This window comes from Burkholderia cenocepacia, assembly GCF_900446215.1.
In the GTDB taxonomy this organism is placed as follows: domain Bacteria; phylum Pseudomonadota; class Gammaproteobacteria; order Burkholderiales; family Burkholderiaceae; genus Burkholderia; species Burkholderia cenocepacia.
The window spans coordinates 623,821-681,491 of the sequence record NZ_UAQZ01000013.1; the positions used below are offsets into that span (position 1 = coordinate 623,821).

A 57,671-nucleotide genomic window follows, 5' to 3' on the forward strand; every position below is an offset into this window, starting at 1 on the left:
ATAGTTGCGCGAACAAGAACAAAGGCGGCCCGAAACGTGCTTCGCGAGCGTGGGGTACGCGAATGCACGCGGCCTGAGCCAAACGTCGTCAACTCAAGTCATTCTGATAGTAGTACCCGGTTGTGACATACCAGCCGCGTCGCACTTCCACCGGCCGGTCCCCGTACGTATAGGACACGCGCTCCACCGACAGCAGCGGGAAACCCGCCGGCACGTGCAGCAGGTCGGCCACCGCCGGATCCGCCGCGACCGCGCGGATCTTCTCCGTCGCGCGGATCATCCGCGTACCGAACTCCGTCTCGAACATCGCGTAGAGCGGCCCCTTGTATTCGCTCAGCCGCTCGAACGTGAGCCCGCGGAACATCGCGCCCGGCAGCCAGATCTCGTCGAGCACCGTCGCTTCGCTCTCGAACTCCAGCAGGCGGCGCACCTGCACGACGGGATCGGCCGGCTTCAGGTCGAGCTGCCGCGCGATCTCGGCCGGCGCGCGCAGGCGCCGGCATTCGAGCAGGCGGCTCACGTGCGGGTGCTCGGCACCGTCGTCGGCCAGCAGCCGCAGGAAGCGGAACTGCGCGCGATCTTCGTTGTGCGTTGCAACAAAAGTGCCCTTGCCCTGCCGCCGGACCACGAGGTTTTCGGCGGCCAGCTCGTCGATCGCCTTGCGAACGGTGCCCTGGCTGACCTTGTAACGGGCCGCGAGCTCCACTTCGCTGGGGATGATCTCGCCCGGCTTCCACTCGCCGGATTCGAGACTTTGCGTGATCAATGACTTAATCTGCTGGTATAACGGGCTGAACGTCGGCGACGCGGAGGCCGCGGGCGAGGCTGCGGGATCGCCCGCGCCCGGCTGCCCTGGGCCGCCTGCGCCGGTCTGATTCGCGGTGTTCGCCTGGTTCGATGTCATGGCGCGCATTTCATCACAAACCGCACTTTTTCGTCCACTCAATTTCCGCAAAACATCTGTCTTATATAAGACATATGATACCGTTTGACTTTGCGCGTGACGGCTCCTACACTCCCGGTCGAGCAAGGGTTCGCGGGTGCAACAGCGCGTCCCCGGCTACGTGCCACGGCCGTCTCCAGGTTCACCGCGTCTGCCATCGCGAGTCCTCCGCCCTGCTTCAATGCAACGCTACGCACAACGCGCATAGAATGGCGTTTTCGCTCGCGTCCAACGCTTCACCCGTCCTGGAGATTTTCAATGGCTAAGCCCGCAAAGCGCGTTGCCGTCACCGGCGCCGCAGGTCAAATCGCTTACTCCCTGCTGTTCCGCATCGCGAACGGCGACCTGCTCGGCAAGGATCAGCCGGTCATCCTGCAGCTGCTCGACCTCCCGCAAGCCCAAGCCGCCGTCAAAGGCGTCGTGATGGAACTCGACGATTGCGCGTTCCCGCTGCTCGCGGGCGTCGTGATCACCGACGATCCGAAGGTTGCATTCAAGGATGCAGACGTCGCGCTGCTGGTCGGTGCACGTCCGCGCTCGAAGGGCATGGAGCGCAAGGACCTGCTGTCGGCAAACGCCGAAATCTTCACGGTTCAGGGCGCTGCGCTGAACGAAGTCGCGAGCCGCGACGTGAAGGTGCTGGTCGTCGGCAACCCGGCGAACACGAACGCGTACATCGCGATGAAGTCGGCGCCGGATCTGCCGAAGAAGAACTTCACGGCCATGCTGCGCCTCGACCACAACCGCGCGCTGTCGCAACTCGCCGCCAAGTCGGGCAAGCCGGTCGCGTCGATCGAGAAGCTCGCCGTGTGGGGCAACCACTCGCCGACGATGTACCCGGACTTCCGCTTCGCGACCGCCGAAGGCGAATCGCTGCTGAAGCTGATCAACGACGACGTGTGGAACCGCGACACGTTCATCCCGACCGTCGGCAAGCGCGGCGCGGCGATCATCGAAGCGCGCGGCCTGTCGTCGGCAGCGTCGGCAGCCAACGCGGCGATCGACCACGTCCGTGACTGGGTGCTCGGCACGAACGGCAAGTGGGTCACGATGGGCATCCCGTCGGACGGCTCGTACGGCATCCCCGAAGACATCATCTACGGCGTGCCGGTCACCTGCGAAAACGGCGAATACAAGCGCGTCGAAGGCCTGGAAATCGACGCGTTCTCGCGCGAGAAGATGGACGGCACGCTGGCCGAGCTGCTCGAAGAGCGCGATGGCGTCGCCCACCTGCTGAAGAACTAAGCATCATGCGCCTTTGCCGGGCGGCCCTCGGGCCACCCGGTTCCGGTCCGGGCCGGCCAGCCGCCGGCCCTGCCGAACGATCCGATCCGCGCACGTTTTGCCGCCCGGCGCCCGCCGCGCACCGGCCCAGAACCTGCCCGAATCCGATTTTCTCCACGTTGACCCGCTTCCCTGACGTAGAAGAGATGGCCGTGCTCACTCCTGCACAAGTGCTGTACGACGGGGCGCCCCCGCCCGCGATCCTGCCCTGCTGCGATCATTACGCGGGCAGCGAGAAGCTGATGCGCAAGTCACTCGCGCTGCAGGCCGAGCTGGGTCCCGTGTTCGACCTCACACTCGACTGCGAGGACGGCGCGGCCGTCGGCCAGGAGGCCGCGCACGCGGCGCTCGTCGCCGACCTGCTCGGCAGCGCCGAGAACCGCTTCGGCCGCGTCGGCGTCCGCATCCACGACTTTTCCCATCCGCACTGGCGCGACGACGTGCGCATCGTGCTGCGCGCATCGCGCGTACCCGCCTACATCACGCTGCCGAAGGTCGCGAACGCCGCCGACGCGGCCGAAATGACCGCGTTCATCGAAGGCACCCGCCGCGAGCTCGGCATCGCGCAGCCGATCCCGGTCGACGTGCTGATCGAGACGCACGGCGCGCTCGCGCAGGCGGCCGCCCTCGCCGCGCTGCCGACGGTCGGCACGCTGAGCTTCGGGCTGATGGATTTCGTGTCCGCGCACCACGGCGCGATTCCCGATTCCGCGATGCGCTCGCCCGGCCAGTTCGATCATCCGCTCGTGCGCCGCGCGAAGCTGGAAATCGCCGCCGCCTGTCACGCGCACGGCAAGACGCCGTCGCACAACGTGACGACCGAGGTGCGCGACATGAGCGTCGTGGCCGGCGATGCGTGCCGCGCGCGCGACGAATTCGCGTTCACGCGGATGTGGAGCATCCACCCCGCGCAGATCCGCCCGATCGTCGACGCGTTCGCGCCGCGCACCGACGAAGTCACGCTGGCCGCCGAGATCCTGCTGGCCGCGCAGGCCGCCGACTGGGGCCCGACGCGCCACGGTGATACGCTGCACGATCGCGCGAGTTATCGTTATTACTGGTCGGTGCTGCGCCGCGCGCAGGCCACCGGCCAACCCGTACCATCCGAGGCCGCACCGCTGTTCGGCCCTGCCGCAGCGGGCGTCGCGCCGTGAGCGCGCGCCGCCTGTCGATACACGCGTTTCATGCATTCGTCGATGCGCGAACCGGACAGAGGTTTGCGAAACGACAAAAAACGTAACGGAGCCCGAAAACCTGATATATGCGCGGCCAAATAGGTGAAAATAGCGGCCGCTGCGCGCTTTCGGGGCGCGTGCAGTTTCAAACCGGCCGGCAGTTTCGATTGCCGGCCCTTGTCAACTGATTATCGAAAGGTTCTGACTCCATGAAGAAACTCCTGATCGCTACCGCCATCGGCGCCTTGTCCGCCACGATGCTGGTGTCGGCTCCGAGCGCGTTTGCCCAGGGTACGGCCACCACCGCGAAGAAGGCCACGGCCAAGCGCCCGGCGCCGGCCAAGCGCATCATCCCGCGCAGCAAGAAGGCGCAGGCACGCGCGGCGGCCAAGGTCGATCCGGTACCGGACGGCGCGGTCAAGTGGTCCTGTAAGGAAGGTCTGTCGTTCGACCTCGCCGGCGACATGAAGCGCGACCAGGTCGTCACGGTTCACTGGGCGAAGAAGAACTACAAGCTGCCGCGTCAGACCACGACGACGGGCGCCGACACGTTCTACGATCCGGCAGCGGGCTTCAAGCTGGTCGTGATCCCGACCAAGGCGATGCTGTTCTCCGACGCGAACGGCGGCGAGCGCCTCGCGGACGAATGCGTGACGCCGGAAATGGCGCAAGGCACGGCAGCACCGACGCAGTCGAACGAGCTGAAGCCGGCCACGAACTAAGCGCGTTTTTCCGCTCCCGGCCCCTCGATGTCCGCCCCGGTCTCCAACGTCCGCCCTGCTCCGGATACGGTACTCGTCGATATCGTCGACTACGTGCTGAACACCGGTATCGACAGCGCGCTCGCGCTGGAGACGGCGCGTCATTGCCTGATCGACACGCTCGGATGCGGACTCGAGGCGCTGTCCTACCCTGCCTGCACCAAGCTGCTCGGCCCCGTCGTGCCCGGCACGATCGTGCCGAACGGTGCGAAGGTGCCCGGCACGTCCTTCCAGCTCGATCCCGTCCAGGCCGCGTTCGGCATCGGCGCGATGATCCGCTGGCTGGACTTCAACGACACCTGGCTCGCCGCCGAATGGGGTCATCCGTCCGACAACCTCGGCGGGATCCTGGCGACGGCCGACTGGCTCTCCCGCACGGCCCGCGCGGCCGGCCGGAAGCCGCTCCCGATGCGCGACGTGCTGGTCGCGATGATTCAGGCCCACGAGATCCAGGGCTGCCTCGCCCTCGAGAATTCGTTCAACGCGGTCGGGCTCGACCACGTGCTGCTCGTGAAGGTCGCGTCGACGGCCGTCGTCGGGCGGCTCCTCGGGCTCACGCGCGACGAGTTGATCAACGCGGTCTCCAACGCATTCGTCGACGGCCACGCGCTGCGTACCTACCGCCATGCGCCGAACACCGGTTCGCGCAAATCCTGGGCGGCCGGCGACGCGACGTCCCGCGCGGTGCGCCTCGCGCTGATCGCGAAAACGGGTGAAATGGGCTATCCGTCGGCGCTCACCGCCAAAACCTGGGGCTTCTACGACGTGCTGTTCGACGGCAAGCCGTTCCGCTTCCAGCGCCCGTACGGCACGTACGTGATGGAAAACGTGCTGTTCAAGATCGCGTTCCCCGCCGAATTCCATGCGCAGACGGCCGCCGAGGCCGCGCTGCAGCTGCACGCGCAGCTCGCCGCGGCGGGCCGCACGACCGACGACATCAGCCGGATCACGATCCGCACGCACGCGGCCGCGATCCGCATCATCGACAAGCAGGGCCCGCTCGCCAATCCGGCCGACCGCGACCACTGCATCCAGTACATGGTCGCCGTGCCGCTGCTGTTCGGCCGGCTGACCGCGGCCGACTATGAAGACTCGGCCGCGGCGGACCCGCGCATCGACGCGCTGCGCGCGAAAACCGTGTGCGTCGAGGATCCGCAGTTCACGAAGGATTACCACGATCCGGACAAGCGATCGATCGCGAATGCGCTGACGATCGCGTTCACGGACGGATCGAAGCTTGCCGAAGTGGCGGTCGAGTACCCGCTCGGCCATCGGCGGCGCCGCGCCGAAGGTGTTCCGCTGCTGGTCGAGAAGTTCAGGACCAACCTCGCCCGCCGCTTCCCGGCCAAGCAGCAACAAGCGATTCTCGACGTGTCGCTGGACCAGGCAAAGCTCGAAGCGATGCCGGTCGATGAGTACGTCGACTTGTATGTGATATAGCCGTCAGATACAGGACTCTTTGTTTCCTAGCCTTAAACCCAGGAAAATCACCATGGCCCACAATCTCCACAAGACCCTCAAGGAATTCGACAGCGGTTCCGGCAAAGGCAAGTTCTACTCGCTGCCGCAACTCGGCAAGGAGCTGAAGACGAAGATCGAACGCCTGCCGGTGTCGATCCGCATCGTGCTCGAGTCCGTGCTGCGCAACTACGACGGCAAGAAAATCACCGAAGAGCACATCGAGCAGCTCGCGAACTGGAAGCCGACCGCGAAGCGCGTCGACGAGATTCCGTTCGTCGTGTCGCGCGTCGTGCTGCAGGATTTCACGGGCGTGCCGCTGCTCGCCGACATCGCGGCCATGCGCGGCGTCGCCGAGCGTACGGGCAAGAACCCGAAGAAGATCGAGCCGCTGGTCCCGGTCGATCTCGTCGTCGACCACTCGGTCCAGATCGACTACTTCCGCCAGAAGGACGCGCTCGACCTGAACATGAAGCTGGAATTCCAGCGCAACAACGAGCGCTACCAGTTCATGAAGTGGGGCATGCAGGCGTTCGACACGTTCAAGGTCGTGCCGCCGGGCGTGGGCATCGTCCACCAGGTGAACCTCGAGTACCTCGCGCGCGGCGTGCACAAGAAGGCCGACGGCACCGACACCGTGTACTACCCGGACACCCTCGTCGGCACGGACAGCCACACGACGATGATCAACGGCATCGGCGTGGTCGGCTGGGGCGTGGGCGGCATCGAGGCGGAAGCCGGCATGCTCGGCCAGCCGGTGTACTTCCTGACGCCGGACGTCGTCGGCGTCGAGCTGAAGGGCAAGCTGCGCGAAGGCGTGACGGCCACCGACCTGGTGCTGACGATCACCGAGATGCTGCGCAAGGAGAAGGTCGTCGGCAAGTTCGTCGAATTCTTCGGCGAAGGCACGAAGTCGCTGTCGCTGCCGGACCGCGCGACGATCGGCAACATGGCGCCGGAATACGGCGCGACGATGGGCTTCTTCCCGGTCGACGAAAAGACGATCGACTATTTCGAAGGCACCGGCCGCACGAAGGCCGAGATCGCCGCGTTCGAAAACTACTTCAAGGCGCAGAAGCTGTTCGGCATTCCGAAGGCCGGCGACATCGACTACACGAAGACGGTGACGCTCGACCTCGCGACGGTCGCCCCGTCGCTGGCCGGCCCGAAGCGCCCGCAGGACCGCATCGAGATCGGCCACGTCAAGTCGACGTTCACCGACCTGTTCTCGAAGCCGGTCGCGGAGAACGGCTTCGCGAAGAAGGCGGAAGACCTGAACACCCAGTACACGACGAGCAACGGCGTCGACGTGAAGAACGGCGACGTGCTGATCGCCGCGATCACGTCGTGCACGAACACGTCGAACCCGAGCGTGCTGCTGGCCGCCGGCCTGCTCGCGAAGAAGGCGGTCGAGGCCGGCCTCACGGTCGACCCGAAGATCAAGACCTCGCTCGCGCCGGGATCGCGCATCGTCACCGAGTACCTGACGAAGACGGGCCTGCTGCCCTATCTGTCGAAGCTCGGCTTCGAAGTCGCGGCCTACGGCTGCACGACCTGTATCGGCAACGCGGGCGACCTGACGCCGGAACTGAACGAAGCGATCACGAAGAACGACATCGTCGCGGCGGCCGTGCTGTCGGGCAACCGTAACTTCGAAGCACGTATCCACCCGAATATCCGCGCGAACTTCCTCGCGTCGCCGCCGCTCGTCGTCGCGTACGCGATCGCCGGCAACATCACGCGCGACCTGATGACCGAGCCGGTCGGCAAGGGCAAGGGCGGCCGCGACATCTACCTCGGCGACATCTGGCCGACGAGCGACGAAATCCACGCGCTGCTCAAGTTCGCGCTCGACCCGAAGAAGTTCGAGGACAACTACTCGAAGCTGACCAAGAAGGGCGACCTCTGGAGCAAGATCGAGGGTGAGACGGGCGAGGTCTACGACTGGCCGAAGTCGACGTATATCGCCGAGCCGCCGTTCTTCGGCAACGACTTCTCGATGGAGCCGGCTGCATCGATCCCGACGGTCAAGGGCGCGCGCGCCCTGGGCATCTTCGGCGACTCGGTCACGACCGACCACATCAGCCCGGCAGGCTCGATCAAGGAAGATTCGCCGGCCGGCAAGTGGCTGAAGGAAAACGGCGTGCAGAAGGCCGACTTCAACAGCTACGGCTCGCGCCGCGGCAACCACGACGTGATGATGCGCGGCACGTTCGCGAACGTCCGGATCAAGAACCTGATGATCCCGGCGAAGGCGGACGGTACGCGCGTCGAAGGCGGCCTGACGATCCACCAGCCGAGCGGCGAACAGCAGTCGATCTACGACGCGGCCATGCAATACGTGGCCGCCGGCACGCCGACCGTCGTGTTCGCGGGCGAAGAGTACGGTACGGGCTCGTCGCGCGACTGGGCCGCGAAGGGCACGCAACTGCTCGGCGTGAAGGCCGTGATCGCACGCAGCTTCGAGCGGATCCACCGCTCGAACCTGGTCGGCATGGGCGTGCTGCCGCTGCAGTTCAAGGGCTCGGACAGCGTCCAGTCGCTCGGCATCACCGGTGAAGAGACGTACGACATCGAAGGCCTCGGCGACGACTTCAAGCCGCAGCAGGACGTCACGCTCGTGATCCATCGCAAGAACGGCGAAACGCAGCGCGTGCCGGTACTGCTGCGCATCGATACGCCGATCGAAGTCGATTACTACAAGCACGGCGGGATTCTGCCGTTCGTGCTGCGCTCGCTGCTCGCAGCGTAAGCGCCCTGCTTTTGCAGGTGCCGCAGCCGCCTCGCGGCGGTTGCGGCCGATTTGGATGCCCGACCTCGTGTCGGGCTTTTTTTCGTGCACCGGTCGGTGTGCGGCCGGCGCAGCGCCGATCGCACGGCGGCGGCCCGCTTTCGCGCGACGTCACCCGCCGGTATCCGGCTCGCGCGTCACGCCGCCTTGCTGCTTCGCACCTTCGCGCCCGCGGAGGAACCCGATCGCGCGTTCTTCTTCAGATGCGTGCGGTTGTATTCGATCGCCGCGCGCACAAGGTTCTTCAATGCCCGCTTGTCGATCCTGTCGCCTTCGAAGAAATCGATCGCCCGCCGCGCATTGCCGTCGAGACCGTCGTTGAACAGCTGGTCGGGATCGGGCAGTTTCGCGCCGTGCATGAAAGTCAGCTTCACCTTGCCCTTGTGCGCGTTCGCCACTGCGATCATCCCGTTGCACGACCATACGGGGCTGCCCATCCATTTCCATTCCTCGACGATGCCCGCTTGCGCGTCGAGGATCGTCTGGCGCAGGTCCGCGAAAGTCTTGCCGCGCCAGTCGGCGATGCCGGCGATCAGCGCGTCGATGCGCGCCGACGGCGTGAGATCGGTTGTACTCATGCGCGGGCCTCCGTGCCTTCATCGGGATCGGGACGCGCCAGCACCTGTTCGAGCGACGCGAAGAACTGTGCCCACCCGTGCTGCGCACCGCGGTACGCCTGCTCCTGGTCCGTGCGGAAGCCGGCCTGCTCCATCCGCAACAGCGTGCCGCGCGGCGTCGGCGTGAGCGTCCACGTCACGACGCTTTCGAGGCCATAGGCGGCCCATGTATAGGACAGCACGCGCTGCGGCTCGATCGTCAGGACCGTGCAGTCGACCGAGCCCCAGTCCGCGCGAAAGGTGAATGCACGGCCCGCGACGGGCTCGAAGTCGCTCTGCATCAGCCACGCCTCGATCAGGTGCGGTTGCGTGAGCGCACGCCAGATCTTCTCCGGCGGATGCGGCAGCTCGCGGTCGACGACGACGGAGCGCGTTTCGGTAGAGGCTTGGTTCATTGATCCATCCTTTTGAGCAGATCTTCGAGGGCATCGAACCGGCGCTGCCAGAAGCCCGCCATCTGGCTCGTCCAGTCGATCAACGGGGCCAGCGCCTGCGGCTGCGCGCTGTAGTGCGTCTGCCGGCCTTCGTGACGGTCGTTCACGAGCCCGGCCTGCTTCAGTACGCCAAGGTGCTTCGACACGGCCGGCTGCGACACGCCCGCATGGGCGGTCAGCGCGGCAACCGTCAGCTCGCCCTCCGCGCAGAGCCGCTCGAACAGCGCGCGGCGCGTGGGATCGGCGAGTGTCCGGAACAGCGTGTCGTGGGTGTTCTGCATGTCTGGCACAATTCATAACTCGATGGTTATGGATTGAAGGATATCTGCTGATCGCCGTACGTCAAGGCGGGATTTCGCGAACGACATCGTTCGATCCCGCGCCACGGGTGCGTGCGTCGCACTGGCTCGAGTCGACACCCGATTAGAGCATTTCCTCTAATCCGCGATTGCGACGCGCGATCCGAAAGCAGCCTGCAAGACTGGCCGCTGGGCTGTTCCACAGTTCGGGAAACGTTTGGCTTCGGCCTGCCCCGTTCTTGTGCCTGCACGAAGCCGTTCCTGACGAGTCGCTTCCAATGACCACATAGTGCGATACGGCGTGCGGCCATTGACACGCACACGCCACGCAACCGCGCGGCGCGCCCTTCCAGGCCCGCGCACATTCCGATGCTGCAACGAACGACGCGTGCGTGTGAGCGACGCGCGTGGCCGTGCCGTCGTGCCGCGAACCGGTTCCGCCCACGGCGCCCGCCATTGCCAGCGTGAACGACGCCGCGCGCGCACGCATGCGCCCAGTTGTCAGAACTGACAGCTATGGAAACTGGCAGCTACCCGAACGGCACCGAGGCCCTACGCTCGTCACCGCTCGCGGCCCCACAAGGGCCGGGGGTTCCAGTAACGTCGCCTCTCCTAAAAAAGGACTCCCGATGAAAAGGAACGCCTGGTTTGCCCTTCCCCTTCCGTCGCCCCGCCGCCTGGCGTGCGTGGCACCACTCGTGTTCGCCGCCGCTGCGGCGCATGCGACGACGGATTGGGTCGATACCCACACGAAGGCCTTTCTGACCGGCCCGCAGTTGATGGCGCGCAGTGCGGCGCCGTCGCTCGAACTGGCAGCCGGTGAAACGACCAACGTCGTCGTCAGCCTGAAGCTGCGCAACGCCACGCAGCTCAAGCAACTGGCGCGCGACGTGAACCGGCCCGGCAGCGCGCATTACCGCCAGTACCTGACGCACGAGCAATTCCTCGCGAACTACGCGCCGACCGACGCGCAGGTGAAGTCGGTCGTCGACTATCTGCACAAGAGCGGCTTCACGAATGTCGAGGTCGCGCCGAACCGGCTGCTGGTCTCCGCCAGCGGCACGGCCGGCACGGTGAAGGCTGCGTTCAACACGTCGCTCGTGCACTTCGAGTACGCGGGCCGCTCGGGCTTCGCCAACACGTCGACCGCGCAGGTGCCGCGCGCACTCGGCGACGTCGTCGGCTCGGTGCTCGGGCTGCAAAGTGTCGCGCGTGCGCGGCCGATGCTGCGCATCGGCAACGTCGCGAAGCCGCAGGCACTCGCCGCCGGCACGGCCACCGGCCACTATCCGAAGGAATTCCCGGGCCTCTACAACGCGACCGGCGTGCCGACCGCGGCCGGCGTGACGGTCGGCATCATCACGATCGGCGGCGTGGCGCAGACGCTGCAGGACCTGAAGCAGTTCACGTCGAGCAACGGCTACGGCACGGTCTCCACGCAGACCGTCAAGACCAACGGCACGGGCGGCAGCTATACCGACGACCAGGACGGCCAGGGCGAATGGGATCTCGACAGCCAGTCGATCGTCGGCTCGGCCGGCGGCCAGGTCGGCAAGCTGGTGTTCTACATGGCGGACCTCAACGCCGCCGGCAACACGGGCCTCACGCAGGCATTCAACCGCGCGGTGTCGGACAACACCGCGAAGGTGATCAACGTGTCGCTCGGCTGGTGCGAAACCGATGCAAACGCGGACGGCACGCTCGACGCCGAGGAACAGATCTTCACGACAGCCGCCGCGCAGGGGCAGACCTTCTCGGTATCGTCGGGCGACGAAGGCGTGTACGAGTGCAACAACCGCGGCTATCCGGACGGCGCGAACTACACGGTGTCGTGGCCGGCTTCGTCGCCGCACGTGCTCGCGATCGGCGGCACGACGCTCTACACGACGTCGGCCGGTGCGTTCTCGAACGAGACGGTGTGGAACGAAGGGCTCGATTCGAACGGCAAGCTGTGGGCGACGGGCGGCGGCGTCAGCACGATCCTGCCCGCGCCGTCGTGGCAGTCGGGCAGCAATCGCCAGTTGCCGGACGTCTCGTTCGACGCCGCGCAGAGCACGGGCGCGTACATCTACAACTACGGCCAGTTGCAGCAGATCGGCGGCACGAGCCTCGCCGCCCCGATCTTCACGGGCTTCTGGGCCCGCCTGCTCGCGGCGAACGGGACCGGCCTCGGCTTCCCGGCCGGCAACTTCTATGCGGACATTCCGTCGCATCCGTCGCTCGTGCGCTATGACGTCACGTCGGGCAACAACGGCTATCAGGGGTATGGCTACAAGGCCGGCACCGGCTGGGATCTGACCACCGGCTTCGGCAGCCTAAACATCGCGAACCTCAACCAGCTGATCAAGTCGGGCGGGTTCTGAGCGAAGCGTGAAGGCCGGCGCGCGGCGAGGGTTGCCGTGCGCCGGTTGTGACCGCCCCGCCCCCTACTCCGTCGCTGGCTCCTTCACGCGCTCCGACACGACCGGTGCGCCGGCCCGATGCGACGGCGCGAACAGCCGCAGCCCGCTCGCGACGCTCGCCGCGCCCGCGAAACCCGCGCCGAGCATCAACGCAAGCGTCGGCCCGTGGCGCCCCGCAATGCCGAACGACAGCGCGACCAGCGCCGCGCCCGTCGCCTGCCCGATCAGCCGCGCGGTCGCGATGATCCCGCTCGCGCCGCCGCTGCGCTCGGGCGGCGCGCTCGACATCAGCGCCTTCAGGTTCGGTGACTGGAAGAAACCGAAGCCCGCGCCGCACAGCATCATCCGCCAGCCGATGTCGACGACGCCCGGCGATACCGGCAGCGCGGCGAGCGACACCATGCCCGCGCTCAGCAACGCCAGGCCGATCGCGCCGAGCAGCCCGGGCGGATAACGATCCGACAGCCGCCCCGCGATCGGCGCGGCGAGCGCGACGATCGCCGACCACGGCGTCATCAGGAACCCCGTTTCGACCGCGCTGCGATGCAGGACGGTTTCGAAATAGAACGGCAGCGACACGAACGCGAGGCCCTGCGCGGCGAACGCGCAGACGGCGGTCAGCGCGGACAGCGTGAACACGGGCCGGCGGAACAGGTCGACCGGCAGCATCGGCGCCGGATGCCCGGCCTGACGGCGGATCAGCAGCCAGCCGAACGCGAGTGCAACCGCGGCCGACGCGAACACGACGGAAAGCGGCCCGCGCTGCGCGAATTCGCCGAGCGCGAAGATCAGCGACGCAAACGTGATCACGTTGAACAGCGCGGCGACCGGATCGAACACGTGCTTGCCGCGCGCCGTCTGCGGCAGCGACGGAATCGCCACCGCGAGTGCGAACACGCCGAGCGGTACGTTCACCGCGAACAGCCACGGCCATGCGGCTACCGACAGGATCAGCGACGCAATCGTCGGCCCCACCGCGAACGACACGCCGACGACGAGCGCGTTGAAGCCGACGCCGCGCCCGAGTCGATGCGCGGGAAACAGGCCGCGGATCAGCGCGACGTTGACGCTCATGATCGCGCTCGCGCCGAAGCCCTGCACGATGCGCGCGGCCGTCAGCATCGGCAGCGTCGACGCGAGCGAACAACCGAGCGACGCCAGCGTGAACACCGCCAGCCCCGCGACATACACGCGCTTGTGACCGACGATGTCGCCGAGCGACGCGAACGGCAGCAGCGTCGCGACCATCGCGAGCTGGTACGCGTTGATGATCCACACGGACGCGGCCGGCGACGCATGCAGGTCGGTCGCGATGGCGGGCAGCGCGGTGTTCGCGATCGCGGTGTCGAGCGTCGCGAGCGCGACGGCCAGCAGCACGGCGGACATCGCGCGCCAGTTGACGGCCGGCTCGTGGGCGCCGGCGGGGGAAGCGAATTCGGACAAGATGGGCTCGGCTGACGAGCGACGCGCGGCGTCGCGGATTGAGCGGCGCGGCGACGCGCGCTCCGTGCGGCAAGAACGGAACGCGCGGCACCGCGAGCCGTATTGTTGCAGAGCCGCACCGAACGTGCAGGCGGCCGCGCCGTCAGTCAGCGAAACGAAAGATTCGGCATGCCGCGTCGAACGAGCGGCACCGATGAAGACGCAACGAGCGGCGGTCTCGCAACCTGCAGGACGGCGCGCGGCCCACCGCCGTTATTTACGACACTGCCCGCCGCGCATTGCGACCGCGCAGCCATTCGAGCGCGAGCAGCAGGCTCGTCGAGAAGATGATCAGGATCGTGGCGAGCGCGGCGATCGTCGGGCTGATGTTCTCGCGAATGCCCGTGAACATCTGGCGCGGCAGCGTCGTCTGGTCCGCGCCCGCGAGGAACAGCGTGACGACCACTTCGTCGAACGACGTGGCGAACGCGAACAGCGCGCCCGACATCACGCCCGGCGCGATCACCGGCAGCGTTACGCGGAAGAAGGTCGACACCGGGCTCGCGCCGAGCGACAGGCTCGCGCGCACGAGGTTCTGGTTGAAGCCCTGCAGCGTCGCGGCCACCGTCGTCACGACGAACGGCACGCCGAGCGCCGCGTGCGCGGCGATCAGCCCCGTGTAGGTATTCGCGAGCCCGAGCGGCGCGAAGAACAGGTACATGCCGACGCCGACCACGACGACGGGCACGATCATCGGCGACAGCAGCACGGCCATCAGCAGCCCCTTGCCGCGGAAATCGGCCTTCGTCAGGCCGATGGCCGCGAGCGTGCCGAGCACGGTCGCGACGACGGTCGCCGACGGCGCGACGATGAAGCTGTTCTTCGCGGCCATCCGCCACTCGTCCGATGCGATCAGGTTCTCGTACCAGCGCATCGAGAAACCCGGAATCGGATAGACGAGGAACGTGCTCGACGAGAACGACAGCGGCACGATCGCGAGCACCGGCAGGATCAGGTACAGCAGCGTCAGCACGACGAGCACGCGCAACGCGACGTACCACGCGCGCTCGACGAACGACATGTGCGGCGCGAACAGCGGCCTGGCGAGTTTCATGGTCGGCATCCCCTTCCCGTTTCCCTGTGCCCGGCGCTCAGCCGAGGCTCACGTTGGTGCGCGTGAAGCGCCCGTACACCGCGTACAGCACGAGCGTCGCCGCAAGCAGCAGCCCGCCGAGCGCACACGCCATGCCCCAGTTGATCGTCACGTTCGTGAAGTACGCGACGTAGTAGCTGACCATCTGGTCGTTCGGCCCGCCGAGCAGCGCGGGCGTGATGTAGTAGCCGATCGCGAGGATGAACACCAGCAGCGCGCCCGCGCCGACGCCCGGATAGGTTTGCGGCACGTACACGCGCCAGAACGCGGCGAACGGATGGCTGCCGAGCGACACGGCCGCGCGCTGGTAGGTCGGCGGGATCGACTTCATCACGCTGTAGAGCGGCAGGATCATGAACGGCAGCAGGATGTGCGTCATCGAGATGTACACGCCGACGCGGTTGAACAGCAGCGTCAGCGGATGCGAGATCAGCCCGCTGCCGATCAGCGCCGTGTTGATGAGCCCTTCGCTCTGCAGCAGCACGATCCACGCGGCGACGCGCACGAGCACCGACGTCCAGAACGGAATCAGCACGAGGATCATCACGAGGTTCGCGCGTCGTTCCGACAGCGTCGAGATCCAGTACGCGAGCGGATAGCCGAGCAGCAGCGCGAACAGCGTGACGGCCACGCCGATCACGAACGTGCGGCCGAAGATCGCGAGGTAGATCGACTGATCGGGATCGGCTTGCACGATGTGGCCGAAGCCGTCCTGCTTGTGATCGAGCGCGGCGAGCAGGTAGAACGGCGACACCTGGCTGCCGTTCTTCGCGATCGACTGCCAGTACGCGACGTCGCCCCAGCGCGCATCGAGGTCGATGAATTTGGCGCGCGTCTGCGCGGGCGTCAGCGCCGCGTCATTGTCGCCCTTCAGCGGCATCGCGCGCGCCGTCTTCGCGACGAGCGAGCGATAGCCGGGAATCTCGGTGTTCAGGCGCCGCGCGAGCGCGCCCATCGCCTCGCTGTCGGCCACCTTCGTCATGTCGGCCGCGAGCGCGACATACGCGGCGTCCGCCGGCGGCGTCTTGCGGTCCCAGCCCGACAACGCGGCGACCGTGTTCGGCAACGCGGTCGCGATCTCCGGGTTCTGCACCGCGCGCGTGAGCAGCGTGCCGATCGGCACGACGAAAATCAGCAGCAGGAAAATCGCGAGCGGCGCGACCAGCAGCAGCGCCATCGTGCGCTTGCGGGCCTCGGCGACCTTCAGCTCGCGCTTGAGCGCGGCGGTCGACGGCGAGGAAGGCGCGATCGTCATCGTATTCAACTGGTCTCTCCGGCCGGACACGTTCCGGCGGCATGCCGCGCGACGCGATCGACGCGTCGCGCGGCCGGTTGCATCACGACACCCGTGAGGATGCCTGACCGGTTACTTCGTTGCCCACGCGGCGAAGCGCTGTTCGAGCTCGTCGCTGTGGTCGGTCCAGAAGCCGATGTCCTCGAGCACCGCGTTCTTGCCGTTGGCCGGCGAGTTCGGCAGATTCGCGAGCGTCTTCGCGTCGAGCGCCTTGATCGCGGCGACGTTCGTCGGGCCGTACGCGATGTGCTGCGCATACGCCTGCTGCGGCTTCGGCGTCAGCGAGTACGCGATGTACTGCTCGGCCAGCGCCTTGTTCGGCGAGCCCTTCGGAATCGCCCAGTAGTCGAGGTCGTAGATGCTGCCGTTCCACACGACCTTCAGGTTCTTGCCTTCCTTCTGCGCGGCGTCGATGCGGCCGTTGTACGCGGTCGACATCACGACGTCGCCGGCGACGAGGAACTGCGGCGGCTGCGCGCCCGCTTCCCACCACTGGATGTACGGCTTCAGCTCGTCGAGCTTCTTGAACGCGCGATCCTGGCCGGCCTTCGTGCCGAGCACCTTGTAGACGTCCTTCGTCGCGACGCCGTCGGCCATCAGCGCGAATTCGAGGTTGTAGCGCGCGCCCTTGCGCATCCCGCGCTTGCCGGGGAATTTCTTCACGTTCCAGAAATCGGCCCAGCCCGTCGGCGCGGTTTTCAGCTTGTCCGCGTTGTACGACAGCGCGGTCGACCACACGAAGAAGCCGACGCCGCACACCTGCGGCGCTTCCGGAATCAGGTCGGATTTCTTCGCGATCTTCGACCAGTCGAGCTTCTCGTACAGCCCTTCGTCGCAGCCGCGGTTCAGGTCGCCCGATTCGACTTCGACCACGTCCCAGTTGACGTGCTTCGCCTCGACCATCGCCTTCACCTTCGCCTGCTCGCCGTTGTATTCGACGGCCGTGACCTTGTTGCCGGTCGCCTTCTCGAACGGCTGGTTGAACGCGACCTTCTGCGCGTCGCCGTTCGCGCCGCCGAAGTTGACGACCGTGAGCTCGGCAGCCGTGGCCGATGCGCCGAACGCGACCAGTGCCAGCGCGAGTGCCGTACGGCGCGCGGTAAAGCTTGCTCGTTTCATGATGGTTCCTCTCCTCTCGTGGTGGAAGTGGGCTTTGTTGTTGACGACGTGCTGCGGAAAACCGGGTAATCCATGCTCACGCGAACACGCGCAGGTGTTCGGGCGAGAACGCAAGCGAGACCGGGGCGCCTGGCGAGAACGCGTCGAGCGCGCCGGTGCCGAGCGGCACCTTCACGAAGCACTCGTCCTGGCCCGGCAGTGCGCAGCGCATGCGCACGTGATCGCCGAAATAGATGAGGCTGCGCGCCTCGCCGCTCACGCAATTGGCGGCGCCGCCATTCATCCCGTTCGCGCCGTGCGCGGCGAGGCTCATGCGCTCGGGGCGGATGCACGCGACAGCGGATGCGCCCTCGGCGGCTTCGCCGATATGGCGGCCGACAAGCTTCGTGCCGTCGTCGAGCCGGAATTCGCAGAATTCGCCGTCGACGCGCGCGATGGTGCCGCGCAGCCGGTTGCTGTCGCCGATGAAGTTCGCGACGAATTCGTTGCACGGCGATTCGTACAGGCGGTCGACGGTGTCGAGCTGCTGCACGATGCCCTTGTCGAACACGGCGACGCGATCGGACATCGTCAGCGCCTCGCCCTGGTCGTGCGTCACGTACACGAAGGTCACGCCGAGCTTTTCGTGCAGCGCCTTCAGTTCGTATTGCATGTGTTCGCGCAACTGCTTGTCGAGCGCGCCGAGCGGTTCGTCCATCAGCACCAGCTTCGGCTCGAACACGAGCGCGCGCGCCAGCGCGATACGCTGCTGCTGGCCGCCCGACAGTTGCGCCGGATAGCGTTTCGCGAAGCGCTCCATCTGCACCATCTTCAGCGCGTGCGCGACACGCTCCGCGCGCTCGCCGGCGGGCAGCTTGCGCACCGTCAGCGGATACCCGACGTTCTGCTCGACCGTCAGGTGCGGAAACAGCGCGTAGTTCTGAAACACCATGCCGATGTTGCGCTTGTGCGGCGGCACGTTGTTCAGCAGCTCGCCGTCGAGGCGGATCTCGCCGCCGGTCGGGAATTCGAAGCCGGCGAGCATCATCAGGCAGGTGGTCTTGCCCGAGCCGGACGGCCCGAGCAGCGTCAGGAATTCCCCGCGGTGGATGTCGAGGTCGAGCGATTTGACGACGAGCGTTTCGCCGTCGTAGGTCTTCCGCACGCCGCGAAAGCTGACGATCACATCATCGGACTTCATCGTGCTGTCCCCTGGTTCCGCGCCAATTGATTTTGAGATGCGAGCCACTATACGGCGCGCACGGTTCTATACTAGGGAACCATTTCAATATTCCTAGTAGGACCACTTTGGATACCGTGATCGTCGCCGACTGGCTGTCCGCCCGCATCGACCGCAGCTCGCCCGAACCGATGTACCGGCAGCTGCTGCAACTGATGCAGCAGGCCATCCTGACCGGGGAATTGGGGCCAGGGACAAAGCTGCCGAGTTCGCGCACGCTCGCGGGCGACCTGTCGATCGCGCGCAATACGGTGCTGCACGTGTACGACCAGCTGACGGCCGAAGGCTACGTGCTGACGACGACCGGCAGCGGCACCTACGTGGCCGACACGCGGCCGGACGCCGCCGCGATCCGCGTGCCGGGTGCCACGCCGCCGCCGTCAGCCGCCGACGAACTGCCGGCGCCCGACGCGCAGGGCAGCCTGTCGATGCGCGGGCGGCAGTTGATCGAGCATGCGGGCGTCTCGCGGCGCCAGTGGGGTGCGTTCATGCCGGGCGTGCCGGACGTGTCGGAATTCCCGAGCCGCACGTGGAGCCGCCTGCAGGCGCGGCTGTGGAAGGAGGCCAATCCGGAGCTGCTGACCTATGCGCCGGGCGGCGGCTACCGGCCGCTGCGGCGTGCGCTCGCCGATTACCTGCGCGTCGCGCGCTCGGTCAAATGCTCGCCGGACCAGGTGATCATCACGACGGGCATCCATCAGTCGATCGATCTCGCGGTGCGGCTGCTGTCCGACATCGGCGATCGTGCGTGGGTCGAGGAACCGTGCTACTGGGGCGTGCGCAGCGTATTGCAGGCGGCCGGCCTGACGCTCGCGCCGGTGCCGGTCGACCAGGAAGGGCTCGACCCGCGCGCGAGCGACATGCAGCACCCGCCGCGGCTCGTGCTGGTCACGCCGTCGCACCAGTACCCGCTCGGGATGGTGATGAGCCTCGCGCGGCGCCGCATGCTGCTCGAATATGCGCGCCAGCACCGCTGCTGGATCATCGAGGACGACTACGACAGCGAATTCCGTTACGGCAGCCGCCCGCTCGCGTCGCTGCAGGGTCTCGACGACGGCGGCCGCGTGATCTACGTCGGCAGTCTCGGCAAGATGCTGTTCCCGGGGCTGCGGATGGGTTACATGGTCGTGCCCGAGCACCTGGTCGACACCTTCCGCACCGGGTTGTCGGAGCTGTACCGCGAAGGCCAGCTGATGCAGCAGGCCGTGCTCGCCGAATTCATCATGGACGGCCACCTCACTTCACACGTCCGACGAATGCGCACGCTGTACGGCGAGCGCCGGCAACTGATGATCGACGCGATCCGGGCGCGCTTCGGCGAGGCGCTGCCCGTGATGGGCGACGAGGCCGGCCTGCATCTGGTGCTCGGCCTGCCCGATGCGTGCGACGATCGCGCGGTCACGCAGAGCGCGTTCGACGCCGGCGTGATCGTGCGCCCGCTGACCAGCTACTACAGCAACCTCGACACCGCGCGGCAGGGCCTGCTGCTCGGCTATGCATGCGTCGCGCACGAAGGCATCCGGCCCGCGTTCGATACGCTCGCCGATACCATCGAGCAACATCTGCCGCGAGACATCACGCGCGCGGCATGAAGCCCGCCACACGCGGCGACACCCGGGTCAATGCGCGCTGCCCGCGCCGCGATCGAGCGACGCCGCGCGTACGGCTTCGCCGGGCTTCGTGAACACGCGCTGCCGCAGCGCGGCAATCTGTGCGTCGCGGTCCTGCGGCGACAGGCCGGCCGACTCGATCTGCGTACGCTGCGCCGCATAATCCGCGTAACGGCTCTGCCACGACGCATCGTCCTGCTGCATCTGCGCGACGCGCGCCGCCGCCTCGGGCCCGAGCGTCTGCGTCAGTTGCGCGCGCATCGCATCGGGCGTCGCGCCGCTCTTCCGCAATTGTGCGATCTGGTCGATCGCCGCGCGCTGCCGATCCACCCGCTGCTGCGCCTCGCGTTCGTCGGCCGGCATCTGCTGCTCGAGCGCCGCGAGCCGTTCGGCCTTCTGCGCATCGGTCAATGAGCGGTCCTGAGTGATCTTCAAGCGTGCGAGGTCATAGCGCTGCCGCCACTGCTCCGCGCCGAAGAACGGCTGGCTCCAGTCGCCGAGCGTGCGGTACGCGATCGACGCCCGCTGATCGAGCGCGAGCTGCAACGCGCCGGGATCGGACTTGTCGACCGCACCGGCGTCGCGCAATGTCGCGAGCGCATCGAGATACGCGCGATACCGATGCCACACGTCGAGCGCCTCCGCCTGTGCGACCGTGCCGTCGAGCTGCGCGGCGATCTCGCGAACGACGAACGCATCGAGCGCGGCCGCGCTCAGGTCGCTCCGCGCGGTCAGGCAATAGTCGAAGAAATCGCGCACCGTGCGAGACTTCGCGAGATGGCCGCCTGCATCGAGCGGCAACCGCGGCGCACTGGAACCGGCGAGCGACGGCGGCACGCCCGCACTCGCCGGCACCGCGGCCTGCGATGCGGCGACCGCCACGCCGCCCACCGCGGCCGCCTCCGGCGCATCACCCGCTGCGCCCGTGCCGCGATGCGATCCCGCACCGCTCCACATCGCGACGCCGGCGACTGCCGCGAGCCCCACGCCCCCGTAGATCGCAGCGCGCCGCACGAGCGGCGCGCGCCCTTCACGTGCCGCCATCGATCACACGCCCGCGAGCTTCAGCCGGTTCGCATGCGTGCGGATCACCGCGACCGGGTCTTCCGCATACGCGCCGCGCACGCCGAGCAGCTGGTTGATCTCGTCGATATGGTTCCACTTGTAGCGCGTGCTCAGCACCTTGCCGTACAGCGCGCTGCACTTCGACACGAGCCCGTCGTTCTCGCCCGAACCGCGGTTGATCATCACCGTGCCCGTGCCGAACAGCGCGAGCGTCGACAGGTCGAGCACGTTCGCCGGATCGACGACCGGAACGGTGCTCGTATCCGTCGCCCCCGTCACGCCGAACAGCGACAGCGTCGGCTGGATCGCCGTGCCGGCCCACGAATACAGCAGATGCGTGTTGCCGCCGACGGTTTCCGTCGGCGCGCCGGTCTGGCAACTGCCGGGAGCGCCGAGGCCCGCGCTCGGATAGTTCTGGTTGTAGGTGGCGGCCTGCGCGGTCGTCAGCGTCTTCAGCGACGCGAGTGCGTCCTGGTTCGTGTTGTGGCTGCTGCTCGTCAGGATTCCGAATACATTGACGAACGCGGCGATCACCGTCGACGACAGTCCGGTCGGATCGTACGCGAGCACGTCCTGCACGAAGTCGGCGAACTCGGAGCCGCGATGCGGCGTGCCGATCGTCGTCACCGACGCGACGAGATCGGGCGCGACGGCCGCGACATAGCGCGACGTCAGCCCGCCCTGGCTGTGACCGACGAGATTGACCTTGGTCGCGCCGGTCGCGGCGAGCACCGTCTTCACGTAAGCCAGCAGCTGTTCGCCGCGCCCGTTCGGGCCGTCGTCGCTCTGGAAGCCCGACAGGTTCGCGACGTAGACGGTCGCGCCATGCTGTTGCAGGTCTTCCTGGATGCCGTACCAGTAATCGAGTACGCCCGCGTACTTGTCGGTGCCGGTCAACCCGTGCACGAGAATGATCGGATAGCGCGTCGTCGCATAGTCGTCGGCGGGCGCGGTTGCCGCCATCGCCGCGTGCGTCGTCGCGAGCGTCGTCAGCGCGGTCGTCCCCGCGAACGGCGCGACGCTCATCGCGCATGCCACTGCCCCTGCCATTACCCTGGAACGCATCGATTTGGCCATGCATGTTCTCCTGATTATTGTGCTGCCGGTGCGAATGACACCGGATCGACACGCACGCCGCCTCGCACGGACCTCGTGTGTCGAATGCGGGAGTGAAGCACGACTCGCGAACGTTTGCGCCCCGACTAGATACGGTTCTCTAATCGGTTGACGCGCCCCGCCCGTTCGGGCGGGGCGGCGTGCAGGCACGCGCATGCTGCGGCGCACACGCGCGTGGCGCGCTACAGCTTCGCGCTCACGCGTACCCACGCGGTACGCCCCGGCTCCATCACCGGCGCATTCGCCGGATAGCCGAAACCCGCGTTGCCGGCAAGGTTCAAATGCTCGGTGTAGGCCTTGTTCAGCACGTTGTCGACCCCCACCGAAATCTGCACGGTCTTGCTGACGTTGTACTGCGTATGCAGCGACAGCACGCCGAATCCGGCGCTCGGGCCGAAGTCCTTGCCGACCACGTTGCCCTCGTTCAGCGCATAGCGATGCTGCGACGCAACGATGCGCCACAGGCCGCCCGCCGACCAGGCGCCGCGCGTGTATTCGAGCCCGATGCGCGCCTCCAGCGGCGGCATCTGCGGCAGCGGATCGCCGCTCGCCACGTTGCGCCCCCACGCATACGCGAGCGACGTCTCGACGCGCAGCGGCGCGACCGGCCGCCACGACACGCCGGCCTCGCCACCCATGATCTGCGCGTTGACGTTGGTCGCCTGCGTGGTCGGGCCCATCATGCCGGTCGCATAGTCGAACAGGATGAAGTCCTGGACGTAGCCCGCGTACGCCGACACCCATGCATCGAACCGGTCGCTCTTGTATTGCGCGCCGATATCGAGCTGCGTGGTCTTCTCCGGCCGCACCGCCGAGAACGCGTTGACCGACCCGGTCGGCCCGCGCGTCGCGGAGAACAGTTCCCAGTAGTCCGGATAACGCTCCGCGTGGCCGATCCCCGCGTACCACGTGACGGGCAGCGACGCGAGATCGCGCTCGTAGCGCACGAAGCCGCTCGGCAGCACCTTCGTCCGATCGTCGTCGAACGTCGGATTCGGCTTGCTCATCATCATGCCGCGCTTCATCGCGCGCTTGTCGCGTGCGCTCGCATAGTCGACGCGCGCGCCGCCGATCACGCGCGATACGTCGCTCGCATACCACGTCAGCTCGCTGAACACGCCCGCATTCCACATGGTCGCCTGCGCATCCCACGGCTGGTCGCGGTAGTTCTGCTGCCCCATCGACGAGCGCGAATCGAGCCGGTTCGATTGCGCATCGACGCCCGTGACGAACTTGAAGTCGTCGCCGAAGCGGAACGTCGCGGCCGCACGCGCGCCCACCGTGCGGCGCCGCACGTCCGCGGCCATCCGCATCGGCATGCTGCTCGCGGGGTCGGGCTGCCGCAACGTGTAGTTGTCCATCACGTGATCGGCTTCGTTGTAGTACACGCGCGCCTCGATCCGGTCGAGCACGTCGCCGAGATGCCGCTTGTCGAACGACAGGCCGAACGTCTCGCGGCGGAAATGCGCGCCGTCCATCCCGCGGCCCGCATAGCGTGCGTAGCCGTCGCCGGTGCCGGCGGTCAACTCGACGCGCGTATGGTCGTCGGGCGTCCAGCCGAGCGCCGCATCGGCGTTCCACTTGTCCCACTGCGACGGCACGGTGTTGCCGTTGCCGTCCTGGTAGTCCTGCGAATGCGCGTGGTTCGCGGTCACGCGGCCATAGACGTCCGGCGTGCCGGCAGTGAGGTCGATGTTCTGGTCGTTGCGGCCGAACGATCCGCCGACCAGGCTGCCCTCGAAGCGCATGCCGGGGCGCTCGAAACGCGGCGTCACACGCTCGAACAGCACGGTGCCGGCCGATGCGCCGGGACCGTACAGCACGGTCTGCGGCCCCTTCACGACCGTCACCTTGTCATAGCTTTCCGGTGCGATGTACGACGTCGGCGCGTCCATCCGGTTCGGGCACGCGCCGAGCGTCGGCATCCCGTTCGCCAGGATGTTCAACCGCGAACCGAACATCCCGCGCAGCACGGGGTCGCCGTTCGTGCCGCCGCTGCGGATCGACGTGAAGCCGGGGATCGTCTTCAGGTAGTCGGCGCCGTCGCTGGCGGGCAGCGGCTGGCGCGGCGCCTTCGGATCGGTGACGACGACGAGCGGCGTCGACAGCGGCGCCGCGACGACTTCGACGGGCGGCAACAGCATCGCGGCGTCGTTCGCCGTCGCGCCGGCCGCAGGCGCCGTTTCGGCCGCGGCGGCGCTCGCGGCCAGCGCGCCGACAGCCAGCGCGGGAACGGTGAGTTTCAGCATGCGCGGCAAGGGCCGCGCACGGGCATTGCGTGACGCCCGTGGCGCACGCAACTGGAAATTGGTCATGATCGAAAGCCCGAGTGACGCCCTCCACGCGGCCTCGACGGGCCGCACGGATATCGGCGGAATGAGAAACGGTGGGAAACGCGTCAGGCGCGCTCGGGCGGTGCGCGCGGATAGGCGCGCGGATAGCGGTCGCTGCGCGCCGCGACGGCAGGCGGCGCTGCGACGGAAACGGAAACGACGGGAACGGCGCCGACCGACGCGGCGGCAGGCGCGCCGATGGCCGGGCTATGAGCGAAGAAGCCGCAGTAGCCGCACGCGTCGAGATGCAGCGCATGATCGTGCATGCCGCCGGCAGCAGGCGCACGATGCGCGCCATGCTCGGTACTGCAGACGATCGCATCGGGCGTGGCCGCCTGCGCGATACGCCACTGCGACACCAGCGGCGCGGCGATCGCGATCCAGATCGCGAGCAGGCCAAGCCAGGCAGTCAGGTGACGATGTCGGTGCAGCATGTGCGGCGACGAGTAAGCGGAATGTAAAAACAGCCGAGATGTTACAGAATGTTCAACGCGATGACCAGTGCCGACGACGGTAAACGAACCGGGGGCGCATGGTTGTCAACACAACCATGCGCCCCCGCCTGCGATGCGCTTCGGACGCGCGATGATCAGGGCGCCATGCGCCGCAGCACGTCGTCGCGCCGGATGAAGTGATGGTAGAGCGCGGCCAGCGCATGCAGGCCGATCACGAAGTAGAACGCGTTGCCGATCAGCTCGTGCGCTTCCTTGATCGTCGGCCGCAGCGCCTTGTCGGGGCCGAACAGCGTGAACGACACGCCGAGCCAGTCGAGCGACACCGGCTTGCCGCCCATGTTGATCATCATGATGCCGAGCAGCGGCTGCGCGATGATGAACACGTAGAGCGCGAGATGCGCGAGCTTCGACAGCCAGCGCAGCAACGTCGCCTGCGGAATCGCTTCCGGCGCGCGGCTGACCAGTCGCCACAGCACGCGCAGCACCGACAGCACGAGGACGAACGTACCGGCCGTCAGGTGCACGTTCATCCAGAACGCCCGGCTGTCGCTGCCTTTCGGTCCGCGGATCTCGATGGCCAGGTAGGCCAGCGCGACCAGCAGGAAGATGGCCCAGTGGAAGAAGATCGCGGGCGAGCTGTAGCGCGTCTGTTTCGCGAGGATGTTTTTCATGCTTCGTCTCGTGTCGTATTCGGGGAGGGGCGCCAGCTGCAGCCGGCCTGCGCCCGGCAAGGCTGTGACGATTGTAGCCGCGCGGGCGGCCGGTTTTGCACGGCGCGGTCAAATATCCGACGAATCGTCAACGCGCGCCGCGCGCGGCCGGCCTATGGAAAATCCGCATCGCGCGCCCGGGCGGCTGTGGCACGATGAAGCTTTGGTGCGACGGCGCGCGGGCATCATGAGCAAAGCGTTCTTCGTTGCAGCCTACCGGCTGATCGCCGCATTGCTCGCGGTGTCCACCACGCTGCACAGCGTCGCCGACTACTGGCGCCTGCCGAGCTTCCATCTCGGCAACTACCTCAGCTACTTCACGCAACTGAGCAGCCTCTACGCGGCCGCGATGCTGGCCGCGGGGCTGTGGCGCATCGCGCGCCCCGGCTCGGCCCGCTACGAATCGATGCGCGGCGCGGCAGTGCTGTACGTGCTGATCACCGCGATCGTCTACGAGCTGCTGCTCGCGCGGCTCGATGCGCTGCGCCACGTCACGCCGGCGTTCAACAACTGGGTACTGCACCGGATCGTGCCGCTCGTGATGCTGTGCGACTGGCTGTATGTCGAACCGCGCTCGCCGATTCCGCGCCGCAGTGCGTTCGCGTGGCTCGGCTTTCCGGTCGTCTATCTCGGCTATACGCTCGTGCGCGGCGCGGTGGAGGACTGGTATCCCTACCCGTTCGTCGATCCGCGGCCGCACGGCTATCTGCCCGTCGCGATCCAGTGTTCGCTGATCGCGCTCGGCGCGGCGGCGCTCGCACTGGGCATTCGCTGGCTCGGCAATCATGCGAGACAGTCTGGCAGCGCGACGCTTAAGGAAGGATGAAGATGGAAGCGGTTCGACCGTGTGCGCCGCCCGGCGCACACGTGGCGATACCGACGATCAGCCGCCGTTGCGCGGCAGGAAGTTCATCGGATCGACGACCTTGCCGTTCTGGCGGACTTCGAACTCGAACGTCGAACGACCGCTCGCGTCGGTGCCCATTTCGGCGACCGGCTGGCCCTGGCGCACCGCGTCGCCTTCGTTGACGAGCAGCTTGCCGTTGTGCCCGTAGGCCGTGATGAGCCCGTTGTCGTGCTTGAGGATCACGAGCGGGCCATACGCCTTGACGCCGGAGCCGGCGTACACCACGCGCCCGTTTGCCGCGGCCCGCACCGAGTGGTCGGGCCCGGATGCGGCGATCACGACGCCGCGCGTCTTGCCGGCCGCAAACGGCGTCGCGACGACACCCGTGGCCGGCCACGCGAGCGAGCCCGGCTGGGCGGCGGCCGCGGGCGGCTGCCCGTACGCATTGGCCGCCGGCGGCGGCGCGACCCGCAGCACCTGGCCCGGCGACACGGCGTCCGTCGGCGCCATGTGGTTCCAGCTGGCCACGTCCTGCACGCGCTGTCCGTAGGCGCTCGCGATGCCCGCCAGCGTATCGCCCGGGTTCACGCGGTAATAGCCGGCAATCACACCCGGCGTCGCAGCCGACGTGGGCGCCGGCTGGCGCGTGGGTTGCCAGCTGTCGGTCCACGGCGTCATCGTGCAGCCCGTCAGCGCGATGGCCGCGGCAACGAGCGCCGCCTGCGGCAGCCAGCGCGTGAGCGTGTCGTGGATGGGAATAGTTTCTCTCAAGGGTCCTCCCGGATTTGCGTCGTCGCGCCGCCCACCGCCCCCCGGCGCGCGACGCACGATGTCCGGCCGAACGGCCGGATCAACCAGTATCCGACCGCTTTCGCGGCCGTCAGTTTCCACAGCGGAACGTCGGCGCGGATGAGCTCACCGGCCCCTTTTTCGCGTCGTCCCGACCGGCAAAGATACCATTTGTCGCGGTCAACACCCCGACAGTTGCCCGATCCGGAAACAATCTTGCGGCATCGCACGGGCATCCCGGCGGGCCGCGCGCCGCGCCGGGCGGGCCATCCGGCCGGCGCTTGCGGGTTTCTCGCGGCCGCGGCCGCCCTCGCCCGCCGTATCGGCCCCGTCATATTCTCCGCTTCGATCGCGGCCTATACTCGGTGGTGCGCAGCGCGATCCAACGACAACGAGGAGCAAGACAATGAATAACGCGACGTTTCTCTCCGTGCAGCTCGACGCCGACGATTTCGCCGGTTCCAGCGGTCTGGTCGAATTGCTCAACCGGCACCTGTTGTTCGCGACCGACGTCGCCGAAGCGGCCGACGCGCTGGTTCAGTTGGCGAGCGTCACGCACCTGACCGGCGCCACGCGCCACAGCGTCGAGTTGCCGGTCCTGGCGATCGAACGACTGCGCGACGCACTCGATACGCTGAGCGGTTACGACGAAACGTGGCTGCAGGTGCTGGAACCGGCCGAGGCGCTGTTCCGCGAGATCGGGCGCGGCAGGCGCCCGCTGCACTGAACGCCGCCGCATTCATTGCGCGTTCCAATGAAAACACCCCGTCGTTCCGCATAGCGGTACGACGGGGTGTTCGTACTACAGGGGGTCAGATGCGGTCGCCAGCGCGGCCGTGCCATTAACGACCCTTGTAGACCGGTGCGCCATCCGAGATGCGCTTGACTTGCCAGCCGGTCTTGGCCGCGGCCGGCGCGCCCGATTCCTGACCAGCAGCCGGTTGCGCACCGTAGCCGGTCGTGTCGGCAGCGGCGACGTTCTGTTGCGGGTTCAGACGGGCTTCGGCGGCCTGGATGCTTTCCGGGTAGTTGGTCCGGTCGCTGCCCAGCTTGTAGCCGGCCTGTTGCAGCTGAACCAGCTCGGCCTTCACCTGGGCACGGGTGACGGGCGCGTTCTGTTGGGCGAACGAGACGGCGGGGACGGCGAGGACAGCAGCAGCAGCGAACGTTGCGATCAGCGATTTCATGATTACCTCCGGGATTTTTTTGCTCCGCCGCACACACCATGTCTGCAGCGATGGAACAGAGTTTAGTCCCGGCAGCACCTAGGGAAAACCATGAAAGAACGAAAACACTGTTTCCCCGGAGCCAACAATGCCGGCATCCGGGATCGAAAAACCCTATTCAAAGAATAGATTTTCGCAACAATGCCGCCGCCACCGGCCGGTTACGACCAGTTCGCGTGGAAGCTGCCCGGCTTGTCCGTGCGCTCGAACGTGTGCGCGCCGAAGAAGTCGCGCTGCGCCTGCACGAGGTTCGCGGGCAGCCGCTCGGACCGGTAGCTGTCGAAGTACGCGACCGCCGACGCGAACGCCGGGACCGGCACGCCGGCCTTCACCGCGGCCACCACGACGTCGCGCAGCGCGGTCTGGTAGTTCGCGGCGATGTCCTTGAAGTACGGGTCGAGCAGCAGGTTCGCGAGCGCCGGATCCTTCGCATACGCGTCGGTGATCTTCTGCAGGAAGCGCGCGCGGATGATGCAGCCCGCGCGGAAGATCTTCGCGATCGTCCCGAGATCGAGGTTCCAGCCGTATTCTTCCGACGCCGTGCGCAGCTGCGCGAAGCCCTGCGCGTACGAGATCACCTTGCTCAGATACAGCGCGCGGCGCACCGCTTCGACGAATGCAGCGCGATCGCCGTCGAACGGCGCGGCGGCCGGGCCCGACAGGATCTTGCTGGCCGCGACGCGCTCGGTCTTCAGCGACGACAGCACGCGCGCGAACACCGACTCGGTGATGAGCGGCAGCGGCACGCCCAGATCCAGCGCGTTCTGGCTCGTCCACTTGCCGGTGCCCTTCTGCGCGGCGCGATCGAGGATCACGTCGACGAGATGCTTGCCGGTTTCTTCATCCTTCTTGCCGAAGATCTTCGACGTGATCTCGATCAGGTAGCTGTCGAGCTCGCCCTGGTTCCATTCGGTGTACACCGCGCCGAGTTCGTCGTTGGTCAGGCCCGCGACGTCCTTCAGCACCGAGTAGCTTTCGGCGATCAGTTGCATGTCGCCGTATTCGATGCCGTTGTGGACCATCTTCACGTAGTGGCCCGCACCGTCCGGGCCCATGTACGCGACGCACGGCTCGCCGTCCGACGGCGCCTTCGCGGCGATCTGCTTGAGGATCGGCTCGACGAGGTCGTACGCGTCGCGCTGGCCGCCGGGCATGATCGACGGGCCGCGCAGCGCGCCCTCTTCGCCGCCCGACACGCCGGTGCCGATGAAATGCAGGCCCGACTGCGCGAGTTCCTGGTTGCGGCGGATCGTGTCGGTGAAATGCGTGTTGCCACCGTCGATCAGCACGTCGCCCTTCTCGAGCAGCGGCTTGAGCGAGGCGATCGTCGCATCGGTCGCTTCCCCGGCCTTCACCATCATCAGGATCCGGCGCGGCGTTTCGAGCGACGCGACGAATTCTTCGAGCGTATAGGTCGGCACCAGATTGCGGCCGGGGAATTCGGCGATCAGTTCGTCGGTTTTCTCGCGACTGCGGTTGAACACCGACACCGCGTAACCGCGGCTCTCGATATTGAGTGCGAGATTGCGGCCCATCACCGCGAGCCCGATCACACCGATTGCTTGTTTGCCCATTAGTCAATTCTCCGGAAAAAACGGGGCGCGACCCGAGCCGGGCCGCGCGCACAGGCGAAAGGATAGTGGAAACCCGGCGGCGCTGCGCGCTTGCGTGTCATTGCTCCGCGTGCGGCAGGCGCCGGAACACGACGCTCAGGTTGTTCGCCGGCATCTCGACGACCTCGATGCAGTCGAGCCCGAGATCGAGGCCGAGCGCGACCACGGTCTCCAGATCGCGCACGCCCCACGACGGATCGCGGCTGCGCAACTGCTGGTCGAACGCCTCGTTCGACGGCGCCGTATGCCGGCCTTCGCGACGGTACGGGCCGTACAGGAACAGCACGCCGCCCGGCCGCAGCACGCGCGACGCACCGGCGAACAGCGCGCCGGTGCAGGCCCACGGCGAGATATGGATCATGTTGATGCAGACGATCGCGTCGAGCGCCGCGACCGGCCACGGCGTGTCGCGCACGTCGAACGCCAGCGGCCCGGCAACGTTCGCGAGGCCCGCATGCGCGACCCACGCGGCGATCGAACGCCGCGCCTGCGCATCGGGATCGCTCGGCTGCCAGTGCAGGCCCGGCAACGCCTGCGCGAAATGAACGACGTGCTGCCCGGTGCCGCTCGCGATTTCGAGCACGCTGCCGCTCGCCGGCAGCACGCGCCGCAGCACGTCGAGGATCGGCCCGCGATTGCGTTCGGCCGCCGGCGCCGACAGCCGCGCGGACGGATCGGGGGAAGAAGCGGCGCCGGTCACGATGCATGCTCCTGCGTGTCGCCGGCGCTGCTGCGCCCGAGCCCGAGCCGCGCCACGAGTGCGTCGAGCGCGGGTGCGCAATGCGCCTCGACCTTCAGCGTCAGTATCGGGTCGGCGCGCGTATGGCCGAGATTGAGGGCGGCAAGCGGCTTGTGCTGCGCCTGCGCCCACACGCAGAAGCGGTAGCCGGAATACACCATCAGCGACGAACCGACGACGAGCAGCGCGTCGGCCGCATCGAGCGCCTGCGACGCCAGCGCCACGCGTTCGCGCGGCACGTTCTCGCCGAAGAACACCACCGCCGGCTTCAGCAGGCCGCCACACGCGGGGCACGCCGGGATGCGGAACGTATCGAGCGCGGCCCATTCGAGATGCGCGTCGCCGTCCGCCGCCGGCTCGGCCTGCGCGCCCAGCAACTCGGGATTGTCGGCTTCGAGCACGGTCTGGATCGTCGCCCGCGCGTGATGCGCGCCGCAGTCGAGGCAGGTCACGCCGTTGATCCCGCCGTGCAGTTCGATCACGTCGTCGCTGCCCGCCCGCTGATGCAGGCCGTCGACGTTCTGCGTGACGAGGCGTTCGATCCGGCCCGCGCCGCCGAGCCGCGCCAGCGCGACGTGCGACCCGTTCGGCCGCGCGCGGCCCACGACCGGCCAGCCGATCATGCTGCGCGCCCAGTAGCGGCGCCGCGCGGCATCGGAGCCGAGGAATTCGTGAAGCTGGATCGGCGGCGAGCGCATCCATTGACCGTTGCGGTCGCGGTAACCGGGAATGCCGGAATCGGTGCTGATGCCCGCGCCGGTCAGCACGAGCAGGCGCGGATGACGCTCGACGAACGTGTGCAGCGCATCGAGCGCGGCCGGATCGACGTCGGCGATGGAGGGATCGGGCAAGGCTTGATCGGGCAAGGCTTTATCGTTCATGTTGGCAACGTGATCGGTCGCGCCGGCAGGCCGTGCGCCCGCACGGGCGGCCACGCACGCCAGCACATGATACAGAACGCCGTGCGATCGGGCGGACCGCCGCCACGGCACGCCCGCGCACGCAAAAAGACGCCCGTCGCCGCTCGGCGACGGGCGCTTCAACAATTGATCCATCGGGGTAGTGGATCAACTGACAGCACAATGTTGCGACGCCCGTCATACCGCGATCGACGGCCGTTCCCCTGGACCCTGCGTGTTCCGCCTGCCGCGCACATCGGCGCGTCATCGGCCTTCCCGACCCGATCCCGTTCCACCGGCTCGTCACGCCGATGCGATGCCCATCGCGCAAACGCGTTCGCCGCGCGACGACGGGCGTGGTGTCATGGCATGACGATTCCGGGATCCGGGCCGACGCCATCCGCCTGCGTTCGCGGTTCATCCGCGACGGCCGACCGGCACCGGTCGGCTTCGTGCGTCACGCATGCACGTCGTCGTTCAGAACGAACCCGATTGCTCGGATGGAACGGAAAGCCGCTCGCTCACGTCGCCGCAATCAGCGGCGAAGCGACTACCCTGGCAGGTCGGCGATTCATGTTTGCAACACGATTCGTTGCGTTTCGGTCTTTTTTCATTCTCTTGTCCCCGTCTCCGATACATCCGACCCACTGAAGCGATTGCCGGGTCGACTGCGCCCGCGATCGCGCTCACGGCCCATACCACCATGCAAGGAGCGCACCATGTTTCATGGCGCAAGGCCTCGCGGGGCCCGGCAAGGCCGCGGGCAGGCATCGCGCCCCGTCAGAAAGCCCGAATGTTTCGAAACTGAAACGCACCGCCGGTGCCGCCGGCATCGTCGCGTCGGCGCTGCGCGCGGCGGCCAATCGCCTTACAATCGGCCCACGATTGGCGCCGCCCCGTCACCGGATGCGAGCGCCCGGCATTGCCCTTTCCCGCAGATCTGCACCGCCCGACCGGAACCCGCACTCGCCGCATGCCCGACACGAAGAACTGGCTGGAGATCGACTACCGCACGCTGTTCAGGCTGCACACCGATCGCCGGATCGAACGCGAGAACGATCCCGACGAATCGCCGGCGCCACGCTTCTGGCTCGGCCGCTGCGCGGGCGGCACGCTGTCCGGCGTACGCGCGGACGTGCCCGCCGGCATCGCGGACGAACTGACGCGCGTGGCCGACAGTGAACCGCCGTGGTCGGACGACGCGCCGCCCACGCACCTCGAACGCTATCTCGGATTGCTCGCACCCGTTTCGCACTGGACCATCGGCCTCGTGTATGCGTTGCCGCATGCGCTCGAATTCGATACCGACGCGCACGCCACGCTGGTCGACGGCGACAGCGACACGGGTCGACGATTGCTGCAATCGCTGGCCGTGCACGGCATGCCGGAAGGGCTGCTGTCGATGGGGTTTCGAAGCGCCGCCGATCTGTGGGCGCCGTGGTGCGCGGCTGTGGTCGACGGCGAAATCGCGTCGCTCGCGTTTGCCGCGCGACTGTCCGACGTCGGCGCCGAACTCGGTGTCGCGACCGCGCCGGCGTTCCGTGGGCGCGGCCTCGCGGCCGCCGTCACCGCCGCGTGGTCGCGCTTGCCGTCGCTGCGCACGCGCACGCTGTTCTACAGCACCGACCGCGACAACCGCGCGTCGCAACGCGTGGCGTCACGCCTGGGGCTCGCGTTGCGTGGCGCGACGCTGCGGGTCGGGTAGCGCGGGGCGGAACCGTCCCGCTCGCGCATCGCGCAAACACGCTAGCATTCGGACACGGAACGCCGCGCGTTCCCGTCGCCTCGCCTCCAAGGACTCGCCATGACCCCTTCCGCTTCCACCCGCGCCGACGTCGCGCATCGCGTCTTCTCGGCCGGGCGGCTGTCGATCGGCCTCACGCTTCCGCTGCTTCGCAGCGGCCACATCGTCGCGGACTTCAACGAACAGCTCGAACTCGCGGCGCTGGCCGATTCGCTCGGCTTTCGCGCGCTGTGGATTCGCGACGTGCCGCTGAACAGCGCCGACTATCCGGACCCGGTCGGCCACCTCGATCCGTGGGTGCTGCTCGGCGCGCTGGCGTCGCGCACCCGCCGGATCGCGCTCGCCAGCGGCGCGATCGTGCTGCCGCTGCGCCATCCGCTGCATATCGCGAAAGGTGCGCTGTCGGTCGCGACGCTGTCGGGCGGGCGCTTCATCCTCGGGCTCGGCTCCGGCGACCGGCCGCCCGAATACGCGGCGTTCGGCGTCGACGCGCAAACGCGGCGCGACCGCTATCGCGCGCACTGGGACGTCGTCGCGGCCGCGCTCGGCGTGCCGTCGCGCGTGCTGCCCGACGAAGCGCCGCCCGATGCGCCCGAATTCACGCTGCTGCCGCGCGACGGCGACGCGGTGCCGATGCTTGCGGTCGGCTCGGGTGGACAGAGCGTCGACTGGATCGCCCGGCATTCGATCGGCTGGATGACGTATCACCGCGATCCGGATACGCAGCGCGCCCGCTATTCGATGTGGCGCGCGGCGGTCGAGCGGCTCGCGTCGCCGCCGTTTCGCGCGTTCGGCGTCTCGATGCGCCTCGATCTCGCCACGCACCCCGATACGCCGGCCACCGCGCTGTCGCTCGGTTACGCTACCGGGCGCCGCGCGTTGGTCGACATCCTGCGGGACATGCGCACGGCGGGTACGCATCATGTCACGCTGAACCTGGGCTCGGACCGACCCGTGCGCGAGGTCATCGAAGAAATCGCCGAGCACGTCTTGCCGGTATTTCATGACGAGCAGGCGTAATTCATCAGGAATCCGAATTCCGTGATGGAATGCAGGCGTGGATCGTGATCGAACGAGTGCTCGCTGGGTGACGCATCCCGCGCCGGCGTCGATAAACCCGCGTGACAGGCTCCTTACGATCGGGGAAGCGGGATCTTGCGTCCGATATCGGACCGCCGACGGTCTGCGTCCGGCACACGACTTGCGCGCCTGCATGGCCGACGTCGCGCATGCCCGATCCGAATCGTCGGCGACGGAACGACGGAACTATTCGGTCCCGATCGCGATCATGTTAACTTCCGTCCATCGTTCAGCCTGGCGGGCCGCGTGATGACACGCACCCGCATGCCCACTCCATGCGACATATCCTTCTCGGCTGGCTGCTCGCCGCCGTCGTCTCGGCCGCCCACGCGGCCGCTCCCGCTCCGGCCGCCGCGTCGGCCGCCTCCGACGCCGCGCCCGCACTGACGCCGCAACAGGCGCGGCAGGCACTGAATGTGCTCGAAAACCCGCGCGAGCGCGCGCAAGTCGAAACGACGCTACGCGCCATCGCGGCGGTCGGCGCGTTGAGCGCACCGGCGGTGCCGGCCAGCGCAGCGTCTGCGGCCAGCGGCGCATCGGCGGCCGCCGCGCCGGCCGCGCTCACGTCGAACGGGCTCGCATCGATGCTCGTCCGCCAGGGATCGCGCTGGGCCGCTCAGATCGGCAACGCGCTGCAGGAATCGCTGCGCTCGCTGCTCGACATCGGGTCGGTGGGCAACTGGTGGCACGACAAGCTGGTGCGCGCCGACCAGCGGGCGGATCTCACTCGCACGCTCGGGATCCTCCTCGCGGTGCTCCTGCCGGCGCTCGTCGTCGAATGGCTCGCGAAGCGGGTGTTGCGACGCGCGCTGGCCGCGGTGGCCGCACGCCGCGCCGATACGTCGCGCCGCACCGCGTCCGATTCCGCCGCATCGGACGAGGATCACGCACCGCCGCCCGATACATCCGCCCCACCCGATCACGCCGACACGGTCGACGCTCCCTCGTCCACGCAAAGCCGCGGCCATGCACGCCGACACACCACGCTGCTGCACCGGCTGCCGCGCGCGCTCGTCAGTCTCGCGCTGCGCGTGGTGCCGCTGCTCGTATTCGTCGGCGTCGCGAGCCTGACGATGTCGTTGCTCGACGAAGCCGGCACGCCGATCGACGCCGCGCTCGAAGCATTGATCGACATCTACGTGATCTGCCGGCTCGTCACGATCGTCAGCCGGCTGTTCTTCCAGCCCGATGCGCGGCAATTGCGGCTGCTGCATATCAGCGACGCATGGGCCGAATTCGCGCAACGCTCGATCGCACGGATCGTGATCGTGGTCGGCGCATGCACGGCGGCCGTCGAGATCGCCGCGAACTTCGGTCTGAACGAAGCCGGCCATGTCGCGCTGCTGAAGGCCGTCGCGCTCGTCGGCCACGTGATGATCTCGGTGCTGATCCTGCAGTGCCGGCGGCCGGTCGCGGCACGCATCCGTGCCGCCGGCGCGGATCGCCCGACCTTCTCGGTCGTCGGCAACGCGCTCGCGGACGCGTGGGCGCCCGTCTCGGTCTTCATCGTGATGGCGCTGTGGTTCGTGTGGGCGCTCGACGTCCACAACGGTTATCGCGTGCTGATCACGCTCGGCGGCCGCTCGATCGCGGTGATGATCGCGATGCGGATGGTGTCGATCGTCGTGTTCGGCGCGCTCGCGCGGCTGTTCCAGCGCCGCGAGGACGACCGCACGCTCGTTCATCTGCACGCGTACCGCTACTACCCGCTGCTGCGCCAGATCGTGTCCGGGGCGATCGGCGTCGTGACCCTCGTGCTGCTGCTGCAGATCTGGGGCGTGCCGATCTTCCGCGCGTTCGAAACCGGCACGATCGGCCACCGGCTCGCGTCCGCGCTGGTGACGATCGCGATCGCGGCGATCGTCGCACTCGTCGTGTGGGAAGCGGCCAACATCGCGATCGAGCGCCGCCTGCAGCGCTGGACGCGCGAAGGCAACCTGGTGCGCGCGGCGCGGCTGCGCACGCTGCTGCCGATGCTGCGCTCGCTGCTGTTCGTGATGATCGCGCTCGTCGTCGTGCTGACGGGCCTCAGCGAACTCGGCGTGAACGTCGGGCCGCTGCTGGCCGGCGCCAGCATCTTCGGCGTCGCGCTCGGCTTCGGCTCGCAGAAGCTGGTGCAGGATTTCATCACCGGGATCTTCCTGCTGATGGAAAACGCGATGCAGGTCGGCGACTGGGTCACGCTCGCCGGCGTGTCGGGCACGGTCGAATACCTGTCGATCCGCACCGTGCGGCTGCGCGCCGGCGACGGGTCGCTGTACACGATCCCGTTCAGCTCGGTGACGACGGTCAACAACACGAATCGCGGGCTCGGCAACGCGGCCGTCAAGGTCAGCATCGCGTATGGCGAGGACATCGACCGCGCGATCGCGACGCTGAAGGAAATCGGCGCCGCATTGCGCGACGATCCGAAGTATCACGACGGCATCCTGTCGGACTTCAGCTACTGGGGTATCGACCAGGTCGACGGCGCGGCGCTCGCGCTGGCCGGACAGATGCAGTGCACGGACTCGGCGCGCTGGAGCGTGCAGCGCGAATTCAACCGGCGGATCGCCGAGACGTTCCGCGAACGCGGAATCCGGATCGCCAATCCGCAGCGCAGCGTCGTGGCCTATGCGGACGGCTCGCGGCCTGTCGCCGCCGACGAAAACGATCCGCGCGCCGACACGCGGAATGCCGCCGATACGGCAGCCCCACCGCCGTCGCCCGACGAAGCGGCGCGCAAGCCGGGTTGATCGCGATCGCCCGGGACAGGTAACCTGCCGCGCTCAACGCGCGGCAGGCTTCTTTACGCGCGCCGTGCGTTTCGCCGCGGGCGGTGCCGCTCCCGGCTTCGCCGCGCGCTTCGCGACGGCACCCTGCCCGCGCTTCGCAACGGCTTCCGAACCGGCGGCGCCCGTATCGCGCTGCGCATGCCACTGCTCGAGCAGCACGCGGGTCTGGTCGGCAATCGTTTCGGTCACCAGCGCCGCGCGTTCGCCCTCGAACGCGTCCCATTCGAGCAAATGCAGCGCCGAACGCTGCGCGATGTGGAACACCGTGATCTGCCCGAACAGGCTCAGCGCGCGCAACCGCGTGACGGAATCGTCGGCCGGCCGGCCGGTGATGCGGCCGATCAGCTCGGCGCTCACGTCGTTGAGCGGCTTGCGCATGCGCGTCATCAGGATCTCGCTTGCGCTCGCCGGTTCCTGGCCGCCCTGCTCGCGCGCGAAGAACATCCGCTGGTTCATCGTCTTCGGCGCGGTGAACATCCGGTCCGACAGCGCGCGCAGCAGCCCGATGAACGCATCGATCAGTTCGTCGACGCTCGCATGGGCCTCGAGCATCGCCCGCGCATGGCCGACCGCCGGCGCGAACACCGCCCAGCCGTGCTCCGCGATCGTCTCGACGCACGCGCGGTACACGCCTTCCTTGTTCTCGAAGTAGTACTGGAGCGCCGGCGCGTTCACGCCCGCCATCGCGGCGATCTCGCGCGTCGACGCGCCCGCGAACCCACGTTCGCCGAACAGTTCGATCGCCGCCTCGATGATCCGCTGGCGCGTCTCGTCGCCGCGCGCGTAGCCGCCCGCCGACGTGCGGCGCAGCTTCTTCGCTTCGTTCATGCCTTCCTCGTCATTCGATCGATCGACATTCTACTTGACACAATTTTACCAACTGGAATAATTCTTCCACTCGGAATAAATTGGATCCCGCATGTCGACGCCACAAGACCCGCCACAGAAAGCAGATCGTCAGGAAGACGGAACAATGCCGCGCAACCGGAACGGCGGAACGAAACGGCGCGTCCTGCTCGCGGTCGCCGTGCTCGCGGCCATCGGCGGCGCGGTGTGGCTCGGCCGCTGGTGGACGGTCGGCCGCTTCATCGAAAGCACCAACGACGCGTATCTGCAGGCGGACAGCATGACCGCCGCACCGAAGGTGGCCGGCTACGTGACCGACGTCTATGTGCGCGACAACCAGCCCGTGAAGGCCGGCGATCCGCTCGTGCGGCTCGACGTCCGCCAGTACCAGGTGGCGCTCGCGCAGGCGCTGGCGACCGTCGACGCCCGTCGCGCCGATATCGCGCGCGCCGAAGCCGACATCAGCCAGCAGCACGCGAACCTCGAGCAGGCCGACGCGCAGGCGAAGGTGTCGCGCATCAACGCGCAGCACGCGAGCGACGAGTACACGCGCTACGCACCGCTCGCGGCGACGGGCGCCGAAACGCACGAACGCGTGGCCGACCTGAAGAGCACGCGCGATCAGGCGGCGGCGACGCTCGCCGCGAACAACGCGTCGATCGCCGCCGCCCGCACGCAGATCGCGTCGTTCACCGCGCAGCTCCAGCAGGCACGCGCGCAGCTCGAGGCTGCGCAGGCCAGCGCCGCACAGGCGCAACTCGACCTCGACAACACGATCGTGCGCAGCACGCTCGCGGGCCGCGTCGGCGATCGCACGGTGCGCGTCGGGCAATACGTGCAGCCCGGCACGCGCCTGCTGACCGTCGTGCCGGTGGACTCGATCTATCTCGTCGCGAACTTCAAGGAAACGCAGATCGGCAACATGCGCATCGGCCAACCCGTCGAGCTGCATGTCGATGCGCTGCCGGACGGCCCGCTGTCCGGCGTCGTCGACAGCTTCGCGCCCGGCACCGGTGCGCAGTTCGCGCTGCTGCCGCCCGAGAACGCGACCGGCAACTTCACGAAGATCGTCCAGCGCGTGCCGGTGCGCATCCGTCTCGCCGCGAACGCCCGCGCGCAGCGCATGCTGTTGCCCGGGCTGTCGGTGACGGTCGACGTCGATACGCGCTCCGCCCGCGACGAGCAGCATCATGGCTGATACGCCCGCCACGATGCCCGCGCCGCCGCACGAAGGCCGCGCGAGTGTGACCGACTGGATCGCGGTCGCGGCCGGCGCGCTCGGCGCGCTGATGGCGACGCTCGACATCTCGATCACGAACTCCGCGCTGCCGCAGATCCAGGGCGAAATCGGCGCGACCGGCACCGAAGGCACGTGGATCTCGACCGGCTACCTGATGTCGGAAATCGTGATGATCCCGCTCGCCGCCTGGCTCACGCGCGTGTTCGGGTTGCGCAATTTCCTGCTGACGAACTCCGCGCTGTTCATCGCGTTCTCGATGATGTGCGGCTGGTCGCACTCGCTGCCGATGATGATCGCCGGCCGGATCGGCCAGGGCTTCACCGGCGGCGCGCTGATCCCGACCGCGCAGACCATCATCCGCACGCGCCTGCCGCTGTCGCAGTTGCCGGTCGGGATGACGCTGTTCGGCCTGATCGTGCTGCTCGGGCCGCTGTTCGGCCCGGTGCTGGGCGGCTGGCTCGCGGAAAACGTGAACTGGAGCTGGTGCTTCTTCCTGAACCTGCCCGTGTGCCTGCTGCTGATGGCGCTGCTGGTGTTCGGGCTGCCGTCGGACCGGCCGCACTGGAGTGCGTTCTTCAACGCGGACTGGCTCGGCATCTTCGGTCTCGCGATCGGCCTCAGCTCGCTGACCGTCGTGCTCGAGGAAGGCCAGCGCGAACGCTGGTTCGAATCGCAGATGATCGTCACGCTGAGCATCGTGTCGTTCGTCGGGATGGCCCTGATCGCGCTGTCGCAACGCTTCGCGAAGCGGCCGATCATGCGGCTGTCGTTGATGCGCAACCCGCGCTACGCGAGCGTGATCGTGATCGTATCCGCGGTCGGCGCCGGGCTGTACGGCGTGTCCTACCTGCTGCCGCAGTTCCTCGCGATCGTCGCCGGCTACAACGCGGAACAGGCCGGCGCGATCATGCTGCTGTCGGGGCTGCCGGCCTTTCTCGTGATGCCGATCCTGCCGCGCCTGCTCGGCAAGGTGGATTTCCGCATCCTCGTGATCACGGGGCTGCTGCTGTTCTGCCTGAGCTGCATGCTCGACATCAGCCTGACCGCGCAGAGCGTGGGCCATGATTTCGTGTGGTCGCAGCTGATTCGCGGTCTCGCGCAGATGCTCGCGATGATGCCGCTCAACCAGGCGTCGATGGCGGCCGTCGCGCGCGAAGACTCGGGCGATGCGGCCGGGCTCTACAACATGGCGCGCAACCTCGGCGGCTCGATCGGGCTCGCGATCATCGGCACCGTGATCGACCGGCGCACGACCTTCCATACGGCCGCGCTGCGCGAATCGGTGAGCGCGAACTCGCTGATCGGGCAGGATCGACTGTCGGCCTATACGGCCAACTGGTTCGCACACACCGGCGATCTCGCGTATTCGAACCTGCGCGCGCTCGGCCAGTTGGCGCAGCAGATCCAGATCCAGGCCATCGTGATGACCTACTCCGAAACCTTCTACCTGCTGGGCCTCGCGCTGCTCGCCTGCGTGCCGCTCGCGCTGCTGCTGAGAACGCCGCGCGGGCCGCAACCGATGTCGTCCGGCCATTGACCCGTCATACGCGATGAAACCCTTCTCCCTGCCCCGCCGCCCCGCGCTCACCCTGTGCGCGGCCGCATGCCTGCTCGCCGGCTGCACGGTCGGCCCCGACTACCGCGGCGCGCCCGCCGCGCCGGATGCGCCGACCTTCGTGCGTGCGCCGGCCACCGGCGTCGACACCGCCGCGCCCGCACCGAGCGCGTGGTGGCACGCGCTGAACGATCGCCAGCTCGACGAGCTGATCATCGCCGCACTCGTGTACAGCCCCGATCTGCACGCGGCGCAGGCCCGCCTGCGCGCGGCCCGCGCGCAGCTCTCGCAACAGCGCGCCGCGCAGATGCCGAAATCGTCGGCCACCGTCGCGGCCATCCGCATGCGGGAACCGGACGTCGGCGCGGCCGGCTCGCTGCTGCCGTCGAACGGCTCGGGCCAGTCGGGTGGCGCGTCGCCGTCGCTCGGCGGCTCGGGGCCGCTGCAACTCTATTCGGCAGGCTTCGACGCGACCTGGGAAATCGACCTTTTCGGCGGCACGCGCCGCGCGGTCGAAGCCGCGTCCGCGCAGGCCGCAGCGGTCGATGCCGATCTCGCCGACACGCAGGTGTCGATCGCGGCCGAAGTCGCGAATGCGTATGTCGACCTGCGCGACCAGCAGCAACGGCTGGCGTTGTCGCGACGCACCGCGCAATTGCAGCAGCAGATGCTCGACCTCACGCAGCAGCGCCGCGCACGCGGCGTCGCGGCCGATACGGACATCGAGCGCCTGACGACGCAGGTCGAGAACACGCGCGCGTCGCTGATCCCGCTCGATGCGCAGGTCACCGAGTCGCTCGACCGGCTCGCGATCCTGACGGGCCGCGCGCCGGGCGCGCTCGACGCCGCGCTGTCGACCGCGGACGCGGCCTTGCCGACGCTGCCCGCCAGCGTCGCGATCGGCGATCCGGCCACGCTGCTGAAACAGCGCCCCGATATTCGCGCGGCCGAGCGCCGGCTCGCGTCGAGCAATGCGCAGATCGGCGAGCATGTCGCCGACTATTTCCCGAAGGTGACGTTGCTCGGCGATCTCGGTTTCAGCGCGACCGACCCCGGCCACCTGTTCCGCAAGCAGAATTTCACGTGGGTCGGCGCGCCGTACCTGCAATGGAACATTCTCGACTTCGGACGCACGCGCGGCGCGGTGCGCGCGGCCGAAGCGTCGCGCGACGAGGCGGAAGCGAATTATCAGAAGGCCGTGCTCGGTGCATTGCAGGATGCCAACACCGCGTTGCAGCGTTACGGGCATCAGCGCGAGCACGTCGTCGCGTTGACGAAGGTGCAGACGTCGGCCGTGCATTCGCGCACGCTGATGGACCAGCGCTATCGCGCGGGCGTCGCGTCGATGATCGACCTGCTCGACACGCAACGGGAAGCGTTGTCCGCGCAGCAGAACGTGATCGCCGGGCAAGCCGAACTGATCAAGAATTACGTGTCGGTGCAGAAGAGCCTCGGGCTCGGATGGCAGGCAAGCGCCGGTTGACGGCGCCGACGCAAATCATGCACGACCGATGCATCATGCTCGTCGAAACAATTCCGCAACAACTCATTGCGCGCGCAACAATACTGCTTCGTTTCCCGCGCAACGAACGGTTCGCGCCGCATCGACGCCACGACTATCGAAAACATATCGAATATCAATTAGCCAATCGTCTGACGATCTCTTCTAATTCAGTCGGCTTCCCCACCACCGATCGGATTCAAGGAGTTCCATCGTCATGTCCTCATCTTCCCCTCGCGTGCTGCGGCACGCAGTCGCCGCAATCTGCGTGGCACTCTCCGCTTCGCCGTACGCCGCCGAACTCACGCGCGACACCGGCGCGCCCGTCGGCGACAACCAGAATTCGCAGACGGCCGGCCCCGCCGGCCCGGTGCTGCTGCAAGACTCCGCGCTCATCGAGAAGCTGCAGCGCTTCGATCGCGAGCGCATTCCGGAGCGCGTCGTGCATGCGCGCGGCACCGGTGCATTCGGCGAGTTCGTGCCGAGCGCCGACATCTCCGACCTGACGAAAGCGAAAGTCTTCACGCCGGGCACCCGCACGCCGGTGTTCGTGCGCTTCTCCACCGTGATGGGCTATCGCGGCTCGCCCGAACAAGCGCGCGACCCGCGCGGCTTCGCGGTGAAGTTCTATACGCAGCAGGGCAACTGGGACATGGTCGGCATCAACTGGCCGGTGTTCTTCATTCGCGACGGCATCAAGTTCCCCGACTTCGTGCATGCGAACAAACCGAGCGCCGTGACCGGCGTGCAGGACCCGAACCTCGCGTTCGACTTCTTCGCGCACACGCCCGAAGCGACCCACATGCTGACGAGGCTGTACACGGACGAGGGCATGCCCGATTCGTATCGCCACATGGACGGCTTCGCGGTGCATGCGTTCAAGTTCGTCAATGCGCAAGGCGACGTGCATTACGTGAAGTTCCACTGGAAGAGCCGGCAAGGCGTGCACGGCCTGCGTCCGCAAGAGATCGCCGCATCGATCGGCCGCGACTGGAACATGATGACGAACGACCTGTACGGCGCGCTGAAACAGGGCGATTTCCCGAAGTGGGACCTGTACGTGCAGGTGCTCACACCGAAGGACCTGAACCGCTTCGACTTCAACGCGCTCGACGACACGAAGGTCTGGACCGGCGTGCCTGAACGCAAGATCGGCACGATGACGCTCAATCGCGTGCCCGACAACTACTTCCAGTCGACCGAGGAATCGGCGTTCGCGCCGTCGCGGCTCGTGCCGGGGATCGAGCCGTCCGAGGACCGGATGCTGCAGGACCGCCTGTTCGCGTACGCCGACACGCAGATGTACCGGCTCGGCGCGAACTACATGGATCTGCCGATCAATCGCCCCGTCGTGCCGGTGGTCAACAACAACCAGGACGGCAAGATGAATGCGGGCGACCGCAAGGGCGAGGTGAACTACGAACCGTCGACGCTGAACGAACTCGCGCAGGACCCGCAGTACAAATCGGTCCGCATGGCGCTCGACGGCACGACGCAGCAGGAAGCGATCCGCAAGAAGCTGCCGTTCCGTCAGGCGGGCGAGTACTACCGCAGCCTGTCGCAGCAGGACAAGGACGACCTCGTCACCGCGCTGTCCGGCGACCTCGGCCAGGTGAAGAACGCGCAGAACCAGTACGCGATGCTGTCGTACTTCTACAAGGCCGACGCCGATTACGGTACGCGTCTCGCGCAGGCCGTTCACGCGAACGTCCAGCAAGTGCAGTCGCTCGCGGCGAAGCTGAGCGACAACTGATCCTCGCGGCTCGGGCCGTTGCCGACGTGTGCGCTCGCGCCGCGCACGTCGGCCCGGCCACTTCATCAGGACACCCTCATGCGATTCGAACGCTTCCCCCACGCGATCCGCGCGGCCGCGGCGGCGCTCGCGCTGGCCGCGCTCGCCGGCTGCGCGCACCTGCCCGACCGGCCAACCTACGGCAAGGCCGACCCTGCCGCGCTACGCCGCTATGACGACGACTGGTTCGACGCCGCGCGCGTCGGCCGCGTCGACATCCTGCGCGCGTTGCACGACGCCGGCTATCCGGTCGACGCCACCGACGGCCACGGCTATACGGCCGTGATCCTCGCGGCATACGACGGCCAGCCCGCGGCGCTCGACTACCTTTTATCGGCCGGCGCCAATGCGTGCACGGGCGATCGTCACGGCAATACGGCGCTGATGGGCGCCCTCTTCAAGAATGAACCCGACATCGCGCGGCGCCTGATCGACACGCACTGCCCGATCGACCAGACGAACGGCGCCGGCGAAACCGCGCTGGGGTTCGCGACGCTGTTCAACCGCTTCGAGCTGATTCCGCTGCTCGTCGCGCATGGCGCGAATCCGAACCATGTCGACCGGCGCGGCCAGTCGTTGCTTCAACTCGCGCTGACGCACGACAACGCGTATGCCGTGGACGCACTGCGGGAGGCGGGCGCCAAACGGTAGCGCGACTACGAATCAACCGTCTGAACAATGCGGATGCACCGTGCTATCGTGCCATGGGTTTCATCGCACGGAGACAGGAAAATGCTGAATCGCTTCGCCATTGTTCTGGTTGCCGCCGGCGTGGCAACCAGTCTCGCGGCAACCGCCGCGAGCCCCCAACCGGACAGCGCCAATTCGTATCGCCAGTTGCGCACACGGCTCTTTGCCGGCGTGACGGTCACCGCGATCTTTTCGCCGAACCAGTGCCAGAACGCGCAGCAGACAGGCACCCAGGCAGCGGCGCCCACCGTGTCGGGCGGCTTCGCGATACGCGACTTCATGGAAGTCAGCGGCAATACGCTCGCGTTCGCCAACCAGCACCTCACCGTCCAGCCAAGCGGCGCGACCGTCCTCGAGCTGATCCAGTACCGCGTGATGCAGGATGAAAGCGCGACGGTGACGGTCCGCTCGCTGTCACCGACCACGTACCAGCCGGTCGCGCCCGCGCAGGTTTTCCAGTGCACGCTCGGCGGCGGCCTTCGTTTCGCCTACGCGTGGCGAGATCGCGACTGACGCAAGGACTTCGTAGTGGACGCCGGCATCCGCGCCGAAACATCAGGACGACTACGAAATTGGGTTGACGTACGGAACAGGCAAACCGTCCCGTGCGTCGCTCGTGCAGGGCTCGGATTCAGAAAAACTCGTCGAGCAGACGATAGAAAGCGATCCGCTCCGGATCGGGACGTTCGATCCCGTACCGCACGAAGAAAGGCGCGACCCATTCGCTGCCCAGGTCCGCTTCGATATCGCGCGATGCCAGCGCCAGATCCTGATAGCGATCGGCCACGCCCAGGCGCCCGCAATCGATGAAGCCGGAGAAGCGGCCGTCGTCGACCATGAAGTTCGGCAGACACGCGTCGCCGTGCGTGACGACCCCGTCCTCGATCGCCGGCCGTTGCGCCAGTAACCTCGCGAACATCGTGTCGAGCGGCATGCCCGTATTCGCATCATCGAGGTTGTCCTCGTCGACGAGCCCTGCGTCGATCCGTGCCCGGGCGCGCGCGATTCGACGCGCCGCGCCGTGATCGAACGGGCATGTGGCCGGATCGAGCCGATGCAGCGCACGCAGCGCGTCGGCGACGATCGTCACTTTCGTCTCCGGCGCAAGTGACGCGACGGCGAGGTTGTCGCCGCGCACCGCGCTCAGCAGCAGCCACTCGCGCCCCGCCGCCGACGCGACGTCGAGCACCCGCGCGCCCGGCACGCCCGTCGTCGCCAGCCAGCGCAGCCGCACCGCCTCGTCCGGCAATTCGCCGAGCGGCCCCGCCGGCTCGGTTTTGACGAACCGGCGCGAGCCGTCGCGCGCATCGAGCCGGAACACCGCGGCATCCGACTGGCCGTCCGTCTGTCGCGTCCATCGGCAGCCGGCCAGCCTGGCCTGCCACGTCGTAGGCATGTCGTTGATGAGCGGGTCGTTATCGGTCACGGCGAACTCGATCCTCGTTGACGGGGCCGGCACGCAAAGTGTCGGCAACACCGCGCGCATGATACCGCGCCGCCCGATTCATCAGACCATTTCCACCCTCGCCGACGCCCTCGTTTCGTCTCCTATCGCCGGCTCCATCGAATCTCCATCTTTCCGCATCAAAGACGCCAACTAATCCACGCACACTCCGCCCCGTCAAAGCAGGCAGTGGGCTGCCTGCGCTTCCTGGAGTCGCTATGAAGAACCAAAAACGATGCTGCTACGGCGCCGTATGCGCGCTGGTGGCGGCAATGCTGGCGGGTTGCGGGCCGTCCGAACAGCCGGCCGCCGCGCCGGCCACCCCGGTGGCGGCCATGACCGTGGCCGCCACGCGCGTCGACGTGACGGAGGACCTGCCGGGCCGCGTCGCGGCCGTGCGGGTCGCCGAGATCCGGCCGCAGGTGAGCGGCATCGTGCAACGCCGGCTGTTCGAACAAGGCACCGAAGTGCGCGTGGGCCAGCCGCTGTTCCAGATCAATCCGGCGCCGTTCAAGGCCGAGATGGACACGGCCGCCGCGTCGCTGCAGCGCGCGCAGGCGGCGCTCGAACGCGCGAAGGTGCAGACCGCGCGCTTCAAGCCGCTCGTCGAGGCCGATGCGATCAGCCGCCAGATGTACGACGACGCCGTCTCGCAACGCGACCAGACCGCGGCCGACGTCGCGCAGGCCCGCGCGACGCTCGCGCGCCGCCAGCTCGACCTGAAGTTCGCGACGGTGGAAGCGCCGATCGCCGGCCGCATCGACCAGGCGCTCGTGACCGAAGGCGCGCTGGTATCGAGCAGCGACAGCCAACCGATGGCGCGCGTCCAGCAGATCGACCAGGTCTACGTGGACGTGCGTCAACCGGCCGCGTCGCTCGACGCGCTGCGCGGCGCGCTTGCCGCTCAACCGCAAGCGTCGGACAGCAACGGCCTGCCGGTCGACGTGCTGCGCGACGACGACACGCGCTACGACGTCAAGGGCCGCATGCTGTTCTCGGGCGTCAACGTCGATCCGGGCACCGGCGACGTGCTGCTGCGCGTGCTGGTCGACAACCCGAAACGACAGCTGCTGCCGGGCATGTACGTGCGTGCCCGCATTCCGCGCGCGCACTACGCCAACGCCGTGATGGTGCCGCAACAGGCGATCGTGCGCGCCGGCGGCAAGCCGCAGGTGTGGGTGCTCGACGCAAAGGGTACGGCTCACCTGAAGGCGGTCGAGGTCGGCGAACTGACGAACCGCAGCTATCGCATCAAGTCGGGCCTGCAGGCCGGCCAGAAGATCGTCGTCGAAGGCATGGAACGCCTGACCGACGGCGCGCCGGCCGCCGCAACCGACTGGAAGTCGCCTGACGCGGCCGCCATCGCGTCCGCGCACTGAGTCACGAGGAGCCTCCAGCCATGGCTGAATTCTTTATCCGCCGCCCGGTGTTTGCGTGGGTGATCGCGCTCTTCATCATCCTGACCGGGCTGATCGCGATCCCGCAACTGCCGGTCGCGCGCTACCCGTCGGTCGCGCCGCCGTCCGTCACGATCACCGCGAACTACCCGGGCGCCACGCCGCAGACGATGAACGACGGCGTGCTGAGCCTCATCGAGCGCCAATTGTCCGGCGTCAAGAACCTGCTGTACTTCGAATCGTCGGCCGACACGTCCGGCAGCGCGCAGATCACCGTCACGTTCAAGCCGGGCACCAATCCGGAGATGGCGCAGGTCGACGTGCAGAACAAGATCAAGTCGGTCGAGCCGCGCCTGCCCGCCGCCGTGCGCCAGAACGGGCTGATCGTCGAATCCGCGTCGTCCGGCTTCCTGATGATCGTCAGCCTGCGCTCGGACAACGGTCGCTTCGACGAAGGCGCGCTCGCCGACTACATGGCGCGCAGCGTGTCCGAGGAACTGCGGCGCATCGACGGCGTCGGCCGTGTGCTGCAGTTCGGCTCCGAACGCGCGATGCGCATCTGGGTCGATCCGCAGAAGCTGATCAATTTCGGCCTGTCGATGAGCGATCTGACGACCGCGATCGGCCAGCAGAACGTGCAGATCGCACCGGGCAGCCTCGGTGCGCTGCCCGCGCTGCCGGGCCAGCGCGTGACCGTGCCGCTCACCGCGCAAGGTCAGCTCGCGACGTCGGAAGAATTCGCGAAGGTCGTGCTGCGCGCGAACGCGGACGGCTCGAAGGTCGTGCTCGGCGACGTCGCCCGCGTCGAACTCGGCTCGCAAAACTACACGTTCGTGAGCCGCGAGAACAACAAGCCGGCCACTCTCGCCGGCGTGCAGCTCGCGCCGGGCGCCAACGCGGTGAAGACGGCGGACGCGATCCGCGCGCGCATGGCGGAACTGAGCAAGTCGATGCCGTCGGGCATGAGCTACTCGATCCCGCTCGACACGTCGCCGTTCGTGAAGATCTCGATCGAGAAAGTGCTGCACACGCTGCTCGAAGCGATGGTGCTCGTGTTCCTCGTGATGTACCTGTTCCTGCAGAACGTGCGCTATACGCTGATCCCGGCCATCGTCGCGCCGGTCGCGATGCTCGGCACGTTCACGGTGATGCTGCTGACCGGCTTCTCGATCAACGTGCTGACGATGTTCGGCATGGTGCTCGCGATCGGCATCATCGTCGACGATGCGATCGTCGTCGTCGAGAACGTCGAACGCCTGATGGCCGAGGAAGGACTGTCGCCGAAGGACGCGACGTCGAAGGCGATGAAGGAGATCACCGGCGCGATCGTCGGCGTCACGCTGGTGCTGACCGCGGTATTCCTGCCGATGGCGATGGCGAGCGGCTCGGTCGGCGTGATCTACAAGCAGTTCACGCTGTCGATGGCCGTGTCGATCCTGTTCTCCGCGCTGCTGGCGCTGACGCTCACGCCGGCCCTGTGCGCGACGATGCTCAAGCCGCTCGCACCGGGCCATCACGAGAAGCGCGGCTTCTTCGGCTGGTTCAACCGCCGCTTCGACCGCCTGACGAAATGGTACGAGACGCGCGTCGGCCGCCTGGTCGGTCGCACGGGCCGCGTGATGCTGGTGTTCGTCGCGATTTCGGGCGCACTGGTGCTCGGTTTCCGCAGCCTGCCGTCGTCGTTCCTGCCGGACGAAGACCAGGGCTACTTCATCACCAGCTTTCTGCTGCCCGCGGACGCTACCGCCGAGCGTACGCACGACGTGGTCAAAACGCTGGAGAAGCATCTTGCTTCACGTCCGGCAATCCAGTCGAGCATTTCCGTGATCGGCTACGGCTTCTCGGGCCAGGGTCCGAACGCGGCGATCAACTGGTCCGTGATGAAGGACTGGAAGAACCGCGGCGGCGCATCGACCCTCGAGGAAGGCATGCTCGCGCAGCAAGCGATGGCCGGCGTGACCGAAGGCACGGTGATGAGCCTGCTGCCGCCGGCCATCGACGAACTCGGCAACAGCTCGGGCTTCTCGATGCGCCTGGAAGACCGCGCCAACCAGGGCACGGCGGCGCTCAAGGCGGCCGAAGCGAAGCTGCTCGAACTCGCCGCGCAAAGCAAGGTCGTGACCGGCGTGTACCCCGACAGTCTGCCGGCCGGCACGAGCATTCGCCTCGAGATCGACCGCGCGAAGGCGCAGGCGCTCGGCGTGTCGTTCACGACGCTCAGCGACACGCTGTCGACCGCGATGGGATCGACCTACGTGAACGACTTCCCGAACGCGGGCCGCATGCAGCAGGTGATCATCCAGGCCGACGCGCCGGCACGCATGCAGATCGACAACGTGATGAAGCTGTACGTGCGCAACGCGGCCGGCGGCATGGTGCCGCTGTCCGAGGTGGTGCGCCCCGTGTGGACCGACACGCCGCTGCAGATGGTGCGCTTCAAGGGCTATCCGTCCGCGCGCATTTCCGGCAACGCGGCGCCCGGCCAGTCGAGCGGCGCGGCGATGGCCGAGATGGAACGGCTCGCCGCGCAACTGCCGCCGGGCTTCGCGGTCGAGTGGACCGGCCAGTCGCTGCAGGAACGCCAGTCGGCGTCGCAGGCGCCGATGCTGATGGTGCTGTCGATGATCGTCGTGTTCCTGGTGCTCGCCGCGCTGTACGAAAGCTGGTCGATCCCGCTGTCGGTGATGCTGGTGGTGCCGCTCGGCCTGATCGGCGCGATCGGTGCGGTGCTGCTGCGCGGGATGCCGAACGACGTGTTCTTCAAGGTCGGGATGATCACCGTGATCGGCCTGTCCGCGAAGAACGCGATCCTGATCGTCGAGTTCGCGAAGCAGTTGCGCGAGGAAGGCAGGGGGTTGATCGAAGCGGCCGTGCAGGCGTCGAAGCTGCGCCTGCGCCCGATCCTGATGACCTCGCTCGCGTTCGGCCTCGGCGTCGTGCCGCTGATGATCGCGACCGGCGCCAGCGCCGAGACGCAGCACGCGATCGGCACCGGCGTGTTCGGCGGCATGGTGACCGCCACGGTACTGGCCATTTTCTTCGTCCCTGTTTTCTTTGTGTTCGTGATGAGTATCCAGGAGCGCATCGGCGCATGGCGGGCGTCCCGCACGCAGCCGGCCACCCCGACTCACGGACAGGAAGGTTGATGCCATGCGATTGCTTGTTCTTCCCCTCGTCCTCGCACTGTCGGCCTGCTCGCTCGCGCCGACGCTGGTCAAACCGTCGATGCCGGTGCCGACGGCCTACACGGCCGCCGCTGCCGCCGATCTCGACGCGAACGCCGCCGACCTCGGCTGGCGCACGATGTTCGGCGATCGCCGCCTGCAACGCCTGATCGAGCTCGCGCTCGAGAACAACCGCGACCTGCGCGTGGCGGCGCTGAACGTGGAAGCCGCCGAAGCGCAGTACGGCATCCAGCGTTCCGCGCGCCTGCCGTCGATCGGCGCCGGCGCGAACTTCACGCGCCAGCGTACGTCGGACGACACGCAGTCGAATCCGCCGCTGTTCGGCGCGACGCAGAACCAGTACGGCGTCAACGTCGGCATCAGCGCGTTCGAGATCGACCTGTTCGGCCGCGTGAAATCGCAGTCGGATGCCGCGTTCGCGCGCTACGTCGCGACCGACCACGGCCGCCGCGCGGTGCAGATCTCGCTCGTCGGCGGCGTGGCGGATGCGTACTTCGCCGAGCGCCTCGCGCACGAGCAACGCCAGTTGTCCGAGCGCACGCTCGCCGACTGGCGGCAGTCGCTCGATCTCGCGCGCCGCCTGAAGGAAGCGCACCAGGCGAGCGGTGTCGACATCGCGCAGGCCGAAGGCCAGGTCGCGAGCGCGACGGCCGATCTCGAAGCGCGCACGCGCGCCGTCGAGCAGGCACGCAATGCCCTGCGCCTGCTGGTCGGCACCGAGCTGCCGAAGGATCTGCCCGAGCCGCTGCCGCTTCAGCAGCAACCGGTGATGACGCAACTGCCGGCCGGCCTGCCGTCCGAGCTGCTGTTCCGTCGGCCGGATATCCGGCAGGCCGAACAGAACCTCGTCGCCGCGAATGCGGACATCGGCGCCGCGCGCGCCGCATTCTTCCCGCGCCTGTCGCTGACGTCGTCGATCGGCTTCCTCAGCCCCGCGATGGGCAGTCTGTTCGACGGCGGCCAGCGCGTGTGGAGCTTCGCGCCGCAGGTCACGGTGCCGATCTTCCAGGGCGGCCGGCTGCGCGCCGAGCTGCGCCTCGCGGAAGTGCGCAAGTCCAGCGCGGTCGCCGAATACGAACGCGCGATCCAGGCCGCGTTCCGCGAAGTGGCCGACGGCATCGCCGGGCGCGAAACCTTCGGCCGCCAGATCGACGCGCAAACGCGCGTGGTCGGCTCGGCCGAACGCCGCACCGACCTGTCGAACCTGCGCTATCGCGCGGGCGTCGAGGGACGGCTGGAGTTGCTCGACTCGCAGCGGCAGCTCTATGCGGCCCGACAGGCGCTGCTGGACCTGCGTCGCAGCGAGCTCGGCAATGCCGTCGCGCTGTACAAGGCGCTCGGCGGCGGCCTGACGGACAAGGACGTCGCACCGTCGCAGCGCGTGGTGCGGAACTGAGCGAACGGCGCCGTTCCGTCCCGCGCGGCAGCGTGACGGAACGGCGCGATCCGGCCCGGCGATGGGCCGCCCCGATGGTTCGACATCGCACGGCACACTCCATGACGAATTCCCTGATACTGATTGCAGAAGACGAGCCCGACATCTCGGACATTCTCGATGCCTACCTGAAGCACGACGGCTTTCGCACCTATCGCGTCGCCGACGGGCAAGCGGTGCTCGACATGCAACCGCACCTGAAACCCGACCTGATCCTGCTCGACGTGAAGATGCCGCGGAAGAACGGCTGGGACGTACTCGCCGAGCTGCGACGGCGCGACAACACGCCCATCGTCGTCGTCACCGCGTTCGATCGCGATCTCGACCGGCTGCAGGCGCTGCACGCCGGCGCGGACGACTACATCGTCAAGCCGTTCAACCCGGCCGAGGTCGTCGCGCGATTGCGCGCGATCCTGCGCCGGTCGGCCGCGCCGCCGACCATGCGCATGCTGCGCGTCGGCGACCTCGAGATCGACACCGACAGCTATCTGGCCCGCGTGCGCACGGCCGGCACCGAGGTGCCGATCACGCTGACGCTGACGGAGTTCCGGCTGCTCGCGCACATGGCGAGATCGCCGAGCCGCGTGTTCACGCGCGGCGAGTTGCTCGATGCGTGCATGGCCGACGTCAGTGCGCTGGAGCGCACGGTCGACAGCCACATCTGCAGGCTGCGCAAGAAGCTCGAACAGGCCGGCGCGCCGGGCATGCCCGAGGTGATGCGCGGCGTCGGCTACCGACTGCGGGGCGTGCAGTGACGCTGCCGGCAAGACCCGGCCGGCACATCGGGCGGGCGATCGGCACGGGCGCGCTCGTCGTCGTGCTGCTCGCCTGCACCGTCGCGTGCTTCGTCTACGCCGTGCCTACGCTGGCCGCGTTGCCGCACGACGCGACCGCCGGCGCGATGATCCGCAGTGCGTCCCCTTACCTGGTGCCGGCGACGGTGCTGTTCGTCTGCCTGCTGGCCGCGGCATTCGACCTGGTCAGGTCGATCCGCCGGATGCTCGCGACGCTCGACGCCATGGCGGATACCGCCGGCCGGATCGTCGCCGGCGATCCGTCGGCGTGCATCATTTCCTGCGACGGCTGCCCGGCCGACCTGGCTCGCTTCATCGAGCACTTCAATGCGATGACTCATGCAATGAAACGTACGAATCCATCCGATGCGACGGTCACCGTCGCCAGCAGCAGTCGCGTCACGCGCACCCGGCTCGCCGAACTCGAAACCCGGCTCGACGCCATCAGGACGCTCGCCACCGATGCGGATGCTGCGTCGCGCGACGCGCTGCTTCAGCATGTCGACGCGCTGTTCCGGTTCGTCGACGACCTTCAGTTGGCCGAACGAGAGGCCGCGGCCATTCGAGTATTTCCTCGATAACGGCCGGCCGTTTCCAAACACATCGGAAATGATCGGCGAGTCGTTTTCGGCATTACCTGCATCGCGGGTTTTGAACATTACAAAACACCACCAATCTTTTCAAAATCATTTCGGTTTATTCGATTTAATTTAGTTTCATATAATCAAAAAAAGTTTGACATCGCGCTTTCGTTCTTGATACCGTCCGATGCAAGCAATCCGACGGATTGCCTGCCACGCAAACGATTCCGCTCCACGTTTTTTCGCTTCCGCTGCACCGAAGTACGCGCCGTCGAATAATTCGTTCGCACGCCGGCGCGTGCCGCATCCCGATGCATTTCACTGGACGGCTGCCACCGGCAGCGGGCCGAAGGATCGAATCAAATGAGCAGGACAACGAAGCTGTTGCTCTAGCAACCCCGCCCGCGCCGGATCCGGCGCGACTGCCCCGCCTCGCGGCGCAGCCTTTCCGTTACCGCGTTTTCCGTATTTCGCCCCCGGAGACAAACCGCTTTCCGGATCGGGCGAAAGGCCCTGTCGCGTCCGTGCCATCCGCCCGCATGCGGCAGAAAGCGGCGGTGCATGACCCGCACCGCTGTCGACCGTTGTTGTTGGTGCCGTTCGATGTTCAACCGGAGGGGTAATTCAAATGAATCAGGTTGCAAACAAGAAACACAAGCACATTCGCCTCGTCAAACTCGCATTCGCCGCCGCGGCAGCCGCTTCGTTCGGCATGGCGACCGCCCATGCCGCGCCCGCGGCCGGCTGGACGGAAACGCGTACCAAGGGCTTCCTGCCGCTCGTGCAGCAAAACGAAGCCGGTACGGCCGGCGCGCCCGCCGCCAGCACCGCCGCCGCTGCCGCCGCGGCCATCGACATGGCGCCGGGCGAATCGGTGGACATCGTGCTCGGGCTGAACCTGCGCAACGAAGCCCAGCTCGACCAGTACCTGCGCGACCTGCATACGCCGGGCTCGCCGCACTACCGGCAGTTCCTCACGCCCGCGCAATTCGCCGCGCAATATGCGCCGACCGACCAGCAGGTCGCCTCCGTCGTCGCCCATCTGCGCAAGGCGGGCTTCGTGAACATCGTGGTCGCGCCGAACCGGCTGCTGGTCTCCGCGTCCGGCACCGCGGCAACCGTCCAGTCCGCGTTCCGCACCACCCTCAAGCGCTTCACGCGCAACGGCCGCAGCGTCTATGCGAACACCGACGCCGCGCAAGTGCCGAACGCGATCGGCAACATCGTCGGCGCGGTGCTGGGCCTGCAGAACGTCGAGTTGATGCATACGGGCGCGGGCAGCAAGCCGCAAGGCAACACCAGCAACCTGACGATCCCCGCCGGCGCGTCGGCGGTGCCGCACAACCCGACCGAGTTCTCGTCGATCTACGGCGGCGACGGCACGCCGACGGCGTCGCAAACCACGGTCGGCATCATCTCCGAAGGCGATCTGTCGCAGACGGTGAGCGACCTCAATACGTTCGCCGCGAACAACGGCCTCGGCACGATCAGCAGCAGCATCGTGAAGACGGGCCCGTCCGGCAGCTCGTACACCGACACCGACGGCACCGTCGAATGGAACCTCGACAGCCAGTCGATCGTCGGCACGGCCGGCGGCAGCGTGAAGCAGGTCGTGTTCTACACCGCGCCGTCGATGACGCTCACCGCGATCACGGCCGCGTACAACAAGGCCGTGACCGACAACGTCGCGAAGGTGATCAACGTGTCGCTCGGCGTGTGCGAATCGTCCGCGTACAGCACCGGCTCGCAGGCGACCGACGACACCATCTTCAAGCAGGCGGTCGCGCAAGGGCAGACCTTCTCCGTTTCCGCCGGCGACCACGGCGCGTACGAATGCGCGAGCGGCACGCCGTCGCGCTCGACCTACACGGTGAGCGAGCCGGCCACGTCGCCGTACGTGATCGCGGTAGGCGGCACGACGCTGTTCACCAACACGTCGACCAACGCGTACAACAGCGAAATCGTGTGGAACGACCCGAGCTGGCAGCCGGGCACCGTGTGGTCGACGGGCGGCGGATACAGCAAGTACGAAGCCGCGCCGACGTGGCAGTCGTCGACCCTCACCGGTTCGACCAAGCGCGCGCTGCCCGACGTCGGCTTCGACGCCGACCTGCGCACCGGTGCGATTCTCGTCGTGAACGGCCAGACGTCCGACACGCTGTGGGGGTCGGGCTACCTGAACAACGAAGGCGGCACGAGCCTCGCCGCACCGATCTTCACGGGCATCTGGGCGCGGCTGCAGTCGGCCAACAACAATGCGCTCGGGTTCCCCGCGTCGAGCATCTACAAGTACTTCCCGACCAACGCGGCGCTGCTGCACGACGTCACGTCCGGCAACAACGGCAGCGGCACTTACGGCTACAAGGCGAAGGCCGGCTGGGATGCGACGACGGGCTTCGGCAGCGTGAACATCTCGAAGCTGAACGCGTTCATCCAGAGCACGTCGGATTTCGCGCGTTGACGGGTCGTTGACCGAACCGGTTGCGTGAGCAGGCGCGCGACGTCTCTCACGCAACCGCGTCCGGCTACCCGCGAAGGCTGCGAAGCCGTCGCGGGTTTTCCGCATGCCGCGCCGTCTCGCCGCTCCGATGCAAGCCTCGCCGTGCCGCTCAATCGGCCCAGTTCCGGACGTAGTCCGGCACCGCCACGTTGCCGTCCGCATGGACCGGTGCGCCGCGTGTCGTCTTCAGCGGCAGGATCCCGGCCCAGACCGCCAGCCCGAGATCCTCGTCCTTGTCGGACGGCAGCGAATCGCTGATTTTCACGGCCGCTTCCGCCATCGAAATCCGCAGCACGCGGGTCGCGTCGAGTTCCTTCGAATTGCCCGGCCGCGCTTCATGCTTGCGGCCCGGCGCGATCTTGTCCATCAACGCATCCAGCGCGGCGCGCTTTTCCGCACTGCTGTCGATCACGTCGAACTGCCCGTAGATCACCGCGGATCGATAATTCATCGAATGGTTGAAGGCCGAGCGGGCCAGCACGAGGCCGTCCAGCAGCGTCATCGCGACACAAGCCTGCGCGCCGGCCGACAGTGCCTTGATCATCCGGCTGCCGTTGGAGCCGTGGATATAGAGCGCGTCGCCCCTTCTCCAGTGCGCGGTCGGGATGCAGTGCGTGTTCTGCCCGTCGCCGAACGCGATGTGACAGACGTACGCGTCGTCCACGATGTGGTGGAGCATCGTGCGATCGTGGCTCGCCAGTTCGGGCAGGCGACGAATGGTCGTACGCGAGGTGGAAGAGAGTGTGGTCTGGTCGTTCATATATCTGTACTGCGAAATTAATCGTATCGGCATCGTGCCGACTCCATGCCCGAGGCGCGATCGGGCCGCCCGTCGACAGTCGCCGGCCGAATCGAGCAAAATACGCGCGTACCGCAAGTCGCGCCGTCACTCAAAATCCGCGTGTACCGGCCTGCCCCGCGAGAACGTGAACGATACGATGCGCGCGGCGTCTTCGAAAGAACCAGCACAAGGAAAATTTCTGGAACCAGCCCATGGATCTCGCGCTGCTCATCTCGTCGCTTGCCGGACAGGACGGCGCGACCACGCATAGTCGGCAGGAAGCCCTCTACCGGAGCCTGCGCAGCATGCTGCTGGACGGACACCTGCCGCCCGGCACGCGGCTCGCGTCGACGCGCGTGCTCGCGGCCGAGCTGGGCATCGCGCGCAATTCCGCGGTCTATGCGTACGAGCGCCTGGCCGAGGAAGGCTTCGTGGCCGCCACGCGCAACGGCACGATCACGCGATGGGACGGCCGCACCGACCCGAGCGCCGGTCATGAAGACGGCTCCGCACCGGTCCGCCTGTCGGCGCGCGTGCACGGGCTGGAAAATGCCGATCC

47 protein-coding genes (1 of these 47 running past the window's edge) are annotated in these 57,671 nt (G+C 67.5%); 25 read left to right on the top strand and 22 right to left on the bottom strand.

All coding sequences use genetic code 11. The annotated features are described in order from the left end of the window. Window positions 1–88 precede the first annotated feature (88 nt). Complete coding sequence (locus DTA15_RS25465; protein ID WP_012493207.1) at window positions 89–913, bottom strand: GntR family transcriptional regulator; 825 nt, start codon at window positions 911–913, stop codon at window positions 89–91. 288 nt (window positions 914–1,201) lie between these two features. Between DTA15_RS25465 and DTA15_RS25470 the strand changes: the two genes are divergently transcribed. The 5 genes from DTA15_RS25470 to acnA all read left to right on the top strand — a co-directional run bounded on the left by DTA15_RS25470 (window position 1,202) and on the right by acnA (window position 8,373). Continuing rightward, window positions 1,202–2,188 carry a malate dehydrogenase gene (locus DTA15_RS25470; protein ID WP_006487742.1) on the top strand — a complete coding sequence of 329 codons (987 nt, stop codon included), beginning with the start codon at window positions 1,202–1,204 and terminating at the stop codon, window positions 2,186–2,188. A gap of 185 nt (window positions 2,189–2,373) precedes the next feature. After that, window positions 2,374–3,381, top strand: coding sequence for an HpcH/HpaI aldolase/citrate lyase family protein (locus DTA15_RS25475; protein WP_006487717.1), 1,008 nt, complete (start codon window positions 2,374–2,376; stop codon window positions 3,379–3,381). 230 nt (window positions 3,382–3,611) lie between these two features. Further along, window positions 3,612–4,124: a hypothetical protein gene (locus tag DTA15_RS25480; RefSeq protein ID WP_006487782.1), complete on the top strand. Its 513-nt coding sequence runs from the start codon at window positions 3,612–3,614 to the stop codon at window positions 4,122–4,124. Between the two features lie 27 nt (window positions 4,125–4,151). Further along, the gene (locus tag DTA15_RS25485; RefSeq protein WP_006487726.1) at window positions 4,152–5,603 is read left to right on the top strand and encodes a bifunctional 2-methylcitrate dehydratase/aconitate hydratase; all 1,452 of its coding nucleotides are present in this window, start codon (window positions 4,152–4,154) and stop codon (window positions 5,601–5,603) included. Between the two features lie 52 nt (window positions 5,604–5,655). Next, window positions 5,656–8,373, top strand: a complete 2,718-nt coding sequence (gene acnA / locus DTA15_RS25490) for an aconitate hydratase AcnA (protein WP_006493456.1) — start codon at window positions 5,656–5,658, stop codon at window positions 8,371–8,373. Between the two features lie 176 nt (window positions 8,374–8,549). Here the strand turns inward: acnA and DTA15_RS25495 are convergent, their stop codons facing one another. The 3 genes from DTA15_RS25495 to DTA15_RS25505 are packed head-to-tail and all read right to left on the bottom strand — an operon-like array spanning window position 8,550 to window position 9,744. Next, entirely contained in the window at window positions 8,550–8,990 is a 441-nt protein-coding gene (locus DTA15_RS25495) for a DUF1801 domain-containing protein (RefSeq protein WP_006487774.1), read from the bottom strand. Next, on the bottom strand, window positions 8,987–9,424 hold the full coding sequence (locus DTA15_RS25500) for an SRPBCC family protein (RefSeq protein ID WP_006487724.1): 438 nt from the start codon (window positions 9,422–9,424) through the stop codon (window positions 8,987–8,989). The genes DTA15_RS25495 and DTA15_RS25500 overlap by 4 nt, the downstream gene beginning before the upstream one ends. Continuing rightward, on the bottom strand, window positions 9,421–9,744 hold the full coding sequence (locus tag DTA15_RS25505; RefSeq protein WP_006493460.1) for an ArsR/SmtB family transcription factor: 324 nt from the start codon (window positions 9,742–9,744) through the stop codon (window positions 9,421–9,423). The genes DTA15_RS25500 and DTA15_RS25505 overlap by 4 nt, the downstream gene beginning before the upstream one ends. A 647-nt stretch (window positions 9,745–10,391) precedes the next feature. On the opposite strand from DTA15_RS25505, the gene DTA15_RS25515 reads away from it, so the two are divergent. Next, window positions 10,392–12,125: a S53 family peptidase gene (locus tag DTA15_RS25515; protein ID WP_012493205.1), complete on the top strand. Its 1,734-nt coding sequence runs from the start codon at window positions 10,392–10,394 to the stop codon at window positions 12,123–12,125. A 63-nt stretch (window positions 12,126–12,188) separates the two neighbouring features. On the opposite strand, the gene DTA15_RS25520 is transcribed toward DTA15_RS25515, so the two are convergent. From DTA15_RS25520 to DTA15_RS25540, 5 genes are all read right to left on the bottom strand, one after another. Next, window positions 12,189–13,607 carry an MFS transporter gene (locus DTA15_RS25520; protein ID WP_006487759.1) on the bottom strand — a complete coding sequence of 473 codons (1,419 nt, stop codon included), beginning with the start codon at window positions 13,605–13,607 and terminating at the stop codon, window positions 12,189–12,191. Between the two features lie 256 nt (window positions 13,608–13,863). After that, the gene (locus tag DTA15_RS25525) at window positions 13,864–14,700 is read right to left on the bottom strand and encodes an ABC transporter permease (RefSeq protein ID WP_012493204.1); all 837 of its coding nucleotides are present in this window, start codon (window positions 14,698–14,700) and stop codon (window positions 13,864–13,866) included. 37 nt (window positions 14,701–14,737) lie between these two features. Next, the gene (locus DTA15_RS25530; RefSeq protein WP_006487718.1) at window positions 14,738–15,994 is read right to left on the bottom strand and encodes an ABC transporter permease; all 1,257 of its coding nucleotides are present in this window, start codon (window positions 15,992–15,994) and stop codon (window positions 14,738–14,740) included. Window positions 15,995–16,105: 111 nt separating this feature from the next. Beyond that, window positions 16,106–17,152 (bottom strand): ABC transporter substrate-binding protein, encoded by a 1,047-nt coding sequence (locus DTA15_RS25535; RefSeq protein WP_006487757.1) that lies wholly within the window; start codon window positions 17,150–17,152, stop codon window positions 16,106–16,108. Between the two features lie 76 nt (window positions 17,153–17,228). Next, window positions 17,229–18,332, bottom strand: a complete 1,104-nt coding sequence (locus tag DTA15_RS25540) for an ABC transporter ATP-binding protein (protein WP_012493203.1) — start codon at window positions 18,330–18,332, stop codon at window positions 17,229–17,231. A 107-nt stretch (window positions 18,333–18,439) separates the two neighbouring features. Between DTA15_RS25540 and pdxR (DTA15_RS25545) the strand changes: the two genes are divergently transcribed. Then, window positions 18,440–19,963: a MocR-like pyridoxine biosynthesis transcription factor PdxR gene (gene pdxR, locus DTA15_RS25545; RefSeq protein ID WP_006487755.1), complete on the top strand. Its 1,524-nt coding sequence runs from the start codon at window positions 18,440–18,442 to the stop codon at window positions 19,961–19,963. 27 nt (window positions 19,964–19,990) lie between these two features. Here the strand turns inward: pdxR (DTA15_RS25545) and DTA15_RS25550 are convergent, their stop codons facing one another. The 5 genes from DTA15_RS25550 to DTA15_RS25575 form a co-directional block, all read right to left on the bottom strand. Then, window positions 19,991–21,025: a lipase secretion chaperone gene (locus DTA15_RS25550; RefSeq protein WP_006493459.1), complete on the bottom strand. Its 1,035-nt coding sequence runs from the start codon at window positions 21,023–21,025 to the stop codon at window positions 19,991–19,993. Window positions 21,026–21,028: 3 nt separating this feature from the next. Continuing rightward, window positions 21,029–22,123, bottom strand: a complete 1,095-nt coding sequence (locus DTA15_RS25555; RefSeq protein WP_006495972.1) for a triacylglycerol lipase — start codon at window positions 22,121–22,123, stop codon at window positions 21,029–21,031. 221 nt (window positions 22,124–22,344) lie between these two features. Continuing rightward, entirely contained in the window at window positions 22,345–24,477 is a 2,133-nt protein-coding gene (locus tag DTA15_RS25560) for a TonB-dependent copper receptor (protein WP_006483769.1), read from the bottom strand. Between the two features lie 83 nt (window positions 24,478–24,560). Then, window positions 24,561–24,929 carry a DUF2946 domain-containing protein gene (locus tag DTA15_RS25570; RefSeq protein WP_006483774.1) on the bottom strand — a complete coding sequence of 123 codons (369 nt, stop codon included), beginning with the start codon at window positions 24,927–24,929 and terminating at the stop codon, window positions 24,561–24,563. A gap of 155 nt (window positions 24,930–25,084) precedes the next feature. Beyond that, window positions 25,085–25,621: a cytochrome b gene (locus DTA15_RS25575; RefSeq protein ID WP_006483770.1), complete on the bottom strand. Its 537-nt coding sequence runs from the start codon at window positions 25,619–25,621 to the stop codon at window positions 25,085–25,087. Window positions 25,622–25,847: 226 nt separating this feature from the next. Here DTA15_RS25575 and DTA15_RS25580 point away from each other — a divergent pair, with 226 nt between their 5' ends. Next, entirely contained in the window at window positions 25,848–26,486 is a 639-nt protein-coding gene (locus DTA15_RS25580; protein WP_012493201.1) for a Pr6Pr family membrane protein, read from the top strand. A 57-nt stretch (window positions 26,487–26,543) separates the two neighbouring features. Here the strand turns inward: DTA15_RS25580 and DTA15_RS25585 are convergent, their stop codons facing one another. Beyond that, complete coding sequence (locus DTA15_RS25585) at window positions 26,544–27,278, bottom strand: peptidoglycan DD-metalloendopeptidase family protein (RefSeq protein WP_006495975.1); 735 nt, start codon at window positions 27,276–27,278, stop codon at window positions 26,544–26,546. Window positions 27,279–27,702: 424 nt separating this feature from the next. On the opposite strand from DTA15_RS25585, the gene DTA15_RS25590 reads away from it, so the two are divergent. Further along, window positions 27,703–28,023, top strand: coding sequence for a hypothetical protein (locus tag DTA15_RS25590; RefSeq protein ID WP_006485139.1), 321 nt, complete (start codon window positions 27,703–27,705; stop codon window positions 28,021–28,023). A 115-nt stretch (window positions 28,024–28,138) separates the two neighbouring features. Here the strand turns inward: DTA15_RS25590 and DTA15_RS25595 are convergent, their stop codons facing one another. The 4 genes from DTA15_RS25595 to DTA15_RS25610 all read right to left on the bottom strand — a co-directional run bounded on the left by DTA15_RS25595 (window position 28,139) and on the right by DTA15_RS25610 (window position 31,740). Further along, window positions 28,139–28,483, bottom strand: a complete 345-nt coding sequence (locus DTA15_RS25595; protein WP_006485136.1) for a DUF4148 domain-containing protein — start codon at window positions 28,481–28,483, stop codon at window positions 28,139–28,141. 200 nt (window positions 28,484–28,683) lie between these two features. Next, window positions 28,684–30,096: an NADP-dependent phosphogluconate dehydrogenase gene (gnd, locus tag DTA15_RS25600; RefSeq protein ID WP_006479382.1), complete on the bottom strand. Its 1,413-nt coding sequence runs from the start codon at window positions 30,094–30,096 to the stop codon at window positions 28,684–28,686. Between the two features lie 97 nt (window positions 30,097–30,193). Further along, window positions 30,194–30,835, bottom strand: a complete 642-nt coding sequence (locus DTA15_RS25605; protein ID WP_006485137.1) for a DUF938 domain-containing protein — start codon at window positions 30,833–30,835, stop codon at window positions 30,194–30,196. Continuing rightward, entirely contained in the window at window positions 30,832–31,740 is a 909-nt protein-coding gene (locus DTA15_RS25610) for an NAD-dependent protein deacetylase (protein ID WP_369718866.1), read from the bottom strand. The genes DTA15_RS25605 and DTA15_RS25610 overlap by 4 nt, the downstream gene beginning before the upstream one ends. 1,006 nt (window positions 31,741–32,746) lie before the next feature. On the opposite strand from DTA15_RS25610, the gene DTA15_RS25615 reads away from it, so the two are divergent. The 3 genes from DTA15_RS25615 to DTA15_RS25625 all read left to right on the top strand — a co-directional run bounded on the left by DTA15_RS25615 (window position 32,747) and on the right by DTA15_RS25625 (window position 37,332). Then, window positions 32,747–33,478: a GNAT family N-acetyltransferase gene (locus DTA15_RS25615; RefSeq protein WP_006485144.1), complete on the top strand. Its 732-nt coding sequence runs from the start codon at window positions 32,747–32,749 to the stop codon at window positions 33,476–33,478. A 99-nt stretch (window positions 33,479–33,577) separates the two neighbouring features. After that, window positions 33,578–34,537 carry an LLM class oxidoreductase gene (locus DTA15_RS25620; RefSeq protein ID WP_006485141.1) on the top strand — a complete coding sequence of 320 codons (960 nt, stop codon included), beginning with the start codon at window positions 33,578–33,580 and terminating at the stop codon, window positions 34,535–34,537. Window positions 34,538–34,872: 335 nt separating this feature from the next. After that, the gene (locus tag DTA15_RS25625) at window positions 34,873–37,332 is read left to right on the top strand and encodes a mechanosensitive ion channel family protein (RefSeq protein WP_012493198.1); all 2,460 of its coding nucleotides are present in this window, start codon (window positions 34,873–34,875) and stop codon (window positions 37,330–37,332) included. Window positions 37,333–37,365: 33 nt separating this feature from the next. Here the strand turns inward: DTA15_RS25625 and DTA15_RS25630 are convergent, their stop codons facing one another. Next, the gene (locus DTA15_RS25630; RefSeq protein WP_006484783.1) at window positions 37,366–38,199 is read right to left on the bottom strand and encodes a CerR family C-terminal domain-containing protein; all 834 of its coding nucleotides are present in this window, start codon (window positions 38,197–38,199) and stop codon (window positions 37,366–37,368) included. A 91-nt stretch (window positions 38,200–38,290) separates the two neighbouring features. Here DTA15_RS25630 and DTA15_RS25635 point away from each other — a divergent pair, with 91 nt between their 5' ends. The 6 genes from DTA15_RS25635 to DTA15_RS25660 all read left to right on the top strand — a co-directional run bounded on the left by DTA15_RS25635 (window position 38,291) and on the right by DTA15_RS25660 (window position 45,508). Continuing rightward, window positions 38,291–39,415 carry an HlyD family secretion protein gene (locus DTA15_RS25635; RefSeq protein ID WP_012493197.1) on the top strand — a complete coding sequence of 375 codons (1,125 nt, stop codon included), beginning with the start codon at window positions 38,291–38,293 and terminating at the stop codon, window positions 39,413–39,415. Then, window positions 39,408–40,994 carry an MDR family MFS transporter gene (locus DTA15_RS25640; protein ID WP_006484782.1) on the top strand — a complete coding sequence of 529 codons (1,587 nt, stop codon included), beginning with the start codon at window positions 39,408–39,410 and terminating at the stop codon, window positions 40,992–40,994. Before DTA15_RS25635 ends, DTA15_RS25640 begins: the two co-directional genes overlap by 8 nt. Before the next feature lie 13 nt (window positions 40,995–41,007). After that, on the top strand, window positions 41,008–42,495 hold the full coding sequence (locus tag DTA15_RS25645; protein WP_006493575.1) for an efflux transporter outer membrane subunit: 1,488 nt from the start codon (window positions 41,008–41,010) through the stop codon (window positions 42,493–42,495). Window positions 42,496–42,730: 235 nt separating this feature from the next. Then, window positions 42,731–44,266 (top strand): catalase, encoded by a 1,536-nt coding sequence (locus DTA15_RS25650; protein WP_006483787.1) that lies wholly within the window; start codon window positions 42,731–42,733, stop codon window positions 44,264–44,266. A gap of 78 nt (window positions 44,267–44,344) precedes the next feature. After that, window positions 44,345–44,956, top strand: coding sequence for an ankyrin repeat domain-containing protein (locus DTA15_RS25655; RefSeq protein ID WP_006483790.1), 612 nt, complete (start codon window positions 44,345–44,347; stop codon window positions 44,954–44,956). Window positions 44,957–45,037: 81 nt separating this feature from the next. Next, complete coding sequence (locus DTA15_RS25660; protein WP_006483791.1) at window positions 45,038–45,508, top strand: VirK family protein; 471 nt, start codon at window positions 45,038–45,040, stop codon at window positions 45,506–45,508. A gap of 118 nt (window positions 45,509–45,626) precedes the next feature. Here the strand turns inward: DTA15_RS25660 and DTA15_RS25665 are convergent, their stop codons facing one another. Beyond that, window positions 45,627–46,421, bottom strand: coding sequence for an APH(3')-II family aminoglycoside O-phosphotransferase (locus DTA15_RS25665; RefSeq protein WP_012493196.1), 795 nt, complete (start codon window positions 46,419–46,421; stop codon window positions 45,627–45,629). Window positions 46,422–46,657: 236 nt separating this feature from the next. On the opposite strand from DTA15_RS25665, the gene DTA15_RS25670 reads away from it, so the two are divergent. The 6 genes from DTA15_RS25670 to DTA15_RS25700 all read left to right on the top strand — a co-directional run bounded on the left by DTA15_RS25670 (window position 46,658) and on the right by DTA15_RS25700 (window position 56,292). Further along, entirely contained in the window at window positions 46,658–47,818 is a 1,161-nt protein-coding gene (locus DTA15_RS25670) for an efflux RND transporter periplasmic adaptor subunit (RefSeq protein WP_006489047.1), read from the top strand. 20 nt (window positions 47,819–47,838) lie between these two features. Beyond that, on the top strand, window positions 47,839–50,982 hold the full coding sequence (locus DTA15_RS25675) for a multidrug efflux RND transporter permease subunit (protein WP_006489059.1): 3,144 nt from the start codon (window positions 47,839–47,841) through the stop codon (window positions 50,980–50,982). A gap of 4 nt (window positions 50,983–50,986) precedes the next feature. Further along, window positions 50,987–52,417: an efflux transporter outer membrane subunit gene (locus DTA15_RS25680; protein ID WP_006489053.1), complete on the top strand. Its 1,431-nt coding sequence runs from the start codon at window positions 50,987–50,989 to the stop codon at window positions 52,415–52,417. Between the two features lie 101 nt (window positions 52,418–52,518). Further along, window positions 52,519–53,211 (top strand): response regulator, encoded by a 693-nt coding sequence (locus DTA15_RS25685; RefSeq protein ID WP_006489056.1) that lies wholly within the window; start codon window positions 52,519–52,521, stop codon window positions 53,209–53,211. After that, complete coding sequence (locus DTA15_RS25690) at window positions 53,208–53,831, top strand: hypothetical protein (protein WP_006489051.1); 624 nt, start codon at window positions 53,208–53,210, stop codon at window positions 53,829–53,831. The genes DTA15_RS25685 and DTA15_RS25690 overlap by 4 nt, the downstream gene beginning before the upstream one ends. A 628-nt stretch (window positions 53,832–54,459) precedes the next feature. Next, window positions 54,460–56,292: a S53 family peptidase gene (locus DTA15_RS25700; protein WP_006489048.1), complete on the top strand. Its 1,833-nt coding sequence runs from the start codon at window positions 54,460–54,462 to the stop codon at window positions 56,290–56,292. 148 nt (window positions 56,293–56,440) lie between these two features. Here DTA15_RS25700 and DTA15_RS25705 read toward each other — a convergent pair whose 3' ends face one another. Then, window positions 56,441–57,091 (bottom strand): pyridoxamine 5'-phosphate oxidase family protein, encoded by a 651-nt coding sequence (locus DTA15_RS25705; protein ID WP_006489063.1) that lies wholly within the window; start codon window positions 57,089–57,091, stop codon window positions 56,441–56,443. 233 nt (window positions 57,092–57,324) lie between these two features. On the opposite strand from DTA15_RS25705, the gene pdxR (DTA15_RS25715) reads away from it, so the two are divergent. Continuing rightward, window positions 57,325–57,671: the 5' portion of a MocR-like pyridoxine biosynthesis transcription factor PdxR gene (gene pdxR / locus DTA15_RS25715; RefSeq protein ID WP_006489060.1), read on the top strand. Its footprint extends 1,120 nt past the window's final position; only the first 347 of its 1,467 coding nucleotides appear in the window; the start codon lies at window positions 57,325–57,327; its stop codon lies off the right edge, out of view.

Excerpts from the sequence above, each read along its gene's own strand:
- DTA15_RS25570 (WP_006483774.1), bottom strand. The coding sequence starts at position 24,929 with ATGCTGCACCGACATCGTCACCTGACTGCCTGGCTTGGCCTGCTCGCG.
- DTA15_RS25645 (WP_006493575.1), top strand. The coding sequence starts at position 41,008 with ATGAAACCCTTCTCCCTGCCCCGCCGCCCCGCGCTCACCCTGTGCGCG.
- gnd (WP_006479382.1), bottom strand. The coding sequence starts at position 30,096 with ATGGGCAAACAAGCAATCGGTGTGATCGGGCTCGCGGTGATGGGCCGC.
- DTA15_RS25700 (WP_006489048.1), top strand. The coding sequence starts at position 54,460 with ATGAATCAGGTTGCAAACAAGAAACACAAGCACATTCGCCTCGTCAAA.
- DTA15_RS25485 (WP_006487726.1), top strand. The coding sequence starts at position 4,152 with ATGTCCGCCCCGGTCTCCAACGTCCGCCCTGCTCCGGATACGGTACTC.
- DTA15_RS25550 (WP_006493459.1), bottom strand. The coding sequence starts at position 21,025 with ATGGCGGCACGTGAAGGGCGCGCGCCGCTCGTGCGGCGCGCTGCGATC.
- DTA15_RS25635 (WP_012493197.1), top strand. The coding sequence starts at position 38,291 with ATGTCGACGCCACAAGACCCGCCACAGAAAGCAGATCGTCAGGAAGAC.
- DTA15_RS25505 (WP_006493460.1), bottom strand. The coding sequence starts at position 9,744 with ATGCAGAACACCCACGACACGCTGTTCCGGACACTCGCCGATCCCACG.
- DTA15_RS25470 (WP_006487742.1), top strand. The coding sequence starts at position 1,202 with ATGGCTAAGCCCGCAAAGCGCGTTGCCGTCACCGGCGCCGCAGGTCAA.
- DTA15_RS25670 (WP_006489047.1), top strand. The coding sequence starts at position 46,658 with ATGAAGAACCAAAAACGATGCTGCTACGGCGCCGTATGCGCGCTGGTG.
- DTA15_RS25475 (WP_006487717.1), top strand. The coding sequence starts at position 2,374 with ATGGCCGTGCTCACTCCTGCACAAGTGCTGTACGACGGGGCGCCCCCG.
- DTA15_RS25625 (WP_012493198.1), top strand. The coding sequence starts at position 34,873 with ATGCGACATATCCTTCTCGGCTGGCTGCTCGCCGCCGTCGTCTCGGCC.
- DTA15_RS25515 (WP_012493205.1), top strand. The coding sequence starts at position 10,392 with ATGAAAAGGAACGCCTGGTTTGCCCTTCCCCTTCCGTCGCCCCGCCGC.
- DTA15_RS25595 (WP_006485136.1), bottom strand. The coding sequence starts at position 28,483 with ATGAAATCGCTGATCGCAACGTTCGCTGCTGCTGCTGTCCTCGCCGTC.
- DTA15_RS25580 (WP_012493201.1), top strand. The coding sequence starts at position 25,848 with ATGAGCAAAGCGTTCTTCGTTGCAGCCTACCGGCTGATCGCCGCATTG.
- DTA15_RS25650 (WP_006483787.1), top strand. The coding sequence starts at position 42,731 with ATGTCCTCATCTTCCCCTCGCGTGCTGCGGCACGCAGTCGCCGCAATC.
- DTA15_RS25620 (WP_006485141.1), top strand. The coding sequence starts at position 33,578 with ATGACCCCTTCCGCTTCCACCCGCGCCGACGTCGCGCATCGCGTCTTC.
- DTA15_RS25495 (WP_006487774.1), bottom strand. The coding sequence starts at position 8,990 with ATGAGTACAACCGATCTCACGCCGTCGGCGCGCATCGACGCGCTGATC.
- DTA15_RS25560 (WP_006483769.1), bottom strand. The coding sequence starts at position 24,477 with ATGACCAATTTCCAGTTGCGTGCGCCACGGGCGTCACGCAATGCCCGT.
- DTA15_RS25655 (WP_006483790.1), top strand. The coding sequence starts at position 44,345 with ATGCGATTCGAACGCTTCCCCCACGCGATCCGCGCGGCCGCGGCGGCG.
- DTA15_RS25660 (WP_006483791.1), top strand. The coding sequence starts at position 45,038 with ATGCTGAATCGCTTCGCCATTGTTCTGGTTGCCGCCGGCGTGGCAACC.
- DTA15_RS25630 (WP_006484783.1), bottom strand. The coding sequence starts at position 38,199 with ATGAACGAAGCGAAGAAGCTGCGCCGCACGTCGGCGGGCGGCTACGCG.
- DTA15_RS25705 (WP_006489063.1), bottom strand. The coding sequence starts at position 57,091 with ATGAACGACCAGACCACACTCTCTTCCACCTCGCGTACGACCATTCGT.
- DTA15_RS25535 (WP_006487757.1), bottom strand. The coding sequence starts at position 17,152 with ATGAAACGAGCAAGCTTTACCGCGCGCCGTACGGCACTCGCGCTGGCA.
- DTA15_RS25540 (WP_012493203.1), bottom strand. The coding sequence starts at position 18,332 with ATGAAGTCCGATGATGTGATCGTCAGCTTTCGCGGCGTGCGGAAGACC.
- DTA15_RS25685 (WP_006489056.1), top strand. The coding sequence starts at position 52,519 with ATGACGAATTCCCTGATACTGATTGCAGAAGACGAGCCCGACATCTCG.
- DTA15_RS25590 (WP_006485139.1), top strand. The coding sequence starts at position 27,703 with ATGAATAACGCGACGTTTCTCTCCGTGCAGCTCGACGCCGACGATTTC.
- DTA15_RS25465 (WP_012493207.1), bottom strand. The coding sequence starts at position 913 with ATGCGCGCCATGACATCGAACCAGGCGAACACCGCGAATCAGACCGGC.
- DTA15_RS25615 (WP_006485144.1), top strand. The coding sequence starts at position 32,747 with ATGCCCGACACGAAGAACTGGCTGGAGATCGACTACCGCACGCTGTTC.
- DTA15_RS25525 (WP_012493204.1), bottom strand. The coding sequence starts at position 14,700 with ATGAAACTCGCCAGGCCGCTGTTCGCGCCGCACATGTCGTTCGTCGAG.
- DTA15_RS25680 (WP_006489053.1), top strand. The coding sequence starts at position 50,987 with ATGCGATTGCTTGTTCTTCCCCTCGTCCTCGCACTGTCGGCCTGCTCG.
- DTA15_RS25480 (WP_006487782.1), top strand. The coding sequence starts at position 3,612 with ATGAAGAAACTCCTGATCGCTACCGCCATCGGCGCCTTGTCCGCCACG.
- DTA15_RS25555 (WP_006495972.1), bottom strand. The coding sequence starts at position 22,123 with ATGGCCAAATCGATGCGTTCCAGGGTAATGGCAGGGGCAGTGGCATGC.
- DTA15_RS25640 (WP_006484782.1), top strand. The coding sequence starts at position 39,408 with ATGGCTGATACGCCCGCCACGATGCCCGCGCCGCCGCACGAAGGCCGC.
- DTA15_RS25530 (WP_006487718.1), bottom strand. The coding sequence starts at position 15,994 with ATGACGATCGCGCCTTCCTCGCCGTCGACCGCCGCGCTCAAGCGCGAG.
- DTA15_RS25675 (WP_006489059.1), top strand. The coding sequence starts at position 47,839 with ATGGCTGAATTCTTTATCCGCCGCCCGGTGTTTGCGTGGGTGATCGCG.
- DTA15_RS25575 (WP_006483770.1), bottom strand. The coding sequence starts at position 25,621 with ATGAAAAACATCCTCGCGAAACAGACGCGCTACAGCTCGCCCGCGATC.
- acnA (WP_006493456.1), top strand. The coding sequence starts at position 5,656 with ATGGCCCACAATCTCCACAAGACCCTCAAGGAATTCGACAGCGGTTCC.
- DTA15_RS25500 (WP_006487724.1), bottom strand. The coding sequence starts at position 9,424 with ATGAACCAAGCCTCTACCGAAACGCGCTCCGTCGTCGTCGACCGCGAG.